The sequence below is a fragment of the Stenotrophomonas sp. GD03819 genome (assembly GCF_029841665.1).
Classification (GTDB): domain Bacteria; phylum Pseudomonadota; class Gammaproteobacteria; order Xanthomonadales; family Xanthomonadaceae; genus Stenotrophomonas; species Stenotrophomonas geniculata.
The window spans coordinates 54,822-111,367 of record NZ_JAOCEW010000004.1 but is presented as its reverse complement, the minus strand read 5'-3'; the positions used below and the strand labels follow the sequence as shown (position 1 = coordinate 111,367).

50 protein-coding genes, 1 tRNA gene and 2 pseudogenes (1 of these 53 only partly in view) are annotated in these 56,546 nt (G+C 65.9%); 28 read left to right on the top strand and 25 right to left on the bottom strand.

From position 1 onward, the window contains the following. Positions 1 to 1,997, top strand: the 3' portion of a protein-coding gene (locus N5D45_RS03785; RefSeq protein WP_197656971.1) for a membrane-bound PQQ-dependent dehydrogenase, glucose/quinate/shikimate family. The gene continues 532 nt to the left of window position 1, outside the view; 1,997 of the gene's 2,529 nt are visible here — the last part of the coding sequence; its start codon lies off the left edge, out of view; the stop codon is at positions 1,995 to 1,997. A gap of 43 nt (positions 1,998 to 2,040) precedes the next feature. Here N5D45_RS03785 and N5D45_RS03780 read toward each other — a convergent pair whose 3' ends face one another. Continuing rightward, entirely contained in the window at positions 2,041 to 3,030 is a 990-nt protein-coding gene (locus tag N5D45_RS03780) for a zinc-dependent alcohol dehydrogenase family protein (protein ID WP_164191396.1), read from the bottom strand. A 118-nt stretch (positions 3,031 to 3,148) separates the two neighbouring features. Here N5D45_RS03780 and N5D45_RS03775 point away from each other — a divergent pair, with 118 nt between their 5' ends. The 4 genes from N5D45_RS03775 to N5D45_RS03760 all read left to right on the top strand — a co-directional run bounded on the left by N5D45_RS03775 (position 3,149) and on the right by N5D45_RS03760 (position 6,388). Continuing rightward, positions 3,149 to 4,054, top strand: coding sequence for a LysR family transcriptional regulator (locus N5D45_RS03775; protein ID WP_279938472.1), 906 nt, complete (start codon positions 3,149 to 3,151; stop codon positions 4,052 to 4,054). A 51-nt stretch (positions 4,055 to 4,105) separates the two neighbouring features. Then, a complete protein-coding gene (locus tag N5D45_RS03770; protein ID WP_197656973.1) occupies positions 4,106 to 4,606 on the top strand; it encodes a DUF4952 domain-containing protein in 501 nt (166 codons plus the stop codon). A 64-nt stretch (positions 4,607 to 4,670) separates the two neighbouring features. Continuing rightward, on the top strand, positions 4,671 to 6,101 hold the full coding sequence (locus N5D45_RS03765) for a serine hydrolase domain-containing protein (RefSeq protein ID WP_057503329.1): 1,431 nt from the start codon (positions 4,671 to 4,673) through the stop codon (positions 6,099 to 6,101). A gap of 62 nt (positions 6,102 to 6,163) precedes the next feature. Continuing rightward, positions 6,164 to 6,388, top strand: coding sequence for a hypothetical protein (locus N5D45_RS03760; protein ID WP_138984362.1), 225 nt, complete (start codon positions 6,164 to 6,166; stop codon positions 6,386 to 6,388). 12 nt (positions 6,389 to 6,400) lie between these two features. Here N5D45_RS03760 and N5D45_RS03755 read toward each other — a convergent pair whose 3' ends face one another. Together N5D45_RS03755 and N5D45_RS03750 are read right to left on the bottom strand one after the other, a co-directional pair. After that, on the bottom strand, positions 6,401 to 6,793 hold the full coding sequence (locus tag N5D45_RS03755; RefSeq protein WP_019337307.1) for a DUF3037 domain-containing protein: 393 nt from the start codon (positions 6,791 to 6,793) through the stop codon (positions 6,401 to 6,403). Beyond that, positions 6,771 to 7,547: a HipA family kinase gene (locus tag N5D45_RS03750; protein ID WP_043398508.1), complete on the bottom strand. Its 777-nt coding sequence runs from the start codon at positions 7,545 to 7,547 to the stop codon at positions 6,771 to 6,773. The genes N5D45_RS03755 and N5D45_RS03750 overlap by 23 nt, the downstream gene beginning before the upstream one ends. Positions 7,548 to 7,785: 238 nt before the next feature. Here N5D45_RS03750 and N5D45_RS03745 point away from each other — a divergent pair, with 238 nt between their 5' ends. From N5D45_RS03745 to N5D45_RS03735, 3 genes are all read left to right on the top strand, one after another. After that, on the top strand, positions 7,786 to 8,115 hold the full coding sequence (locus N5D45_RS03745; RefSeq protein WP_010480503.1) for a hypothetical protein: 330 nt from the start codon (positions 7,786 to 7,788) through the stop codon (positions 8,113 to 8,115). 167 nt (positions 8,116 to 8,282) lie between these two features. Beyond that, positions 8,283 to 10,745, top strand: coding sequence for a prolyl oligopeptidase family serine peptidase (locus N5D45_RS03740; RefSeq protein WP_057503327.1), 2,463 nt, complete (start codon positions 8,283 to 8,285; stop codon positions 10,743 to 10,745). A gap of 220 nt (positions 10,746 to 10,965) precedes the next feature. Continuing rightward, on the top strand, positions 10,966 to 11,286 hold the full coding sequence (locus N5D45_RS03735) for a hypothetical protein (protein ID WP_029379698.1): 321 nt from the start codon (positions 10,966 to 10,968) through the stop codon (positions 11,284 to 11,286). Between the two features lie 10 nt (positions 11,287 to 11,296). Here N5D45_RS03735 and N5D45_RS03730 read toward each other — a convergent pair whose 3' ends face one another. After that, positions 11,297 to 12,280 (bottom strand): hypothetical protein, encoded by a 984-nt coding sequence (locus N5D45_RS03730; protein ID WP_010480506.1) that lies wholly within the window; start codon positions 12,278 to 12,280, stop codon positions 11,297 to 11,299. 138 nt (positions 12,281 to 12,418) lie between these two features. On the opposite strand from N5D45_RS03730, the gene N5D45_RS03725 reads away from it, so the two are divergent. Continuing rightward, on the top strand, positions 12,419 to 13,384 hold the full coding sequence (locus N5D45_RS03725; RefSeq protein WP_049482504.1) for a DUF2268 domain-containing putative Zn-dependent protease: 966 nt from the start codon (positions 12,419 to 12,421) through the stop codon (positions 13,382 to 13,384). A 49-nt stretch (positions 13,385 to 13,433) separates the two neighbouring features. Then, positions 13,434 to 14,222, top strand: coding sequence for an SGNH/GDSL hydrolase family protein (locus tag N5D45_RS03720; RefSeq protein ID WP_049455456.1), 789 nt, complete (start codon positions 13,434 to 13,436; stop codon positions 14,220 to 14,222). On the opposite strand, the gene N5D45_RS03715 is transcribed toward N5D45_RS03720, so the two are convergent. Then, entirely contained in the window at positions 14,197 to 15,081 is an 885-nt protein-coding gene (locus tag N5D45_RS03715) for a LysR family transcriptional regulator (protein WP_279938471.1), read from the bottom strand. The two genes, N5D45_RS03720 and N5D45_RS03715, sit on opposite strands and share 26 nt — an antisense overlap. Before the next feature lie 105 nt (positions 15,082 to 15,186). Between N5D45_RS03715 and N5D45_RS03710 the strand changes: the two genes are divergently transcribed. After that, complete coding sequence (locus N5D45_RS03710) at positions 15,187 to 16,320, top strand: agmatine deiminase family protein (protein WP_279938470.1); 1,134 nt, start codon at positions 15,187 to 15,189, stop codon at positions 16,318 to 16,320. Positions 16,321 to 16,326: 6 nt separating this feature from the next. On the opposite strand, the gene N5D45_RS03705 is transcribed toward N5D45_RS03710, so the two are convergent. Next, on the bottom strand, positions 16,327 to 16,872 hold the full coding sequence (locus N5D45_RS03705; RefSeq protein ID WP_057503324.1) for a thioesterase family protein: 546 nt from the start codon (positions 16,870 to 16,872) through the stop codon (positions 16,327 to 16,329). Between the two features lie 69 nt (positions 16,873 to 16,941). Here N5D45_RS03705 and N5D45_RS03700 point away from each other — a divergent pair, with 69 nt between their 5' ends. The 6 genes and pseudogenes from N5D45_RS03700 to N5D45_RS03675 all read left to right on the top strand — a co-directional run bounded on the left by N5D45_RS03700 (position 16,942) and on the right by N5D45_RS03675 (position 21,188). Further along, positions 16,942 to 17,517, top strand: a complete 576-nt coding sequence (locus N5D45_RS03700; protein WP_043398545.1) for a TetR/AcrR family transcriptional regulator — start codon at positions 16,942 to 16,944, stop codon at positions 17,515 to 17,517. Positions 17,518 to 17,569: 52 nt separating this feature from the next. Further along, a pseudogene (locus N5D45_RS03695) lies at positions 17,570 to 17,952 on the top strand (nuclear transport factor 2 family protein). A 153-nt stretch (positions 17,953 to 18,105) separates the two neighbouring features. After that, a complete protein-coding gene (locus N5D45_RS03690; RefSeq protein ID WP_164191417.1) occupies positions 18,106 to 18,885 on the top strand; it encodes a hypothetical protein in 780 nt (259 codons plus the stop codon). A 52-nt stretch (positions 18,886 to 18,937) separates the two neighbouring features. After that, a complete protein-coding gene (locus N5D45_RS03685; RefSeq protein ID WP_057503323.1) occupies positions 18,938 to 19,783 on the top strand; it encodes a hypothetical protein in 846 nt (281 codons plus the stop codon). Between the two features lie 351 nt (positions 19,784 to 20,134). Then, complete coding sequence (locus N5D45_RS03680; RefSeq protein ID WP_057503322.1) at positions 20,135 to 20,656, top strand: hypothetical protein; 522 nt, start codon at positions 20,135 to 20,137, stop codon at positions 20,654 to 20,656. Between the two features lie 13 nt (positions 20,657 to 20,669). Further along, complete coding sequence (locus N5D45_RS03675; RefSeq protein WP_057503321.1) at positions 20,670 to 21,188, top strand: hypothetical protein; 519 nt, start codon at positions 20,670 to 20,672, stop codon at positions 21,186 to 21,188. Positions 21,189 to 21,234: 46 nt separating this feature from the next. On the opposite strand, the gene N5D45_RS03670 is transcribed toward N5D45_RS03675, so the two are convergent. The 6 genes from N5D45_RS03670 to hutI all read right to left on the bottom strand — a co-directional run bounded on the left by N5D45_RS03670 (position 21,235) and on the right by hutI (position 30,423). After that, on the bottom strand, positions 21,235 to 23,346 hold the full coding sequence (locus N5D45_RS03670; RefSeq protein ID WP_228354649.1) for a TonB-dependent receptor: 2,112 nt from the start codon (positions 23,344 to 23,346) through the stop codon (positions 21,235 to 21,237). Between the two features lie 198 nt (positions 23,347 to 23,544). Next, positions 23,545 to 24,981 (bottom strand): serine hydrolase domain-containing protein, encoded by a 1,437-nt coding sequence (locus N5D45_RS03665; RefSeq protein ID WP_057503319.1) that lies wholly within the window; start codon positions 24,979 to 24,981, stop codon positions 23,545 to 23,547. A gap of 165 nt (positions 24,982 to 25,146) precedes the next feature. After that, complete coding sequence (gene hutU, locus N5D45_RS03660) at positions 25,147 to 26,814, bottom strand: urocanate hydratase (protein WP_057503318.1); 1,668 nt, start codon at positions 26,812 to 26,814, stop codon at positions 25,147 to 25,149. Beyond that, positions 26,811 to 27,665: an N-formylglutamate deformylase gene (gene hutG / locus N5D45_RS03655; protein ID WP_057503317.1), complete on the bottom strand. Its 855-nt coding sequence runs from the start codon at positions 27,663 to 27,665 to the stop codon at positions 26,811 to 26,813. The genes hutU and hutG overlap by 4 nt, the downstream gene beginning before the upstream one ends. After that, a complete protein-coding gene (hutH, locus tag N5D45_RS03650; RefSeq protein WP_197657132.1) occupies positions 27,662 to 29,203 on the bottom strand; it encodes a histidine ammonia-lyase in 1,542 nt (513 codons plus the stop codon). Before hutH ends, hutG begins: the two co-directional genes overlap by 4 nt. Continuing rightward, positions 29,200 to 30,423, bottom strand: coding sequence for an imidazolonepropionase (gene hutI, locus N5D45_RS03645; RefSeq protein WP_057503351.1), 1,224 nt, complete (start codon positions 30,421 to 30,423; stop codon positions 29,200 to 29,202). Before hutI ends, hutH begins: the two co-directional genes overlap by 4 nt. Before the next feature lie 67 nt (positions 30,424 to 30,490). On the opposite strand from hutI, the gene N5D45_RS03640 reads away from it, so the two are divergent. Together N5D45_RS03640 and hutC are read left to right on the top strand one after the other, a co-directional pair. Then, entirely contained in the window at positions 30,491 to 31,861 is a 1,371-nt protein-coding gene (locus tag N5D45_RS03640; RefSeq protein ID WP_134958638.1) for a formimidoylglutamate deiminase, read from the top strand. A gap of 27 nt (positions 31,862 to 31,888) precedes the next feature. Beyond that, positions 31,889 to 32,617 (top strand): histidine utilization repressor, encoded by a 729-nt coding sequence (gene hutC, locus N5D45_RS03635; RefSeq protein ID WP_049412977.1) that lies wholly within the window; start codon positions 31,889 to 31,891, stop codon positions 32,615 to 32,617. Positions 32,618 to 32,718: 101 nt separating this feature from the next. Here hutC and N5D45_RS03630 read toward each other — a convergent pair whose 3' ends face one another. The 3 genes from N5D45_RS03630 to N5D45_RS03620 all read right to left on the bottom strand — a co-directional run bounded on the left by N5D45_RS03630 (position 32,719) and on the right by N5D45_RS03620 (position 34,814). Next, positions 32,719 to 33,729 carry a restriction endonuclease gene (locus tag N5D45_RS03630; protein ID WP_057503314.1) on the bottom strand — a complete coding sequence of 337 codons (1,011 nt, stop codon included), beginning with the start codon at positions 33,727 to 33,729 and terminating at the stop codon, positions 32,719 to 32,721. Between the two features lie 236 nt (positions 33,730 to 33,965). Further along, positions 33,966 to 34,457 (bottom strand): phasin family protein, encoded by a 492-nt coding sequence (locus tag N5D45_RS03625; RefSeq protein WP_057503313.1) that lies wholly within the window; start codon positions 34,455 to 34,457, stop codon positions 33,966 to 33,968. 81 nt (positions 34,458 to 34,538) lie between these two features. Further along, positions 34,539 to 34,814, bottom strand: coding sequence for a polyhydroxyalkanoic acid system family protein (locus tag N5D45_RS03620; protein ID WP_005417302.1), 276 nt, complete (start codon positions 34,812 to 34,814; stop codon positions 34,539 to 34,541). Between the two features lie 125 nt (positions 34,815 to 34,939). Between N5D45_RS03620 and N5D45_RS03615 the strand changes: the two genes are divergently transcribed. The 4 genes from N5D45_RS03615 to aroA all read left to right on the top strand — a co-directional run bounded on the left by N5D45_RS03615 (position 34,940) and on the right by aroA (position 39,725). Then, entirely contained in the window at positions 34,940 to 35,746 is an 807-nt protein-coding gene (locus tag N5D45_RS03615) for an FHA domain-containing protein (protein WP_010480552.1), read from the top strand. A gap of 252 nt (positions 35,747 to 35,998) precedes the next feature. Then, positions 35,999 to 37,084, top strand: coding sequence for a 3-phosphoserine/phosphohydroxythreonine transaminase (gene serC, locus N5D45_RS03610; protein WP_164191434.1), 1,086 nt, complete (start codon positions 35,999 to 36,001; stop codon positions 37,082 to 37,084). A 45-nt stretch (positions 37,085 to 37,129) separates the two neighbouring features. Next, positions 37,130 to 38,341, top strand: coding sequence for a prephenate dehydratase (gene pheA / locus N5D45_RS03605; protein WP_279938486.1), 1,212 nt, complete (start codon positions 37,130 to 37,132; stop codon positions 38,339 to 38,341). Between the two features lie 76 nt (positions 38,342 to 38,417). Further along, positions 38,418 to 39,725 carry a 3-phosphoshikimate 1-carboxyvinyltransferase gene (aroA, locus tag N5D45_RS03600; protein ID WP_053443256.1) on the top strand — a complete coding sequence of 436 codons (1,308 nt, stop codon included), beginning with the start codon at positions 38,418 to 38,420 and terminating at the stop codon, positions 39,723 to 39,725. A gap of 174 nt (positions 39,726 to 39,899) precedes the next feature. Here the strand turns inward: aroA and N5D45_RS03595 are convergent, their stop codons facing one another. Both N5D45_RS03595 and N5D45_RS03590 read right to left on the bottom strand, forming a co-directional pair. Continuing rightward, a complete protein-coding gene (locus N5D45_RS03595) occupies positions 39,900 to 40,472 on the bottom strand; it encodes an energy transducer TonB (protein ID WP_057503310.1) in 573 nt (190 codons plus the stop codon). A 119-nt stretch (positions 40,473 to 40,591) separates the two neighbouring features. Continuing rightward, positions 40,592 to 41,230, bottom strand: a complete 639-nt coding sequence (locus tag N5D45_RS03590; protein WP_279938469.1) for a TonB family protein — start codon at positions 41,228 to 41,230, stop codon at positions 40,592 to 40,594. 113 nt (positions 41,231 to 41,343) lie between these two features. Here N5D45_RS03590 and serS point away from each other — a divergent pair, with 113 nt between their 5' ends. Next, the gene (gene serS / locus N5D45_RS03585) at positions 41,344 to 42,624 is read left to right on the top strand and encodes a serine--tRNA ligase (protein ID WP_279938468.1); all 1,281 of its coding nucleotides are present in this window, start codon (positions 41,344 to 41,346) and stop codon (positions 42,622 to 42,624) included. A 177-nt stretch (positions 42,625 to 42,801) separates the two neighbouring features. Here the strand turns inward: serS and N5D45_RS03580 are convergent, their stop codons facing one another. Together N5D45_RS03580 and N5D45_RS03575 are read right to left on the bottom strand one after the other, a co-directional pair. Further along, a complete protein-coding gene (locus N5D45_RS03580) occupies positions 42,802 to 43,152 on the bottom strand; it encodes a hypothetical protein (protein WP_019337278.1) in 351 nt (116 codons plus the stop codon). 218 nt (positions 43,153 to 43,370) lie between these two features. After that, positions 43,371 to 43,958, bottom strand: a complete 588-nt coding sequence (locus tag N5D45_RS03575) for an NAD(P)H-dependent oxidoreductase (protein ID WP_279938467.1) — start codon at positions 43,956 to 43,958, stop codon at positions 43,371 to 43,373. Between the two features lie 127 nt (positions 43,959 to 44,085). On the opposite strand from N5D45_RS03575, the gene N5D45_RS03570 reads away from it, so the two are divergent. Further along, complete coding sequence (locus N5D45_RS03570; RefSeq protein WP_005410175.1) at positions 44,086 to 45,078, top strand: LysR family transcriptional regulator; 993 nt, start codon at positions 44,086 to 44,088, stop codon at positions 45,076 to 45,078. Between the two features lie 81 nt (positions 45,079 to 45,159). On the opposite strand, the gene N5D45_RS03565 is transcribed toward N5D45_RS03570, so the two are convergent. Beyond that, on the bottom strand, positions 45,160 to 46,230 hold the full coding sequence (locus tag N5D45_RS03565; RefSeq protein WP_279938466.1) for a DUF4241 domain-containing protein: 1,071 nt from the start codon (positions 46,228 to 46,230) through the stop codon (positions 45,160 to 45,162). 124 nt (positions 46,231 to 46,354) lie between these two features. Here N5D45_RS03565 and N5D45_RS03560 point away from each other — a divergent pair. Together N5D45_RS03560 and N5D45_RS03555 are read left to right on the top strand one after the other, a co-directional pair. Next, positions 46,355 to 46,444 (top strand) — tRNA-Ser (locus N5D45_RS03560). Positions 46,445 to 46,803: 359 nt separating this feature from the next. Further along, positions 46,804 to 48,057, top strand: coding sequence for a S1 family peptidase (locus N5D45_RS03555; protein WP_228354637.1), 1,254 nt, complete (start codon positions 46,804 to 46,806; stop codon positions 48,055 to 48,057). A 247-nt stretch (positions 48,058 to 48,304) separates the two neighbouring features. Here N5D45_RS03555 and N5D45_RS03550 read toward each other — a convergent pair whose 3' ends face one another. After that, a complete protein-coding gene (locus tag N5D45_RS03550) occupies positions 48,305 to 51,058 on the bottom strand; it encodes a UvrD-helicase domain-containing protein (protein ID WP_279938485.1) in 2,754 nt (917 codons plus the stop codon). 180 nt (positions 51,059 to 51,238) lie between these two features. On the opposite strand from N5D45_RS03550, the gene N5D45_RS03545 reads away from it, so the two are divergent. After that, positions 51,239 to 51,973, top strand: coding sequence for a hypothetical protein (locus N5D45_RS03545; RefSeq protein ID WP_228354636.1), 735 nt, complete (start codon positions 51,239 to 51,241; stop codon positions 51,971 to 51,973). Between the two features lie 68 nt (positions 51,974 to 52,041). Here N5D45_RS03545 and N5D45_RS03540 read toward each other — a convergent pair. From N5D45_RS03540 to N5D45_RS03525, 4 genes and pseudogenes are all read right to left on the bottom strand, one after another. Beyond that, a pseudogene (locus tag N5D45_RS03540) lies at positions 52,042 to 52,536 on the bottom strand (zinc-binding dehydrogenase); the annotation flags it as partial. Between the two features lie 126 nt (positions 52,537 to 52,662). Continuing rightward, positions 52,663 to 54,627 carry a MacB family efflux pump subunit gene (locus N5D45_RS03535; RefSeq protein WP_279938465.1) on the bottom strand — a complete coding sequence of 655 codons (1,965 nt, stop codon included), beginning with the start codon at positions 54,625 to 54,627 and terminating at the stop codon, positions 52,663 to 52,665. Continuing rightward, entirely contained in the window at positions 54,624 to 55,814 is a 1,191-nt protein-coding gene (locus tag N5D45_RS03530; protein ID WP_057503124.1) for an efflux RND transporter periplasmic adaptor subunit, read from the bottom strand. Before N5D45_RS03530 ends, N5D45_RS03535 begins: the two co-directional genes overlap by 4 nt. 135 nt (positions 55,815 to 55,949) lie before the next feature. After that, positions 55,950 to 56,366 carry a hypothetical protein gene (locus tag N5D45_RS03525; RefSeq protein ID WP_019338181.1) on the bottom strand — a complete coding sequence of 139 codons (417 nt, stop codon included), beginning with the start codon at positions 56,364 to 56,366 and terminating at the stop codon, positions 55,950 to 55,952. Between the last annotated feature and the right edge of the window lie 180 nt (positions 56,367 to 56,546).

Below are 56,546 nucleotides of genomic sequence, written 5' to 3'. Positions count from 1 at the left end.
CGGCTGACCAGCCCGCCGAGGGCGACTGGCCGGCGTGGGGCCGCAGCAATGCGGCCACCCGCTATTCGCCGCTGCAGCAGATCACCCCGGCCAATGTGGCCACGCTGCAGCCGGCCTGGCAGTTCCGTACCGGCGATATGCCGAAGAAGCGCTGGGGCGCGGAAACCACGCCGCTGAAGATTGGCGATCGCCTGTACCTGTGCACCGCACGCAACCGCCTGATCGCGCTTGATGCTGCCAGCGGCAAGGAACTGTGGCGTTTCGATCCAAAGGTGAAGGATGCTTCGATTCCCTATACCGCTGCCTGTCGCGGTGTGAGCTATTACGAGCAGCCCAGCACGCCGACCGTTGCTGATGCGGCATTGGCCGATGTCGCCGCTGATCTGGCGCTGCCGGAACCGCCGCCCAGCATCACCCGCAGTGTTGCACCGGGCAGTCGTCCGGCATGCTGGGCGCGCATCATCGAAGGCACGCTGGACGGTCGCATCATCGCGGTGGACGCGGACAGCGGCCGTCCCTGCGCGAATTTCGGTAACAACGGCCAGGTCGACATCACCCTGGGCATGGGCGAGGTGCCACCGGGTTACGTGTCGATCAACTCGCCGCCGGCCATCGTGCGCGGCGTGATCGTGACCGGTCATCAGGTGCTCGACGGACAGCGCCGCGATGCTCCCTCGGGCGTGATCCAGGCCTACGATGCCATCACCGGCAAGCTGCGCTGGGCATGGGACATGGGCCAGCCCGAGCGCAGCGGCTTGCCGCCGCGCGAGCAGACCTATACGCGCGGCACACCCAACATGTGGACCACCGCCACCGGTGATGAAGCACTGGGGCTGGTCTACCTGCCGCTGGGCAATTCTGCGGGAGACTATTGGAGTGGCTCGCGCACGGAGAGCCAGAACCGCTATGCAACCTCGCTGGTGGCGATCGACGTGGCCACCGGCAAGCCGGTCTGGCATTTCCAGGCGGTGCGCAAGGATGTGTGGGACTACGACCTGGGTTCGCAGGCCAGCCTGATCGACTACCCGACGGCGGCGGGCAAGGTGCCGGCGATCCTGTTGCCGACCAAGCAGGGCGACCTATATATCCTCGATCGCCGCAACGGCCAGCTGCTTACCGCCGCCGAAGAGCGCAAGGTGCCGGTCGGCGGCGTCGAACCCGAGCAGCGTTCACCCACCCAGCTGTTTTCGCTGTACCACACGCTGCGCCGCGAACATGACCTGACCGAGCGCGACATGTGGGGCATCACCCCGATCGACCAGCTGGTCTGCCGCATCCAGTTCCGCAAGGCGTACTACGAAGGCTTCTACACGCCGCCGAGCAGCGAGCGCCATTCCATCGAGTACCCTGGCTACAACGGCGGCTCGGACTGGGGCAGCGTGTCCATCGATACGCGCCGCGGCGTGATCGTGGCCAACTACAACGACATGCCCAACTACAACCGGCTGGTGCCACGCGCCGAGGCCGACCGGCTGGGCTGGCTGCCACGCGAGAAGATCCGGTTCGACAAGGGCGGTGCAGAAGGCGCGGGCGACCCACAGGTGGGCACGCCGTATGGCATCCAGGTCAACGCTGGTTGGCGGCTGCCGTTCACCGGCCTGCTGTGCAAGCAGCCGCCCTATGGCGGTATCCGTGCCATCGACCTGCGTACCGGCAAGCTGCTGTGGGACCGTCCATTCGGCAGTGCGCGCGGCAACGGACCGTTCGGCATCCGTTCCGGCCTGCCGATCGAGATCGGCACGCCGAACAATGGTGGTTCGGTGATCACCGCCAGCGGCCTGATCTTCATCGCCGCTGCCACCGATGACCTGCTGCGTGCCATTGACCTGAAGACCGGCAAGGAACTGTGGCATGCCAAGCTGCCCGCGGGCGGCCAGGCCAATCCGATGGTGTACGAGCAGGGCGGGCGCCAGTACGTAGTGATCATGGCCGGCGGCCACCATTTCATGGAAACCCCGAACGGCGATTATGTGATGGCGTTTGCGTTGCCCAGGTAACCGCAATGGGGGCGATGATCCACCCCCATTGCATGACGCTGGATCACACCGTCACCACCACCTTGCCGATCTGCTCGTTCGATTCCAGGTAACGGTGTGCCTCCTGGATCTGCGCAAACGGGAACACCTTGGCAATCTTTGGCGCCAGCGTGCCCTTGTCCAGGCCATCGACGATGAACGCCTTGGCGCGGGCCAGTGCGGCATCGTCAGAAACGATTTCCGAGTACAGATAGCCCTTCAGCGTCAGCGACTTGCCCAGCACGTTGAACAGCGGGAACGGCGTGGGTTCGCTGCTCAGCGCGCCGTACTCCAGCAGGATGCCGCCACGGGCCATCGCTTCGGTGAGCGGCACGAACTGCGGGCCACCGATCGGATCGAACACCACACGGGCACCGGCACCGCCGGTGATGCGCGCCACTTCGGTCACCAGATCCTGCTCCTGGGTGGCGATGACGTGGGCGGCACCGGCATCGAGCAGGGCCTGGCGCTTGCCCGGGCCACGGGTGACCGCGATCGGCGTGGCGCCTACTGCATTGGCGATCTGGATGGCGGCCAGGCCGACGCTGCTGCTGGCGGCGGTGATGATGACGAAATCCCCGGCGGCCAGATGAGCCTGTTCCAGCAGCGCGCCCCAGGCGGTGACGTACTGCATCCACACCGCGGCCGCCGTTTCAAAGTCCAACGCCTGTGGGTGCTTGACCACCAGTCGTGCCGGCACGTTGGCCAGCTCGCCATAGGTGCCCCAGCGCGCGATGTCCAGTGGCGGTATCACGCTGACCGCATCGCCAGCAGTGAAGCCGCTCACCGCACTGCCGACCGTTTCGATCACGCCAGCGGCCTCATAGCCCAGCCGGCTGGGGAACTGCGCTTCCTGCAGATAGGCGCCGTTGCGGAACATCACCTCGGCGCGGTTCAGGCCGATTGCCTTCACCCGGATCTGGACTTCGTCAGGGGCGGGGGCGGGAACGTCGATATCGTCGATGCGCAGCACATCGGCACTGCCATATTCGTGGATGCGGACAATCTGGCTCATGGGGGCTCCGAGGAAGGGCCGACGAGGGCGCCGGCGAAAGGGTCACGGCTACTGTGCGCGTAGTCTGCATCCAGAATAAGGGGTAATCTGGTGTTTCATTGAAAAACAATTGTTTGCAATGGACCTGATCGCTCCCCTGCGGACCTTCGCCAAGGTGGCCGAGGTCGGCTCCTTCGCCGCCGCTGCCGAGGCACTGGACCTGTCGCCGCAGCTGGTCGGCAAGCATATCCAGGCGCTGGAGCAGCACCTGGGCATGCGCCTGCTCAACCGCACCACGCGCAAGCAGAGCCTGACCGACTTCGGCCAGGCCTACCTGGCGCGGGCGCGGGTGATCCTGGAGGAAGTGGAGGGCGCCGAGCAATTGGCGGAAGTGGCGCGTGGACGGCCGATGGGGCGCCTGCGCATCAGCGCGCCGGTCACCTTCGGCGTGCACGCACTCGGCCCGGCGGTGGTGGCTTACATGCAGCAGTACCCGGATGTGCAGGTCGATCTGAATCTGTCCAACAGCCTGGTGGACATCGTCGAGGACGGCTACGACCTGGTGTTCCGTACCGGTGACCTGGCCGACAGCGGGCTGGTGGCGCGACGGCTGGGGCCGTATCCGCTGGTCCTGTGTGCGTCGCCAGGCTATCTGGCTTCGCGCCCGGCCATCACCCATCCCAATGACCTGAGCCGCCACGAGTGCCTGGGCTTCGCGCATTCGATCATCCGCACACGCTGGAGTTTCCGCGATGCCGATGGCAGCGTGCTGACCGTGCCGGTGTCCAGTCGCTTCATGGTCAACCAGGCCGAGCCGCTGCTGACAGCGGCCGTGGGTGGGCTGGGATTGATCCTGCAGCCCTACGAAATGCTTGCCGCTGCGCTGGCGCGTGGTGAACTGGTGGAAGTGCTGCCGGACCATGTGCCGGTATCGACGTGGATCAACCTGGTGTATACGCGCGACCGCCAGCTGACGCCCAAGCTGCGCAGCTTCCTGGACTTCTGCGTGGCGCGTTTCACAGAGCAGACGATGGCAAGGCGATAACGTGGCATCGATCAGCATTCCTGTGTTCCCATGCGAAGGACTCGCCCCGTGATGTCTCTCCTGCTGCCGCAGCATGCCGCCCGCGTCCTGCTGCTGGCGTCATTTTCCAGCGCCAGCGTGCTTGCGCAGCAGACGCCTGCGCAGGCGTTGGCCGAGTGGGAGGTGCAAGGGCGCGCGGATGGCCTGGCGCGACCTGATACTGAATGCCAGGATTTCCTGCAGGCAATGGGCCGGAAGCCTCCGGAACTGCAGTATGTAGGCTGCAGCCAGGATGACGTGTCCTACCTCAAGCCGATGGAGGCCCACTATCGTGTTTCAGGCGCGCAAGCGGCGCAGGTCGAAGCCTATCTGCACACGGCATTCGGCCTGCCTGCATTGCGCTACGTCTGTTGTGGCTGGAGCAACGGCGCACCCTACTACTGGCGCGAAGGTCCGGATGCGGTGAGGTATCAGATCGGCATGGGGGTGGAATCGCTGCCGTACGAACGGGGCCAATGGCATAGCATCGAGGCATTCAACGTCACTGTCGAGGTGGTGCGGCAGCGTCCCTAGCGTGGATGCAGCGGGCCGATCCATCGTCTAGGATGCGCCCAGGGATACCCGCAAAGGAATTGCCATGAGGGCTGTTGGACGCCTGTTTCTCTGCAATGCGCTGGCCTGTTTGGTCCTGGTGACCGCCTCGGCATTTCCGGCAGTTGGCGCAGCATCTTCCGAGCGCGAACATCCACGCGCGCGGGATGCCATCGATGACTGGCTTGCCGCCTTCAATGCGGGCAGCCTCGAGGGGTTGCAGGCATTCGCCGACAGATATGCCAAGCAGGAGGGCAGCACGCCCAAGGACTATCTCGAGTTCCGCGAGAGCACGGGCCCGCTGGGCGTTCTGGAAACACTCGAGCGCGCGCCCAGCCAGGCGAAGGTGCTGGTGATGGGCCAGCTGAGCGAACGTGCGATGTGGGTGACGGCGGTCATGGACCCGGCCAACCCGTCGCACGTGAAGCAGTTCCAGATCGAGGGCACTGAAACGCCAGACAAATACAAGCCGGCACGGGTTGCATTGCCTGCGCTGATGGCTGATGCCGCGGCAAGGCTGGAGGCGCTGCGGGCGCAGGACGCGCTGTCGGGTGCATTGCAGGTGGCGCAGAATGGCAAGGTGCTGCTGGACTGGCGCGGTGGCGATGCCGATCGCACCGCTGGCATTCCAGTGGACGTGGATACACAGTTCCGCCTTGCGTCCTCCAACAAGATGTTCACCGCAGTGGCCGTCCTGCAGCTGGTGCAGGACGGCAAGCTCAGTCTCGATGACACGATCGGCAGTCGCCTGCCGGACTATCCGAACAAGGCCGTTGCCAACAGCGTAACCGTTCGCCAGCTGCTGTCACATACCAGTGGCCTGGGCGACTTCTTCGGCGACGATTTCGAACAGTATTCCGCGTCGTTGAAGACGCTGGATGACTACGTGCGGCGCTTTGCCAAGGATGCGCCGCAATTCACGCCAGGCAGCCAGGACAGCTACTCGAACTATGGCTTCATCGTGCTTGGGCGGATCATCGAGGCCGTCTCCGGGCAGTCGTACTACGCCTATGTGGAGCAACACATCCTGCGCCCGGCGGGCATGATGGGCACCGGCTTCGAACCGGAAACAGTGAACGTCCCGCAGCGTGCCGTCGCCTACACGAAGAAGGACGGGCAATGGGTCCGTGAAACGAAGTCGCTGCCCTGGCGCGGCATGTCAGCCGGTGGTGGCTACAGCGCGGTGGGCGACATGGTGAAGTTCGCCGAGGCATTGCGCAGTGGAAAGCTGGTCTCACCTGCATTGCTGCAGCAGGCCACCACGGCGCAGAACCACAAAGGCTGGTATGGATTCGGCTTCGTGGTGCAGGGCAAGGGCAGGGAGCACCAGTACGGCCACGAAGGCGGTGCGCCCGGATCGAACAGTGCCATCGTGGTGATGCCCGCACAGGGGTATGTGATCGTTGGCCTGGCCAATGTCGATCCGGATGCGATCAGCAACGTGGTCAACTACATCGCGCGAAGAGTGCCGTTGTAGCCCCGAGCGACTGTGCTGCAGCGATGTTGACGCTGGGGCAGTTGGCGGACCAGAATCGGTCCATGAGCCGATTCCTTCCCGTGGTGTGTCTGGTCGCCAGCATGGTGCTCCTGCTGCGCGGGGTGCACGTGATACTCAGGGGTGTCCCGGCGATGGCCAGCGAAGGTACCAGTGCTGCGTATGCACAAGGCTACCTGCATGGGCAGGCAGCAGCCGGGTGGGTGTTGATTTCCGCTGCGGTAGCCTGTGCACTCATTGCCTGGTACCGGGCGCGCGCCAGGAAGTGAGAGACGGGCGCATCAGCGCGGCACCCGCACCATCTTCGTCATCAAGTGTTCCACCACGCCCGCCGGGTCCGCAGTGCGGCCCACATGCGTGCTCGACATCTGCACGACCGAACTGCGCTTGGCGGTAAGGAAATGGAAGCGCGCTCGCGCGGGCAGCTGCGCGATGGGGCCGGCGCTGGCGTCGCCGCGGCAGATGGCCACGATCGCATCCAGCCACGGCTGCAGCGCCTCCTGGTCCAGCGCCGGCGCGAAGGCGCGCAGGCGCGCAGGATCGATCTCGATGGCCGCCTCCAGATGACGCGCGCCAGGACAGGAGACGATCACCCCGACGTTGATGAATTCCTCGCGTTCCACCCGCGGTACCACGCGGATGACCGCATAGTCATACGTGTGCAGCGTGGGCACGGATGGCCTCCTGCACGAACACCGCACGCACTTTCAGGCGATGCTTGAGATAGTCGATGTAGCCTTGGCGATAGGCCTGCGGACTGTCGAATGCCGGCTCGTTGACCAGCCAGCTGTCCGGCACCAGGCCGACGATGCGCTCGATCTCGGCATCGGTCAGGCGCGCGGCCAGTTCGGCATCCACCTCGGCGATGCGGCTGGCGAACGACAGCAGCACGTGGTCGCGGATCAGCACGAACGGCTTTTCGCAGGCATCGCCGGCGTTGGCCCAGTCGTGATGGAAGTACATGGCCGCACCGTGATCGATCAGGTACAGCTTTCGATGCCACACCATCAGGTTCGGATTGCGCGTGGTGCGATCGACATTGCTGGTGAGCGCATCGAACCAGACGATGCGCGAGGCCAGATCGGCATCCACCGGCATCGCCGCCGGGTCGTAGTTGATCGCACCGGGCAGGTAGTCCAGGCCCAGGTTCAGGCCCTCGCTGGCACGGATCAGCTCCTGGATTTCCGGGTCCGGTTCGGTGCGGGCGAACTCGCGGTCCAGCTCCACGAACAGGATTTCCGGAATCGGCAGGCCCAGCGTGCGCGCCATTTCGCCGGCGATCAGCTCGGCGATCAGCGCCTTCGGGCCCTGGCCTGCGCCACGGAACTTCAGCACGGCCATGCCGTCGTCGTCGGTCTCGACCACGGCCGGCAGGGAGCCACCTTCCCGCAAGGGAGTGATGTAGCGGAGGGCATGTACGGTGCGCATGGGCGCATTCTAGCGTGGTGCAGGTGCAACCCCCTGATCGGCGAGGACCGAGTTCGGCCTTCACCTGTCCCTTCCGCCTGCGATGGCAGCATCGTGCTCCAGGAACCCTTGGGTTCATGGGCGTACTGGCACTCTCGATGCAGAGGCTTCAGGCCGGGCACCTGCTCGGCTGCCAGCGACGCGCACTGCGAAGCGGAAACCTCATCCACGATGTCCTACAGGCTACGGAGGTGCACCGATGAGCGACGAATTCACTCCCATGCTGCCGCCCTTGGACGACGCCAAGGTCGAGGAAATGATCGGCAAGGTCGTACTGGTAGGTGTGACCCGCTATGGCGGCGACGGCCAGGTAAAGGGGCTGGAGCAGTATGCCGGCACGGTGCTGCGCATCAGCGCCGACGAGGGCGTGGTGCTGGCCGACGAGAATGATGGCCACGAGCGCTACCTGCCGCCGATGCTGGACCAGTACCAGCCAGCCGAGCCCGGGGAGTACCGCATGCACACCAGCGGCATGATCGTGGTCGACCCCGACTACCTGGCCACCTGGGACCTGCACGCGCAGCAGTAGTGCCAAGCCATGCCTGGCAGGTGCCGGCAGTTCCCCGGCACCTCCCGGAGCTGCACTTTGCCCCATCCGGCCACTAGCCCTTCCGGCCCATTCACGACAACCCCTGCGGTGCTAGATTCGGGTCCATGCCCGATTCCGGGTACCCATTCACACTCCAGGGGATAAGGATGCTGATCCGTCGAACCTCTCTGGCGGCGGCCGTTGCCGTCGCCACCGTCGGCCTGCTGGCCGCTGGCCCGGCGCTTGCCGACTACGCCAAGCCGCCGGAACACCTGCTCAAGGTGCTGAAGGCACCGCCGCCGCCGGCGCCGAACGTGGCCCCGGGCGGCCAGCGCCTGCTGCTGACCACCGCGCAGACCTACCCGTCAATCAGCCGCGTCGCCCAGCCTTACCTGAAGCTGGCCGGCGTGCGCCTGGAGCCGAAGAATCGCAGCCGCCATGACACCCCCGGTGGCTACGGCATTCCGGCCTGCGTGGCCGACTTCACCCTGGTCGATATCGGCAGCGGCAAGGAGACCAAGGTCAACCTGCCGCAGGGCTGCGCCACCGGCGCGCTGTGGTCGGCCGATGGCAGCCACTTCGCCTTCCAGAATGCGGTCGATACCAGCGTGCAGCTGTGGGTGGGCGATGCGGCCACCGGCCAGGTGAAGCAGGTGCCGAACGTGCAGCTGAACCCGATCTTCGGCTACACCGTGCAGTGGCTGGGCGGCAGCCAGAATCTGCTGGTGAAGCTGGTCCCGGCCAATCAGGGCCCGGCGCCGTCCAATGGCGGCGTGCCGACCGGTCCGGACGCGCAGGAGTCGCTGGGCAGCAGCGGCGAAAGCAGCACCTACGAAGCCCGCGACACGCTGACCAGCGTCCATGACGAGAAGCTGTTCGCCTATTACGGTACTTCGCAGCTGGCCGTGGTCGATACCGTCGCCAACCGCGTGCGCCCGGTCGGGCAACCGGCGCTGTTCAATGAAGTCAGCGCCGCGCCCGATGGCGTGCACGTGCTGACCGAATCGATCAAGGCACCGTATTCGCATGCGGTGACCTACCAGCGCTTCGCCAACGACGTGGCCGTGCTGGACATCGCCAGCGGCAAGTCCACGCCGATCGCCAGCCTGCCGTTGGCCGACCGCGTGCCGGTGCACGGCGTACCGGAAGGTCCGCGCGGTTTCGACTGGCGTGCCACCGATCCGGCCACCCTGGTCTATGCCGAAGCGCTGGACAAGGGCGACTGGAAGGTCAACGTGCCGCATCGCGATCGCGTGCTGATGCTGAAGGCGCCGTTCAACGGCAAGCCGACCGAAATCACCCGCACTACGCAGCGCTTTGAAGGTTTTGCGTGGTCCGCCGATCCGTCCGTGGCGTTCCAGTTCGAGAACGACGAGAACCGCCACTGGATGCAGACCCGCATCGTCGATGTGGACCAGCCGAAGAAGGAAGGCCGCCTGCTGTGGGACATGTCCAGCGATGAGCTGTACGGCAACCCCGGCAACCTGGTCTTCACCCGCCTGCCGAATGGCGCGCAGGTCGTGCGCCGTGAGGGCAACCATGTGTTCCTCAGCGGCCGTGGCGCGTCGCCGCAGGGCGACCGTCCGTTCCTGGACCGCCTGGACCTGGGCACGCTGAAGAGCGAGCGCTTGTTCCGCAGCAGTGCCGATGCCTACGAACAGTTCCTCGGTTTCAGCAACACGCCGGGGCGCTACCTGACCTGGCACCAGTCGGTGATCGATCCGCCGAATGCCTTCATTCGGCAGCAGGGTGAGGCGGTGGCCGACGCGAAGGCCGGCGAGGCGCAGTTCGCGTCCACCACGACCGCGCTGACCAAGCTGGTCGACCCGACCCCGGAAGTGCGCCAGATCAAGAAGCAGCTGGTGACCTACAAGCGCGCCGACGGCGTGGACCTGTCGTTCACCCTGTACACGCCGCCGGGCTACAAGGAGGGCCAGCGCGTGCCGGCGATCCTGTATGCGTACCCGGCCGACTTCGCCAACGCCGCGCAGGCCGGCCAGGTGTCCGGTTCGCAGCAGACCTTCACCCGCCTGCAGCCGTACCGCCTGATGCTGCTGGCCGGCTACGCGATCATCGACAACGCCTCGTTCCCGATCGTGGGTGACCCGAAGAACGCCTACGACACCTACCTGGAGCAGCTGGAAGCCGACGCCAAGGCGGCGGTGGACAAGGCCGTGGACATGGGCGTGGTCGACCGCAACCGCATCGGCGTGACCGGTCACAGCCATGGCGGCCTGATGACCGCCAACCTGATTGCGCACACCAAGCTGTTCAAGGCCGGTGTGGCGACCAGCGGTTCGTACAACAAGACCTTCACCCCGTTCGGCTTCCAGAACGAACGCCGCTCGGTCTGGCAGGCGCAGGACGTGTACCTGAAGGCGTCGCCGTTCTTCTACGCCGACAAGATCAAGCTGCCGCTGCTGCTGGTCCACGGTGAGGACGACGCCAACCCGGGCACCGAGCCGTTCCAGTCGCGCAAGCTGTACCAGGCGATCCGTGGCAACGGTGGTACCACCCGCCTGGTGATGCTGCCGAACGAGCCGCACTGGTACACCGCGCTGGAATCGAACGAACAGCTGGTGGCGGAAATGCTGAACTGGTTCGACACCTACGTGAAGAACGCCAAATAGAGTCGAGCTTGCTCGACCGCTTTGCAGAAGGCCGCCTTCGGGCGGCCTTCCTGCATCCTGCTGTAGAGCCGAGCCCACGCTCGGCTATCCGTTGGCCTGTAAACAGTTGCAGGTGCTATGCAATCAACTGTGGAGACTCGGTAACGACGTGTTACCGGCACATTCGCACGCCGCGCAAATGGTCTAGGCTGAACCTGATAGCTCGTTCCAGGTCGGTGCAATGAAAGCCATCCTTCTTGCTGCAACGTTGTCCTTGGTCCTGGTCTCAACTGCAGGTGCGCAGCCATTGCCCACCGAATTGGCGCAGCTGGGGATCATCGCCGGCATGCCTTACGCCAAGGCCAAGCGCCTGCTGGATGCCGCAGGCTGGCGGGCAAAACCTGCGCAGGGCGCGCCGGAATCGCTGGACGGCTTTCCGGAAGTCGGATGCCAGAAGGATGGAAAGCAATGTGCGACGACCTTCGAAAAGGACGGTCAACAGATCGCGGTGCGGCTGGGCACTACCCTGGCAGGGCAGCCGTTCGTGCAGAGCGCTGACTGAGTACCCGCCCTCACGCCAGCGGTAGGCGGTCCTGCGCGCGCGACAGCCGGTCATGCAGGTCGCGCACATGTTCTGCCTTGGCATGCACCCGGGTGGTATCGCCGAAACTGCGTAGATAAGCGCAGGCCGCGAAGCCGGCGCTCTTCTTTTCGTACTCCGCAATCCAGGCCAGACGGTCCGGGTTGTTGGCCTGTTCGGCGGACCACGCGGCCACCGGCGGGCGGATGCGATAACGCAGGCCGACGCGCCACGGCTTCGGTGTCAGCCGCGCACGGAAGCAATGCTGCAGTCGGCACATGCGCGCGTACAAGGTGTCGGTGCCCAGTGCCTTGAAGAACGCCTGCAGCTGCTCGTCCTCGGGCGAGAAGGTGGCATGCATCGCCAGCACGCGCAGTCCCGCAGGCGTGCGGTAAGCGCGCAGATGCCAGTCGGGGTGTTGTTCGCTGAAGACTTCCACGCGCCGCAGCGCAAGCCCTTCGGCACCCCCGGCGGCGGCCAGACGCTGCCTCCGGCGCAACAGCAATGCGGCATTGACCAGAACTACCGCCGCCACGCCCAGCACCAGCCCCACCAGCCAGTGCCACAGCAGCGTGCCAGTGACGGCGCCGGCAAGCAGCACGACCGCCGCAACAATGGCCGGCATCACGCAGCCGGCTGGCGGCTGCGCATGGTCGATGTCGGCGAACAGCACGTCGGGGCTGTTGAGGCACAGTGCGCCATAGCTGTTGCGGGTGATGATGACGTCGCCGTCGCGCTGCACGATCTGCTCGCGGATCGGCACGCCCTCCACGCCGTAGTTGCTGCGCACTTCGCGGCGCGGCAGCGCCTGCCCGGCGAGGATGGCATTGAGGGCTTCGTTGGCGCGGCGGTCGGCGTGCACCTGCGCCTCTGCTGGGCCTTCGTCGGACCAGCCGAAGCGGCGCACCACCACCGGCCGGCCACGGAAGCGGGCCTGCAGGCGGGCTTCAGCCCAGTACGCGGGAACGATCATCATCGCGGGGTGCTCCATCTTCCGTGGCAGGTGCCGAATCGAGTCTGGCACAGCGCCGGAGTGCCCGCATCTGCTTGCTGCGGCGGCCGGGCCGGGGTGATAGATTGCGCGCTTCGCCTGCACTCCACCAAGGACGGAGCGATGTCCATGATCCTGCGCGGCCTGTTGGCCCTGGCCTGTGCCGGGGCAGTTGGCATGGCCACGGCGGCGGTACCGGCCGGGCCTCAGATTGTCACTGACGATGTCAGTCGCTTCTACGCGCTGTACGACAACGCAGGTGGCAAACCCAGCGTTGCGCAGTTGCGTGGATACATGGCCGAGGGTTCGGCGGGCCTGGCCGAACTGGCGAAGGCGCGCCGGGTCACCCCCGAGCGCATTGCCGAGTCCATCGCCAACCAGCCGGAACTGTATGCGCAGGGACGAAGCTGCCTGGCCGAACTGCCAGCGGTGAAACAACGCCTGACGCAGGTGTTTTCCAACCTGCAGGCGATCTACCCGCAGGCTGCGTTTCCGCCGGTGACCATCGCGGTGGGCCGTGGCCGTCCGGTCGGGCTGACCTCGAAAAGCGGGGTGATCATCGGCCTGGAAGCGCTGTGCGCAGCCGATTTCATGAATCCCAATGTGCAGGACCGCTTCGTGCACGTGATTGCGCACGAGTACGTGCACATCCAGCAGACGGGCCTGACCGACTTCGAGCCGGGCGACCCGCATGCGACGGTGCTGCGTGTTTCGCTGGGGGAGGGCATCGCCGAGTTCATCGCCGAACTGATTTCCGGCAACGTCGGCAACGGGCGCCACGCGGCCTGGACCCGTGGCCGGGAAGTGCATATCGAAAGCGCGTTCGCGCTGGATCTGGACAGCACCGATCTGTCGCCGTGGCTGTACAACTACAAGCCGGGCTCGCAGGAGCCTTACGACCTCGGGTACTGGGTGGGCTACCGCATCGCCAAGGCCTATTACCTGCAGGCCAAGGACAAGCGTGATGCGGTGCGTGCGCTGATCCAGCAGGACAACCCGAAGGCGATCCTCGCTGCCAGCGGCTGGACGCCGGGCATGTGGATGCCGGCGAAAGTCACGGGTGTGGCGGCGCGTACGGCTGCACGCTGAGCACAGGGCGGGGCGTTAGACTGCGGAAGATGATTTCAGGAGTACTCGCATGCGTGGATCTGTTGAGCTTGCCGCTGCCACCGTCGTGACGCTGGGCCTCGCGTTGGCTTTTCCGCTGGGCGCTGCGGAAGCCGTCGCAGTCAATCCGCTGCTGCAGACGCCGATCGACCAGCTGCGCCCCGACGAAGTTCGTTTCATGCAGCAGCGCCTGGCCGATTGGCCGCAGCTGCAACGCTATCGTGACGCGAACGCGCGACTGCCTGCGGCAGTGCCGGGCCAGCCACGCGTAGTGTTCTTCGGTGACTCCATCACCGAGGGCTGGGGCAGGGAAGGCAATGCCGGTTTCTTCCCCGGCAAGGGCTGGCTCAACCGCGGCATCAGTGGCCAGACCACGGCGCAGATGCTGGTGCGTTTCCCGCAGGACGTGCTGGCACTGAAGCCACAGGTGGTGGTGATCCTGGCCGGCACCAACGACATCGCCGGCAACACCGGCCCGTCCACGCAGGCGATGATCGAAGACAACCTGCACGCGATGATGGAGCTGGCCCGTGCACATGGCATCGCCGTGGTGCTGGCCTCCGTGCTGCCGGTGAGCGAGTACCCGTGGATGCCGGGCATCACGCCTGCGCCGAAGGTGCGCGCATTGAATACGGCGTTGAAGCGCTATGCCGAGGCGAAGCAGCTGGTCTATCTGGACTACTACACGCCGATGGCCAATGCGGCTGGTGGCCTCGATCCGCAGCTGGCCGAGGACGGCGTGCATCCCACCGCGAAGGGCTATGCGGTGATGGCGCCGTTGGCCGAAGCGGCGGTCAAGCGCGCGCTGCAGCAGAAGTAGCTCCCGCGGGCAGACTCGCCGCCAACCACTCGCAGAAACTGATCACCAGCGGATCGGCCGCGCTGTCCTCATGCACCAGCCAGCTCCAGCGCGGACCACGCACGCGTGCCTCATCCAGCGGCTGCAGCAGGCCCTGCTCGCAGGCGCGTGACGCCAGCAGCTCGCTGACCAGCGCGATGCCCAGCCCTTGGCATGCGGCATCCAGCAGCTGCCCGGGCTCGGAGAAATTCATGCCCTCGCGGCGCTGGCCGACATCGGCGCCGCCCTGCACCTGCCATTGGCTCCAATCCATCTCGCGCTCGCCATGCAGGGTCAGTCGTTCGTGCACCGGTGTGGCGAGCAGGGCCGGATGGCAGGCCGGATAGAGCCGGTCCTGCAGCAGCACGCGGTGCTGGCACTGCGCCTGTGAGTCGAGGTCATCGCGTACCGCCACGTCCAGCGTCTGCGTGGTCATGTCCGGCGCGTCCTCGCTGGTCAGCAGCCACAGGTCGGCACCGGGATACAGGCGATGGAACCCGGCCAGGCGTGGCACCAGCCAATGGCGCGCAAAGGCCGGGCTGGTGTTGACGATCAGTTGATTCGGCTTGCGGTACTGATCGAGCCGGCGGATGCCACTGGCCAGCTGCCGCAGCAGGGACTGGGTGGTTTCCAGCAGGTCGATGCCGGCGTCGGTGAGGGTGACGCTGCGGCCCTGCCGGAAGAACAACGGCTGCTGCAGCGAGGCTTCCAGGCCCCGGATCTGCTGGCTGATGGCCGACTGGGTCAGATGCAGTTCCTCGGCGGCCCTGTGGAAACTACCCAGGCGGGCGGCGGCCTCGAAACCACGCAACGCGTTCAGCGGTGGCCAATGCTTGAGCATTTCAGGTAAGTAAAACTGTTCAATTGATGGCTGAATCTATCGTTTGTTCTTATGGATAGGCAAGCGCAGCATAGCTTCCATCCCACACCGGCCCTGGAGCCCGTCATGAGCAGCCGTCGTCACTTCCTCACCCAGCTGGCGGGCGCCGCCGGTCTTGGCGGCCTGGCCGCCCTCGGTCTGGCGGGGCTGCCGGCTCGCGTATCCGCAGCGGAGCCAGCTGCGGGCCCCTGGCGCATGCCGGACGAGCACGGGCCGCAGGAACGTGTCTTTCTGGCCTTCGCCGCGCAACCGCGGGTGTGGGGCGCGCAGGCCGATGCGGTGAACACCGCCGTGGCACGGCTGGCCCGCACCATCGCCCGCCACCAGCCGGTCAGCGTGCTGTGCCGCCCGGACCAGCTGAAGCTGGCGCAGGACCGCTGCGGCCGCGACAACATCGAGTTCCTCGAGGTGCCGCTGGATGACATATGGGTGCGCGATTACGGCGGTTGCTTCGTCACCAATGACCGGGGCGGGCTGGGGCTGGTCGACTTCAACTTCAACGGTTGGGGAGGCAAGCAGAGCGCACGCAACGATGGCGCGGTGGCGCCCTGGCTGGCACAGGTGACCGGCGCGACGCTGCTGGAAAGCGATCTGGTGGGCGAGGGCGGTGGCATCGAAGTCGATGGCCATGGCACCGCCATCCTCACCGAAAGCTGCTGGGTGAACCGCAACCGTAATCCGGACTGGTCGCGCGCGGAGATCGAGGCCGAGCTGAAGCATCACCTGGGCCTGCGCAAGGTGATCTGGCTGCCCGGCATCGCCGGCGAGGACATCACCGACGCGCATGTGGATTTCTATGCGCGCTTCGTGCGCCCGGGTGTAGTGATTGCCAACCTGGACAATGATCCGGAGTCCTACGACTACGACCTGACCCGCGAACATCTACAGATCCTGCGCGAGGCCACCGATGCCGATGGCCGTCGCCTGCAGGTGCATACGCTGCCGCCGCCGCTGGACGGGCGCGACAACGTGCATACCCGCGACAACGACGATCTGGCGACGGGCTATATCAACTACCTGCCGATCAACGGCGCGGTGGTCGCGCCGCAGTTCGGTGACGACGCAGCCGATGGCTACTGCCGTGAACTGCTGGAGGACATGTATCCCGGCCGCGTGATCGAACAGGTGGATATCGATGCGATCGCCGGCGGCGGAGGTGGCATCCATTGCGTGACCAAGAACATGCCGAAGGTAGGGTGACGTGCCTCAGGCATCGTCCAGCTTCAACGCGGCATCGGCCGCCAGCAACGCCTCGGCGGCTGCACTGAGCGACGGCGACGGTGGGGCGACCACGCCGATCGCTTCCATCATCTTCGGCATGCTCAGGAACTGGCGCGCTCGACGGTCGTAGATGCCGGTGACCAGCAGCGCACGGGTGGCGATCTTCTGCTCGGGCCCGATCAGCACGCGCTGTTCCATGATGCCGCGCGAGCCGACCCAGCCCACCAGGCGCGTTTCCAGGGTGAAGCGCTGGAACGGCTTGAGTTCGCGGCGGAACTGGATGGTGCCGGCGCCGACAATCGGCGCCCACTTCTCGCGCAGTGCCACCCGGCCCAAGCCCATGCGGAGGATCAGGTCCAGCCGGCCCAGATCGAAGATGTTCCAGTAGCGGCCGTTGGTCATGTGCAGGTTGCTGTCCAGGTCGTTGGGCAGCACACGGAACTGCAGGCGCGAGACCCCGAACGGGGCCTCCAGCTTCGGCCGGAACAGGCTGCAAAGCAGCAGATGGAGCAGGCGGAACCAGAGATTCATGGCTATGACGACTGTTATAGAACGGCCGGTACGCTAATCTATGACGACTGTCTTAGCAAGGCGATCGCCGTGAGCCCACGACCCTCTGATGCCCCGCAACGGGTGATTGATGCCGCAGCACAGATGCTGGCGCGGGTAGGCCTCAATGCCACCAGCATTCGTGAGGTGACCAAGCTGGCCGAGGCGCCGCTGGGCTCCACCTACCACCATTTTCCCGGCGGCAAGCAGGAGCTGCTGGCGCGTGCCACCCACATGGCTGGCGACAAGGTGGAAGCGCTGCTGGTGGAGCTGCTGAAGGGCGGGGCCGTGCAGGGCCTGCAGCAGTTCCTGGCAATGTGGCGCGAGCGCCTGCTGCGCTCCGGGTTCCGGGCGGGCTGCCCGGTACTGGCCGCTGCCGTGGAGGAGCCGGTGGAGGCAGTGCCGAGCCAGCCCCGTGCAGCAGCTGCTGAAGTGTTCGCACGTTGGCAGGCCCATCTGGCCGCAGCGTTCATCGCCGACGGCCACGATCCGGTCGCCGCGGGTGGGCTGGCCAATCTGGTGATTGCCAGTGTGGAAGGTGCGGTGGCGATGTGCCGCGCACTGCAGGACATCGCCCCGTTCGACCAGGTGGCCGCGCAGTTGCTGAAGGCCGCCGCGCCTCCTTGATACGGCTGAACGGTCGCGGGAGACTCGGCGCAGGCCCTGACTGGACGCCGCCGTGGACGAATCGCACTGCCGCCATCTGATCGAGCACTACCTGCAGGCCTACAACCGCTTCGACATCGACGCCATGCTGGCGGTGCTGGCGCATAACGTGCGTTTCGAGAACCACAGCGGTGGCCAGCTGACGATGGTCACCGAAGGCATCGATGCCTTTGGCGAACTGGCACGGCAATCGGCGCCGTTGTTCCGCGAGCGCGAGCAGCGGTTGCTGGAGCTGATCTTCAAGGATGGCGTGGTGCTGGCCAGCATCGACTGGCGTGGCGTGTTCGCGCAGGACATTCCGATGGTCCCGGCGCGGGTACGGAACTGGCACTGCAGGGACACAGCGAGTTCGCTTTTGAGGACGGTCGCATCGTGCGGATCGTCGACCGCAGTTGATGATCAATGGCCTCGGCCCGTCGCCTGGACAGAGGCCCCGGCCGCGGTAGAATCCGCGCAACACTACCCGCGCGTGCCCGGCAAGGATGTCCGCATGCTGTATCAGGTTCTTGAGCTTCCACGCTCCACGATCCGCGGCACCCGGTGGTGCCGATGAAACGCACCCGTTTCTTTGCGCGGAGCCCGCTGAAGTTGCCGGTGAACCGCGCCGGTGAGCTTGTGCGCGCACGGCAACACCTGCGGGAACGCGGCTGGCCACGCCTGCAGATGGCACTGATCGTGGCCCTGACCGGTGCGGCCGGTTTCCTTGCCTCGCACCTGCTGCGTCTGGCCGGTATCGACGCGATGCTGCTTCGCTACCCGATGGCCGTATTGCTGGCCTATGGCGTGTTCCTGCTGCTGATGTGGATCTGGATCCGCTGGCGCTGGGACAACGTGCTGGATGGCCTGTCGCCGGATGTGGGCAGTGGCAGCCCTTCACCTCGCGGAAGTACCGTGGAATCACCGTGGGGCGGCGTCGGTGGCCGTTCTGGAGGTGGCGGCGCGTCAGCTTCGTGGAATGAGTCGGCGCAGGCCGGCGGCGGCGATGCCGGTGAGCTGCCGTTGACCGGCCTGGCCGAAGACGAAGCGGGCCTGCCGTTGCTGGCGATCCTCGGCATCGTCGCGCTGGTGGCGTCCGTCCTGCTGGCGAGCGTGTGGGTGGTGTGGTCGGCACCGGTGCTGATGGCCGAATTGCTGGTGGACGCGGCCATTGCCAGTGGCCTGTACCTGCGCATGCAGGGCATGCACGAGCAGGGGTGGTGGCGGGTATGCGTGACGCACACGATCTGGCCGCTGCTCGGCCTGCTGCTGTTCTTCGTGGTGCTGGGTTGGCTCGCGCAGGAAGTCGCGCCAGATGCGACCCATCTGCTGCAGGTCATTCAAGCGCTGTAGCGTCACGTCCCCGGCCGATATCCCAACCTGCTTCATTTCTTCCAGGAACTTCATGCGACAGCGCATTGCACGGAAACGCGTCCTGGCCACAACGGTCGTTCTATCGATGGTTGCAGTCGTAGCGCTGATCGCCAGCGTGCGCCCGCAATGGCGGCAGGCAGTCGGCCCGCCTCCGATCAATCTGGGAACGGCACGGATGCAGGCCGAAGTGATGGCAGAGCTCATCGACCTGCGACCGACACCACCAGGGAAGCCGCCGGAACCACCGATTCCAATCAAGGGAATCTTCTCCCCGATGCTGACCGGTAAGAGTGGATCCGCGACCGCGGCAGTGCCGCTGGAAGATGTCGCGCCAGCACACTTCGAGCCGCGCGGCTGGGAGCCCGACATGCCATTTGTCGTGATGGAATGGACTGCGCCTACCTGTGGCGAAGGAGACCCCGCCCCTGTCTGCCAGGTTCGTCACAGCGTCGTGGAATGGCGTGATGATGACAGTGCGGCGTCCATTCAGCTGCAGCAGCATCTGGAGTCGATGCTGCAGGTTGCGAACCGCCGGGCTGTACGCGTACCCGACCTTGCGTTTGAGCTTGCGCATGTGCGAGCGCAACGGATGACGTGGGACGAGCTTCAGCAACGGCGTGCGCGTGGCATCGAGGGATGCACGGGTGGCCCGGGCAATCCCGATCTGGGCGTTGTCTATCTGCAGCGTCCTGTGTTCAGCCAGGAGGGGAACTGGGCAATGGCATCGGTCGCCTCGGATCTGTGCAGTGGAGGAACGGCGATGCGCGTCCTCTACCTTCTGCACCGCAGGAAGAGCGGATGGGAGCGTATTCGAGTGGAACCTGTCCGCCATATGAGCGTTGGACACGGCCTGTGGCCCGCGTTGGCGGAGTCGTGATGACAGATACTCGTTCAAGCCAGACCGTGACTGCCAACAACGGATCACCTGGCGACGCATTGCATCGCTGGCGGCGGCGCTGTCGGCTTTGGCTCTCATGGCCGGGATCTGCAGCCTGCGCCCGAGGTGGCAGCAGGAGATCGGTCGGCTACCGATCAACCTGGGAACAGCGCAGATGCAGGCGGAGGCGATGGCGCTGGCGATCCGGCAGAGCGCCCCCCATTCCCCCCTCCACCCCCGCCAGTGCCGCAGCCAACGCCAGTTCTGCCATCGTCGCTGAGCGAGGTGCCCAGCGCACCGCAGACACCGTTCACGCGCGTTGATCAATGGCGCCCGCAGGAACAGCCGCAGTTGACCGACCCGGTGGGGGAGGACATCTACGTGATGGAGCAGACCTTGCCCTATTGCTGGCCGGGCAGCAGTGCCTCCATCTGCCAGGAGGTGGACGATCTGGTCCTGCCGCTGGACGATTGGTGGCCGCCGGACATCCATGCGCTGCGGTTGCAGCTGCAGGCGGACCTGGTTCCCGCCAATCGCCGGTCCACGCCAGTGCCTGCGGCCGCATTGGCCGGTGCGCAGCGGATGGGCGGCGCGGGGCTTCGAGCGCTGCGGGAGCAGGGGTACGGGGCAACGGTGCATGGGCCGACTCGGACATACGACCACGTCGCCTATCTGACCCGGCCTGTTTTCAGCGTCGATGGGCAGTGGGCTATGATTGCGGTCGCCCGGGATTCGTGTTCCGACGATTTCGTCTACCGGGAGCTTGTCGTGCTGCATCGGGAACAAGGACGCTGGATGGCCGACCGCTCGGAACGGGGTCTGGGCGGCGTATGGGACGGCCGCATACTGCGGCCCTGGACGTACAACCACTGACGAGGAAGAGCGCATGGATGTCGCTGCACGCAGGAACAGGACGTTGTTTCGTTGGATCATGGTGACGCTGCTGGCGGTACTGATGCCGTTTGCAGCACTGGCGCAGCCCGCAGCCGGGCAGGCCGATGGCGCCGAAGCCGCCACTGCCGCGGAAGAGGCCCAATGCCGCGCCTGCAGCTATGAGCGTATCGGGCCCAAGGTCGATATTGGACTGGTTGCACTGGTATCGCTGCTGGTGGTGGGTCTGCTGATCGCAGCGTCCCGGGAATGGGGCACCACGTCGCAGCGCTGGACCTGCCGCACGCTGGCTCTGTTGCTGGTGGGCATCGGCCTGGCGTTGTTGTGGTGGGCTGGCAGCGTCGTCTACCTGGGCTACAACCCGTGGCAGGACATGGCCGCCCCCGTCGATGGCTCGCTCACCTCGACACTGCTCACTACCTCACCGAAGTGGCTGGCGGCGCTGGTGTTGATTGGTTTCGCGCCTTCCATCTGGAAGCGCAGCGAACGCCTGCCGGCCTGGCGTATCGGCTGACCCTGGAACGACGGCGCCGGGTCAGACCCGGCGCCGCCTGCGGCCATCAGTCAAAGCGCCAGCGCACGCCCGCATAGACGCCACGGCCTTCGCCTGGCGTCGAGCGCGCGACATCCTTGCCGGCGTCGTCGTAGCCCGGCGTGACCGTGGCGGCGTAGTGGCGGTTGCCGATGTTGCGCATCTCCGCCCAGGCCTGCCAGCGACCACCGGGTGCCTCGTAGCCGATGCGGCTGCCGAAGATCACGTGGCTGTCGGCCCAGTAGCTGTTGGCGTAGTCCACCGCGATGCGCGAGGCGTATTCGCTGTTCAGCGCGGCGTACAGGCCGGAGGCATGATCGAAGCGCAGCTCGGCCTGGTAGCTGTGGCGCGGCAGGCCCGGCAGGCGGTTGCTGCCGAAGCGCGCATCGTGGCGGTAACCGAAATCACTGAAGGTGTACGCTTGGCGCAACGACAGGCGCCCCGGCGCGGCCTGCCACAGTGTGCTGTCCAATCCGGCTTCGATGCCACGGTGCACGGTGGGGCTGGCGTTGTTCTCTGCGATGAACAGGTTCGGTACCGGCTGCAGCTCCACGCTCAACAATTCATGGTTCACGTGGGCGTAGTAGCCGGTCAGTTCCCAGCGACCCAGCGCCGCGTCACCGCGCGCGCCCAGTTCCAGCGTGGTGGCGGTCTGGTTCTGCATCGGCACCGGCGCGCGCTGGCGGCCGGTAGACGGGCCATTGCCCGGCCCGAAGTACTGGTTCGAGCCCCAGATCATCGACCACGGGTGCGGCGCCTCCACCGAACGGCTGAGGTTGCCGAACCACTGCGTCTGCGCGCTGTGCTGCCAGGTGAAGCCCAGTCGCGGCGCGTAGTCCCAGTCGTGGTCGCGCAGGCGGCCGCCGCTGCTCGGCCAGGTCACCTGCACGTCGCGGCGGGTGCTGATCAGTGCCAGCCCGGTCTGCATGCGCAGGCGGTCGTTGAAGGTGAGGGTATTGCCGACGTGCAGCGTGCTGTCGGTGCCGTGGTGGCGGAACTCACGCGTACGCGTGCCGGCGGCATAGCCGTTGCTGGCAAAGCGCAGCGACTCGCGCACATCGGCCTCCAGATCATGGGTGACGCGCAGGCCGACCGTGGTTTCGCTGTCCAGGCCGAACAGCCGGTGGCGATGGCGGTAGTCCAGCGTGGCGTTGAGGTTGGCGTAGTCCAGCTGCTGCCGGTAGAGGCTCTCGTTCAGGTCCATCGGGTACGTGTGGTAGACCAGCCCGGCCTGCAGCGAGGAATCCTCATCGATCTGCAGCGTGGTGACGTTCCCCACCCAGGTGCTGCCCGGCTGCGGGCGGCGCGCATCGATGGCCAGGTTGGCCGCGTTCGCGGCGTGCGGATCGTTGCGGATCTGGTCGCGGGTCAGGCGACCGGGTGTTTCGTGATTGGTTTCGCGGTAGCGCACGAAGAACCGTGTCTGCAGGTCGGGCGTGATCTGCCAGCCGATGTTCGCCATTGCCCCCTTGCCATCACCGCGGGCATGGCGCTGATAGCCATCGAACTCGGTATCGGTGTAGGCCAGGAAGTAATCGACATCACCGCTGACGCCACCCCAGCTGAGGCCACGCTTCTGGTAGCCACGGCTGCCCGCTTCGTAGTGCAGCTGCACGCCCGCCGAATCGCGACCGCTGCGGCTGACGTAGTCGATGGCACCGCCCAGCGCCAGCGCGCCGCGCTCGAAGCCGTTGGCGCCGCGCAGGACTTCGACGCGCGACAGCCACAGCGGTTCCAGCAGCTCGTAGGGCGTGCCACCCGGGCCGGTCAGCGGCAGCCCGTCGATCGACACTGCGATGCCCGAAGCATGCGCGCCCGGGCCCCGGTTGATGCCCGAGCCACGGATCGAGATCTTGGTGCCCTCGTTGCCCGGCGACTGCGCGCTGATGCCGGGCTGGTAGGCCAGCACATCGGCGCTGCTGGACAGCCGGCTGCCGGCCTTGGCCACGTCGATGACGTTGCCGGCGCCGGGTACGCGCTTCAGCGCCTCGCGCGCCTGCGCGCTGGCATCGGCAGCAGCGGTGACCTGCACGGCATCCAGCGTGGTGGCCTGCGGGGCCGCGGCGGCAGTGGAGGAAAGGCCGAGGGAAACGGCCAGGAACAGCAGTGATCGGGTGGGGCGGTACGACGAGAGCGACATGCGGAAATGCTGTAAACCACGAAAGTGGCGCGCAAGTTAACAGGTCGGCGCCGTCACGTCACCCGTCGCTCGCGTATGGCCGCCCGCAACATCCATGTAGAGCCGAGCCCATGCTCGGCTATCGCGCGCAGCGCGCGTGGGTCTCCTGCGATCGCAACGAAAGAGCAGCCAAGCATGGGCTCGGCTCTACAGCAGGGTTTAGGGCGAGGGCTTCGCCAGCGCCTTGGCCTTCGCATACAGCCGATCAGCCGCTTCCCTTTCGCCCAATGCCGCATGGCACTCGGCCAGGCTGTCCCACGCGTTGGCCGAATCCGGATACAGCTCGGTGTTGAGCATGAACACCTTCAACGCTCTGCGTGCACCAAGGCTCTCGCGAATGGCATAGCCATCGGCATTGATCGCGCGCTCCAGTTCGCCGGTGGGAACGCCATTACTGTCGCGCAGCCAGCTACGCATCAGCGGCTTCGCATCGGCGCTGTCATCCAGCGCATAGCCGATCAACCGCTCGGACAGCACAGCGTGCGGAAACTCCTGCGGCGCGGCCACCGCCATCGCGCTCTCCACCAGCGTGCTCGACCAGGCATTGCGCGCGCTGCCGTTGGTCAGATACACGAACACCCAGTAACCGCTGGCCAGCGTGCCCTTGTAGGCCAGCCGCGCACGTACACGGGTGCCGCCATCGTGACCGACCTGGGTGTAGCCGTCGCTGCGGGTGGTGTCCCAGCCGGTGGAGAAGAAATTGCTGCCGCCACCGCTCAGTTTCTGCGGCTGCCAGAGCTTTTCCAGGGTCGCCGTGCGCAGCAGCTTGCCGGTCGCCAGCGCCTGCAGGAAACGGTTCATGTCGCCCACGGTGGTCTGCAGATCGGCATGGCCCCAGCCGTAGTCCGGCCAGGGATCCTCATTGGCCGGCTGCAAGGTGCCGTCCTTGCCGATGTAGGCCACCGCCGCACGCTGCGCCGGCACGCTGGCCACGCCCCAGGAGGTGCTGGCCATCTTTAGCGGCTGCAGGATGCGTTCGCGTGCGATGGCCGGGTAGGGCCTGCGGTAGTGCGCTTCCAGCAACGCCGTCAGCACCAGGTAGTTGGCCTGGGTGTACTGCACGCGGCTGCCGGTGGCGAACTGCATCGACTCGGCCGCGGCGACCTTCAGCGCTGCCGCAAGGCTGGGTGCAACGCCGCTGTAGCCCTTGCTCACCCAGCGGTTGTCGACACGGTCGTAGTACTCGGCGATGCCGGAGCTGTGGTTGAGGAAGTCGCGCACCGGGATCGTCTTCCATGCGGCCGGCAGGTCCGGCACATAGCGGCTGGCCGGCGCATCCAGATCCATCTTGCCCTGGTCGACCAACTGCATCACCAGCGTGCTGGTCAGCAGCTTGGCCATCGACTGCGCAGTGAAAATGGAATCGATGGTGGCCGGTGCGTGGGTGGCCGGATCACGCTCGCCGCTGGCGCCCTGGTACAGCACCTGGCCGTTGTGGGCGACCAGTACGGCCTGGCCGGCGATGCCGTAGCGTTCGCGGTTGGTCTGCAGTTGGGTATCCAGCTGGGACGAGAGGTTGTCGGGAGCACTGCGCGCCGAAACGGGCAGGGTGGCCATCAGGAAGCAGGAAAGTGCAACGGCAAGAGCGCGATGCATCGCAGTGGTCCGTCAGCGGTGATGGCGCATCTTGGCATGTAGAGCCGAGCCCATGCTCGGCAGCCTTCCGGTCAGGCGTCGTGACCCTGGAAGCACTGAGCCGAGCATGGCTCGGCTCTACAGGTGCCTTGCGGTAGTACCGGCCAGTGGCCGGCACCCCTGCGATCAGCCGAGAATCCCCGGCAGATCCAGCCCCTTCTCCTTCGCGCAGTCGATCGCGATCTCATAACCCGCATCGGCATGGCGCATCACGCCGGTCGCCGGGTCGTTCCACAACACGCGGCCAATCCGCTTGGCCGCTGCCTCGGTGCCGTCGCACACGATCACCATGCCGGCGTGCTGCGAGAAGCCCATGCCGACGCCGCCACCGTGGTGCAGCGACACCCAGGTCGCGCCGCTGGCGGTGTTGAGCAGAGCGTTCAGCAGCGGCCAGTCGGACACTGCGTCGGAGCCGTCGGCCATCGCCTCGGTCTCGCGGTTCGGCGAGGCCACACTGCCGCTGTCCAGGTGATCACGGCCGATCACCACCGGCGCCTTCAGTTCACCGTTGGCGACCATCTCGTTGAACGCCAGGCCGAGTCGATCACGATCACCCAGACCGACCCAGCAGATGCGCGCCGGCAGGCCCTGGAACTTGATCTTTTCGGCGGCCATGTCCAGCCAGCGGTGCAGGTGCGGGTTGTCCGGAATCAGCTCCTTCACCTTGGCATCGGTCTTGGCGATGTCTTCCGGGTCGCCGCTCAGCGCCGCCCAACGGAAGGGACCGATGCCACGGCAGAACAGCGGGCGGATGTAGGCCGGCACGAAACCGGGGAAGTCGAACGCGTTTTCTACGCCTTCTTCCAGCGCCATCTGCCGCAGGTTGTTGCCGTAATCCACGGTGGGCACGCCCAGTGCGTGGAAGCCGAGCATGGCGCGGATGTGGTTAGCCATCGAAGCACGCGCTGCCTTTTCCACTTCCTTCGGTGCAGAGACACGTTTCTCGTCCCATTGCTCGACGGTCCAGCCCTGCGGCAGGTAGCCATTCACCGGGTCGTGCGCGGAGGTCTGGTCGGTCAGCAGGTCCGGCTTGATGCCGCGTTCCAGCAGTTCGGCCAGCACGTCAGCCACGTTGCCGAGCAGGCCCACCGACTTCGGGGTGCCGGCCTTGCACGATTCCTCGATCAGGCGCAGTGCTTCGTCCAGATTGTCGGTCCAGGTATCCAGGTAACCGGTGCGCAGGCGCATGTCGATGCTGCTCTTGCGGCATTCGACCGCCAGACAGGAGGCGCCGGCCATCACTGCGGCCAGCGGCTGTGCACCGCCCATGCCGCCGAGGCCGCCGGTGAACAGCCACTTGCCGGTCAGGTCACCACCGAAATGCTGGCGGCCCATTTCCACGAAGGTCTCGTAGGTGCCCTGCACGATGCCCTGCGCACCGATGTAGATCCAGCTGCCGGCAGTCATCTGGCCATACATGGCCAAGCCCTTCTTATCCAGCTCGTTGAAGTGGTCCCAATTGGCCCAGCGCGGCACCAGGTTGGAGTTGGCGATCAGCACGCGTGGCGCATCGGCATGGGTGCGGAACACGCCTACGGGCTTGCCCGACTGCACCAGCAGGGTCTGGTCATCGTCCAGGCGCTTGAGCGTTTCGACGATGGCATCGAAGCTCTCCCAGTCACGCGCGGCGCGGCCGATGCCGCCGTACACCACCAGTTCCTGCGGCCGCTCGGCCACATCCGGGTGCAGGTTGTTCATCAGCATGCGCAGCGGCGCTTCGGTCAGCCAGCTCTTGGCATTGAGCGTAGTGCCGGTCGGCGCGGCGATGATGCGGGACGGGTCGTTGCGGGTCATGCGGCGCTCCGGTTCGTAGCGAATTCAAGGCAGGCGTTGAGCACCTGCGCCAGGGTATGGCGCAGCGGTGCGGCGTGGTCGGGGTCGAGCGGGGTGGGCCAGCTGTGTTCGTCCACCTGGTCCGGCAGGGGTTCGTGCATGTAGCCACGGCAGGCCAGCTCCATCTGCAGGCTGTGCACGCCGCCGGCGATGTTGCTGTAGTGGCGGGTGATCCAGCCGCCCTTGAAGCGGCCGTTGCGCACCTGGCTCATGCCACTGATCTTCAGCAGGTTTTCCACAACATCGCTCAAGGCGTTGTCGCAGGACGTGTCGGGTGCGCCGGACGGCCCGGCGGTACCGAGGTTGAACTGCGGCAGCTCGCCATCGAACAGGTGCGGAATATGCGAGCGGATCGAATGCGCGTCGTACACCACCACCGTACCGTGCTGCGCGCGCAGGCGGGTGATCTGTGCGGCCAGCGCATCGTGGTAGGGCAGGAAATACGTGTCGCGGCGCCGCGCGATCTCGGCGTCATCCGGCTCGCGCCCCGCGTGGTACAGCGGCTGGTTGTCGAAGGTGGTCAGCGGGCACAGGCCGGTGGTGTTCTGGCCCGGGTACAGCGACACGCCGCTGGGATCGCGGTTGAGGTCGATCACCGAACGCGAGATTGCCGAGCGCACCGTGGTCGCGCCCATGCCGCGCACGAAGTCGTACAGCTCATGCACCCACCAGTCGGCATCGCGGCGTGCCAGCCACGGCGAGTGGTAGTCGCCGATCAGGTCGTGCGGCAGCTCGCTGCCGGTATGCGGGAAGCTGACGATGAGGGGGGCGTCGCCCTCGTGCACGGTCAGCCATTCGGGATGGGTCGTCATGCCTGCGGTTCCACGGTTGGCAGAAGCTCGGCCAGGCCCTGCACCAGCGCGCCGCTGCGCACCAGATTCGTGGCGGTCACCATGTCCGGATGGAAGTAGCGGTCTTCTTCCAGCGTCGGCACCTGCGCACGCAGGGTGGCGCGCACGGTTTCCAGCGCGGCGCTGGAACGCAGCGGGGCATGGAAATCACAGCCCTGCGCGGCGGCCAGCAGCTCGATGCCGATCACGTTGGCGGCGTTCTCGGCCATCTGCATCAGGCGGCGCGCACCGTGCGCGGCCATCGACACATGGTCTTCCTGGTTGGCCGAGGTCGGGATCGAATCAACACTGGCCGGGTAGGCACGCTGCTTGTTTTCCGAAACCAGCGCCGCAGCGGTCACCTGCGGAATCATGAAGCCGGAATTCAGGCCCGGGCGTGGGGTCAGGAACGCCGGCAGGCCGGACAGCGCCGGGTCCACCAGCATCGCCAGGCGGCGCTCGCTGATCGAGCCGATCTCGCACACCGCCATCGCCAGCATGTCGGCAGCGAAGGCCACCGGTTCGGCATGGAAGTTGCCACCGGACAGCGCTTCGCCGGTATCGGTGAACACCAGCGGATTGTCGGACACGCCGTTGGCTTCAATTTCCAGTGTGGTTGCGGCCTGGCGCAGGATGTCCAGCGCCGCGCCCATCACCTGCGGCTGGCAGCGCAGGCAGTACGGATCCTGCACGCGCACGTCGTTGTCACGGTGTGATTCGCGGATGTCCGAGCCCTGCATCAGGGTGCGCAGCGTGGCCGCTGTGGCGATCTGCCCGCGCTGGCCACGGATGGCATGGATGCGCGGATCGAACGGGGTGTCCGAGCCCTTGGCCGCTTCCACCGACAACGCGCCGGTGACAAGTGCCGCCTGGAACACGGTTTCGATCTCGAACAGGCCGGCCAGCGCGTAGGCGGTGGAGAACTGGGTGCCGTTGAGCAGCGCCAGGCCTTCCTTCGCGCCCAGTTCGATCGGCTGCAGGCCGGCACGCGCCAGTGCGTCGGTTGCGGGCAGGCGTTCGTCACCAATGAACGCCTCGCCGACACCCAGCATCACGCTGGCCAGATGCGAGAGCGGCGCGAGGTCGCCCGAGGCGCCGACCGAACCCTGCGCCGGTACCACCGGCAGCACGCCCCTGACCAGCATCGCTTCGAGCAGCAGCAGGGTTTCCTCGCGCACGCCGGAAGCGCCCTGCGCGAGGCTGACCAGCTTCAGCGCCATCATCAGCCGCACCACGCTGGCCGGCATCGGTTCGCCCACGCCAGCAGCGTGCGAGAGCACGATGTTCCGCTGCAGGGTGGCCAGGTCCTCGCGCTCGATGCGCACGCTGGCCAGCTTGCCGAAGCCGGTGTTGATGCCATACACCGGCGCACCCTTGGCGACGATGGCGGCGACTGCAGCAGCACTGGCGCGCACTACCGGCAGCGCGGCCGGATCCAGTGCCAGCGGCGCGCCGCGATAGATCTGCCGCCACTGGGCGAGAGTGACATGGCCGGGGCGAAGAACCAGGGTGTTGCTCATGTGTTGCTCCAGGAGGCAGGCAGGTCGGGCTGCCCGCGCACCACGCGCGCGTGCAGCGGGTTGAATCCAATGCGATAGACCAGGTCGGCGGGGGCGTCGATGTCCCAGATCGCCAGGTCGCAGTCCATGCCGACGGCCAGGCGACCGATACGCTCGCCATGGCCCAGTGCGCGCGCCGCTTCACGGGTGAAGCCGGCGATGCATTCGTCCACGGTCAGGCGGAACAGGGTGGCGCCCATGTTCATCGCCAGCAGCGGGCTGGTCAGCGGCGAGGTGCCGGGGTTGCTGTCGGTGGCCAGCGCCAGCGGCACGCCGGCCGCGCGCAATGCAGCGATCGGCGGCAGGGTGGTATCGCGGGTGAAATAGAACGCGCCCGGCAGCAGCACAGCGACAGTGCCGGCCGCCGCCATCGCGGCGATGCCGGCGTCATCCAGATGTTCGATATGGTCGGCCGACAGTGCGCCGAAGCTGGCGGCCAGTTCGGCGCCATGCTGGTTGCTCAGCTGCTCGGCGTGGATCTTCACCGCCAGCCCGTTGGCGCGCGCCGCTTCGAAGACCTGCCGCGCCTGCGCCGGCGAGAAGGCGATGTTCTCGCAGAACACGTCCACCGCCTCGGCCAGGCCTTCGGCGGCGATGGCCGGAATCATCACGTTGCACACCTCATCGGTGTACTCCTGTGCTTCGCGGCCTGGCGGAATTGCGTGCGCGCCGAGGAAGGTGGTCACCACGTTGACCCGGCATTCCTCACCCAATGCACGCGCCACCTGCAGCTGCTTGCGTTCGTCGGGCAGGGTCAGGCCGTAGCCGGACTTGATCTCAAGGGTGGTCACGCCCTCGGCGCGCATTGCCAGCAGGCGCGGCCGGCTTTCGCGGGCCAGCTGTTCCGGTGTGGCGGCACGGGTGGCGCGCACGGTGGAGACGATGCCGCCGCCGGCACGGGCGATGTCGGCATAGCTGACGCCCTGCAGGCGCTGCTCGAATTCGTTGGCGCGGTTGCCGGCGTAGACCAGGTGGGTGTGGCAGTCGATCAGGCCCGGCGATATCCAGCGGCCCTCGCCGTCAATGCGGGTGGTCGGCTGCAGGTGGGCGTCGCTGCCGGCCGGGCCGACATGGACGATGCGGCCGTCGGCGCAGGCCAGCACGCCATCGCGGATGACACCCAGCCCCTCGCCATCAAGGGTGATCAGGTGGACGTTGGACCAGAGGGTTTCGACGTGCATGGCATCCACAACGCGGCTGTGCTTATATGTCTATACAATATAGGCGTCCATTTCGGGTTGTCCAGCCATGTCCGATTCGCGTTCCCCGCACTGTTTCCATGCCGCCCACGCCCTGCTGGCCGAGGGCTGGGCCCGTGATGTCCGCCTGCAGGTTCAGGACGGCCGCATCACCGCGATCAGCACGGGGCAGGGCGCGCAGGACGGTGACACCCGCGTCGGCATCCTGGTGCCGGGCCTGCCCAACCTGCACAGCCACGCCTTCCAGCGCGGCATGGCCGGCCTGACCGAGATCGGCGGCGGTGACGGTGACAGCTTCTGGAGCTGGCGCGAACTGATGTACCGCTTCCTGGCCCATCTGCGCCCGGACGCTGTGCAGGCCATCGCCGCCCAGGCCTACATGGAAATGCTGGAAAGCGGCTTCACCCGCGTCGGCGAATTCCACTACCTGCACCACGATGCCGACGGCCGCGCCTATGCCAACCGCGCCGAGATGAGTGCCCGGATCGCGGCGGCGGCCGATCAGACCGGCATCGGCCTGACCCTGCTGCCGGTGTTCTATGCGCATGCCGATTTCGGCGGGGCAGCGCCGAATCCCGCTCAGCGTCGCCTGATCCACGATGTGGACGGCTTCGCGCAGTTGCTGGATGCCGCCAAGCCGGCATTGGCCGCGCTGCCCGATGCGGTGCTCGGCATCGCACCGCACAGCCTGCGCGCTGTCACGGGCGAGGAACTGGGTGCGTTGTTGCCGCTCACCGATGGCCCGGTGCACATCCATATCGCCGAGCAGATGCGTGAAGTCGAGGCCTGCCTGGCGTGGAGCGGCCAGCGCCCGGTGCAGTGGCTGTACGACCACGCACCGGTCGATGCGCGTTGGTGCCTGGTGCACGCCACCCACATCACCGACGACGAGCGTGCCGCCATCGTGGCCAGCCAGGCCGTGGCCGGCCTGTGCCCGATCACCGAAGCCAACCTGGGCGACGGTCTGTTCCCGATGCAGGCGTTCGCGCGCGAGGGTGGCCGTTTCGGTGTCGGCTCCGATTCCAACGTGCTGATCGATGCCGCCGAAGAACTGCGCCTGCTCGAATACGGCCAACGCCTGACCCTGCGTGGGCGCAATGTGCTGGCCCCGGACGCCACCCGCAGCACCGGCCGCTTCCTGTTCGAAGGCGCACTGCACGGTGGGTCGCAGGCGCTGGGCGTGGCCGCTGGCCTGCAGGTCGGTGCCAGTGCCGATCTGGTCGAACTGGACGCCGCGCACCCGGCGCTGCAGGCGCGACAGGATGACGCATGGCTTGACAGCTGGGTGTTCGCCGCACGTAATGGCGCGCTGCGATCGGTCTGGCGCCATGGCCGCCAATGCGTGGCCGAGGGCCGCCACCTGCAGCGCGAGGCGATCACCACCGCCTTCGCCGCCGCCCTGAAGGGCGTGCTGGGCTGATCGCCTCCGCCACCGGGACCCCATTACGTGAAGGCCAGCAAGTCCGCCACGCTCAACCAGCGTATCCGCAGCGATCTGGAAAGCCGCATCCTCAGCGGAGAATGGGCGCCGGGCTTCCGCATTCCATACGAACACGAGCTGATGGAGCAGTACGGCTGCTCGCGGATGACGGTGAACAAGGTGCTGACCGCGCTGGCCGAGAGCGGCATGATCGAACGTCGCCGTCGTGCGGGTTCGTTCGTGGCGCGGCAACCCCCGCACCTGGAGCAGGTGGCGTTGGAAATTCCGGACATTGCGATGGAGGTCGGTTCGCGCGGGCATCAGTACGGCTACCGGCTGCTGCAGCGCGAGCTGCGTCTGGCTGAAGTGGGCAATGCCGGCGAAGTGGAACTGGCCGGCAGCGAAATGCTGTTGGCGATGCGTTGCCTGCACCTGGCCGATGGCCGCCCGCTGGCGCTGGAGCATCGCCTGATCAGCCCCGTCGGCGTGCCCGAGGTGCTGGAGGTCGATTTCAGCACTACCGCGCCGGGCAGCTGGCTGCTGCAGAACGTGTCGTGGACCCGCGCCCAGCACCGCATCAGTGCCTGGGGCGCGGATGCTGTCACCGCCAAGCTGCTCGATGTGAAGCCCGGTACCGCCTGTCTGGTGATCGAGCGCCTGACCTGGCGCGGTGAGCAGCCGATCACCCGCGTGCGCCAGGTGTTCCTCGGCGATGCCTGGGACCTGGTTGCGCGCTTCGCGCCTGGGGCGCGCTAGAGGCGTATCCACGCATGGCGTGGATCTACTGAATCCCGGTTGGGATTATCCGACGCGTGTGAATCCCTGGTAGATCCACGCCATGCGTGGATGCTGCCCCATCAATACGTGGCGCATTGGCGCCAGCGCACCGGCTCATCCACACCGGGGCGGGCATTGAGCTGGATGCGCACGTTGCGCAGGGCGGGGTAGTGCAGCACTTCCTCGCAGACCTGCGGCCACACCGCGTCCAGCTCGCCGGTGCGGTTGATCGCCAGCGTCTGCCGGGTCAACCAGACACCGCTGGCGATGCCGGGCTTGCCGGCCAAGGCACGGGACAGATCGGCCTGGAAGCGCTCCAGCGTAGCGGCATCCGGGTTGGGGTTGCTGCGCGCATCGGTTGAGGGCGCGGCCGGTGCAGGCGTAGCGGCCGGCGGCATGGTGGCGGGGTCCGGCGCCGGTTCGGGCGCCGCTTCAACCGCAGGCGCAACCGGCGCGGGGGCGACCGCCACCTCGGCAACGGGCGGGGCGTCCTGCACGTGCAGCCCTTGCAGGCTCAATCCCACCAGCAGGCCCAGCGTGACCGCGCCGAGCGCGGCAATGGCGATCCGGCGCAGGGCTTCATGGCGGGCGCTGGCGCGCACACGGGTTTCGATTTCCGCCGGTAGATAGGGTTGCAGCAGCGGCCACAGGCGCGGGCCGTCCAGCACCTCGACCGCCTGCTTCTCGGCGGCGTTGCGGCCGTCGCGTTCGATCCGGCCTTCGGTCAGCAGCACGCCGCCCTTGGCGCCGGCCAGGCGCGCGGCCGCACCCAGTTCGTTCACTGCAGCGGTGCCGATGCGGTAGGCCAGGCCGTGCTTGCACGACACCAGCCAGCTGTTGGGGCCGTCACTGAGCAGGAAATCGCTGCTGGGCTCACGGGATTCCTCGCCTGGGTCATCCAGTTCGCGCAGGCCGCGCTGCTCGCGCAGCATGCGCTTGACCAGTACCGAGAATTCGCGCCAGTGCATGCCAGCCAGGGCCTGCAGGCCGAGTTGCATCTCCTTCTGCCGCCGTTTGATCCACCACAGATAGACAACGGCCAGGGAACAGGTAAACAGGGCCGACAGCAGGGCCAGGATCCAAGGGAGCATGCAGGAGGTGCGCGGAAGGGGCGAATGCGAAGGCGACAGTGTAAAGGTCGCGCCGTGCCGCTGAGTCAGGATGTTCCTGACAGGAAGCGTGATGGAACGCGCAGTTCGGAATACCGCAGGCACGAAAAACCCGCCAATCCTGAAGCCGTGAGGGGAGGGAACAAACGGCAGCCGAAGCGATTGGCGGGTTGCTCGCGATTGTCAATCAAAATTTATTGCATTGCAACAATGGCCGGTCAGGGCACGCTGCCTGGCGACTGATGGCTGCCCGGTGCAGGTGCATCAGTGCCCGAGGCGTCGCGGTTCTCCAGCTTGACCAGGCGCGCCTGCAGGGCATCGATGCGCGCCTCCAGCGCAGTCACCTCGTCGGCGGTGGGTACGTGCAGGCGCTTGAGTACGCCCTGCACCTGATCGTCGAACGCCTTTTCAACCTTGTTCCAGGTGCCGGAGGCCTTCTCGCGGGCCTCGTCCAGCGAGGTTTCAACGTTGTCGCGCCAGCCCGGGCCCTGTTCGCCGTTGCGTTCACGGCGGCGGGCTTCCCAGGCTTCGCCTTCCTTCACCAGGCCGTCGAAGAAGCGGCTGCCTTCGGCCTGTGCACGGCCAAGAGCGCCCAGGCCGGCCAGCCAGACCTGCTGCGCCGAGTCACTCAGCTTGCGCGAGAAGCGCTCGGCCTGGTCACCGAACGAGGCGTCGTCGTTGCGGCGGTCATCGTTTTCGTACTGGTTCATCGCACTTCCCGTGGGAGTTGGGCCTGCCCCCGAGAGTAGCGCGCGTTGGCGTTGCACGGCCGTGATGGCCGCCGCCGGGGTTCAGCCCAGCTTTTCCTTCAGCACGCGCTGGATCTCGCCTTCGACCATGCCCTTCATCGCCGACAGCAGGAAGCCCAGCTTGGCGGTCACGCGCACGGCGCCCGGCTGCAGTTCGATCGCACCGTCCACGCCGCTGCCGGAGAAATTCAGTACGTCGGCAGTCCAGGACGACTTCAGGCCGAAGCGCTCGGACAACTTGGCGGCAACCTGTTCGATCGCGGCGCGCGCCTGTGCGTCGGGCAGGGCGTGGGCGTGGCGGACATCGATGGTGGACATGCAGGCTCCTGGCGCAGGGCGGGGATGATCAATGAGGGCGAGCATTGTGCGCATCGCGGGCCTCCGCGCCAAGCACTCATCGTGGGTTCTTCTTCGTTGGCGGCCAACCTGCTAGGCTGCGCCGCGTGCAGAACCTGCTTGTCCACTTCAGTCAACAACAACAGCCCGACCAGCCGCTGCGGCCCGGGGTGCAACGCATCGTGCGCCAGGCCAACGGCAGTGTGCGGCTCGGCGACGCCGGCCATGGTGCCCTGCTGCTGGCGCAGTTCTGCGTGGATGATCGCGGCCTCTGGCTGCAGGTCGGCAACGGTATCCGCGGCATTCATGTGAACGGTCGCCCGGTGCGGCGCATGGCGCTGCTGCGTGCCGGCGATGCGGTGTATGTGGACGGCGTGGAAATGGTCCTGCAGGGCGAGGTCGAGAGCCTGCTGCAGGCGCCTGCGCCGAAGAACGACGACGGCTCCGATGAGCAGCAGCGCCTGCTGCGCGGTGTCGGTGGCCTGCACCATGGCCGCAGCTTCACGCTGTCGCGGTCCCGCCTGATCGGCCGCGGCGGCGACGCTGACATCGAGATCAATGAACCGGCCTTCGCCGAACAGCACGCCCGCGTGGAAGTGCACGGCGAGCGCGTGCTGCTGCGTGACCTGGGCAGTGCCGACGGCACCCGGGTCAACGGTGTGGCCGTGCGCCACTGCTGGCTGCAGGCGGGCGACCAGGTAGTGTTCGATGGCCAGCACCGGTTCGTGCTGGAAGTGCCGCATGACCCGCGCCGGCGCCCGCTGCCGGATGAAGACGAGTCCAGCCAGGACGCCGAGCAGGCGCCGGTGCTGCCGGCCGTGCCGCGCAAGGTCCGGCGCTGGCCGTGGCTGCTGGTCAGTGCGCTGCTGCTGGCCGCGCTGCTCAGCCTGCTGCTCTGGTTCGGCGCGCGCTGATCTGAATCCGCCGGGCATGGCCCGACGCTACCCACCCGGCGTGTGCCCACCCGCTTCCCGTAGGTGCCGACCTTGGTCGGCACGCTCCTTCGGCGGGAATGACGCCTGACGGCGTACGCCGACCAAGGTCGGCGACTACCGGCGCCATGCGGGTGGCCAATGGATTCCAATGAAACCAAATTTCCCTTGCGCCACAAGGCCGCAAGGCTGGTGCACTGCGGCATACTAGGGGTCTTGCCCCACAGGTGTGACATGACGCGCGCGTTCAACTTCAGTGCCGGCCCTGCAACCTTGCCGGAATCGGTCCTGCGCCAGGCGCAGGCGGAAATGCTGGACTGGCACGGTACCGGTGCCTCGATCGTGGAAATGAGCCATCGCGGTGCGGAATTCATGTCCGTGGCCGCCGAGGCCGAGGCTGACCTGCGTCGCCTGCTCGATATCCCCGAAGACTATGCGGTGCTGTTCCTGTCCGGTGGTGCCACCACCCAGCAGGCGCTGATCCCGCTCAACTTCGCTGCCCCGGGGCAGCGTGCCGATTACGTGGTCAGTGGCCACTGGGGCAAGACCGCGGTCAAGCAGGCCGGTGTCTACGTCGACGTCAACATCGCCGCCAGCAGCGAGGCCAACGGCTACCGCGAACTGCCGGCGCGTGCCGACTGGCAGCTGTCGCCCGATGCCGCCTACGTGCACATCACCGCCAACGAGACCATCCACGGCGTCGAGTTCCGTGATGTGCCCGACACCGGCAACGTTCCGCTGATCGTGGACTTCAGCTCGTCCATCGCCAGCGAACCGCTGGATGTGCGCCGTTATGGCGTGATCTACGCCGGCGCGCAGAAAAACCTGGGCCCGGTCGGCATCGCGGTGATGATCATCCGCCGCGACCTGCTCGAGCGCAGTGGCCAGCCACGTGCGGACATCTTCGATTACCGCTCGCACGTCGCCCGTGATTCGATGCTCAACACGCCGCCCACCTGGAACTGGTACCTGGCCGGCCTGGTGTTCAAGTGGATGCTGGCAGAAGGTGGGGTGGCCGAGTTCGCCAAGCGCAACGCCGCCAAGGCCGCGCTGGTGTACGGCGCCATCGACGGCTCCGGCGGCTTCTACCGCAATGAGGTCGCACATGCGGCCCGTTCGCGGATGAACATCCCGTTCTTCCTGCCCGATGCCGAGCTCGATGCCCGCTTCGTCGCCGAAGCCAAGGCCGCCGGCCTGCTGGCGCTGAAGGGACACAAGGTGGTCGGGGGCATCCGTGCCTCGCTGTACAACGCCATGCCGCTGGCCGGGGCCGAGGCGCTGGTCGCCTTCATGGCTGATTTCCAGCAGCGTCACGGTTGAGCAATGAACGGCGCGCACCGTCGGGTGCGTGCCCCGCAACAAGGAATTCCGATGGCAAGCAGCAAATCCAGCAAGAAGGCGCCGAAGAAGGCCGAACCGGCCAAGGACAGCGCCTCCACCAAGGCCAAGGGCAAGAGCACGTCCAAGGCCGCGTCGAATCCGGCGCCTACCCTGGCGCCGCTGGCGCTGGCCGATGTGCGCTCGAAGATCGACCAGATCGACCGTGACATCCAGAACCTGATCGCTGAGCGCGCGCGCTTCGCCCATCAGGTCGGCAAGGCCAAGGGCAAGCTCGCCGCCGCCGTCGACTACTACCGCCCCGAGCGCGAAGCGCAGGTGCTACGCATGGTGGTGGACCGTAACGAAGGTCCGCTCAGCGATGAACTGCTGGTGCACGTCTACCGCGAGATCATGTCGGCCTGCCTGGCCCAGCAGGAGCCGCTGAAGATCGGCTACCTCGGCCCGGAAGGCACCTTCAGCCAGCAGGCGGTGCTCAAGCACTTCGGCCGCTCCGCGCTGGGCCTGCCGATGGCCAGCATCGAGGAGGTGTTTCAGGAAGTGGAAGCGGGCAACGCCGATTTCGGCGTGGTGCCGGTGGAGAATTCGGGGCAGGGCACCATCCAGATCACTCTGGACATGTTCCTGACCTCCAACCTGAAGATCTGTGGCGAAGTGGAACTGCGCGTGCAGCAGTACCTGATGTCGCGCAGCGGCCGCATCGAGGACATCGAGCGCATCTACGCGCACCCGCAGTCGTTCATGCAGACCTCGTCGTGGCTGCGCGCGAACCTGCCGAAGGCCGAAAAGATTCCGGTATCCAGCAACGCCGAAGGTGCGCGTCGTGCGCGCAACGCCGACGACGCGGCGGCCATCGGCGGCGAGAGCGCCGGCCATGTGTACGGCCTGAAGAAGGTGGTCACCAAACCGATCCAGAACGATGCCGACAACACCACCCGTTTCCTGGTGGTGGGCCGCAACATTTTCCCGACCTCCGGCCACGACCGCACCTCGGTGCTGGTGTTCATCCATGACAAGCCCGGTGCGCTGTTCGACGTGCTCAGCCCGTTCGCCCGCCACGGCATCAGCATGAACCGCATCGAGTCGCGGCCGTCGCACCACGGCAAGTGGGAGTACGGCTTCTTCATCGACCTGGCCGGCCACATCGACGACGCGCCGATGCAGGCTGCGCTGGCCGAACTGGAAGCGCACTCGGCGCAGATCAAGGTGCTCGGCTCCTACCCGGTGGCCGTGCCCTGAGTGCTGCTGCGGCGGCAACAGCCGCCGCTCCCTGATGCATCGCCGGCGCTGCCGGTGTTTACGGAATGATCGAACGATGAGCAACGCGCAACACTGGATTGCCCGCAAGGGCCAGCCGCTGCAGGGCAGCCTGACCATTCCCGGCGACAAGTCGGTCTCGCACCGCTCGGTGATGTTCGCCGCGCTGGCCGATGGCACCTCGCATATCGAGGGCTTCCTGGAAGGCGAAGACACCCGCGCCACGGCGCGCATCTTCAGCCAGCTCGGCGTGCGCATCGAAACCCCCAGCCCGTCGCAGCGCATCGTGCACGGCGTCGGCATCGACGGCCTGCAGGCACCCAGCGCACCGCTGGACTGCGGCAACGCCGGTACCGGCATGCGCCTGCTGGCCGGCCTGCTGGCAGGCCAGGCATTCGACTGCACGCTGATCGGCGATGAATCGTTGTCGGGCCGCCCGATGCGCCGCGTCACTGGCCCGCTGTCGCAGATGGGCGCGAAGATCGACACCCAGGATGACGGCACGCCGCCGTTGCATGTGCATGGCGGCCAGTCGCTGCATGGCATCGACTTCGCCTCGCCGGTGGCCAGCGCACAGATCAAGTCCGCAGTGCTGCTGGCCGGCCTGTACGCGCAGGGCGAAACCAGCGTGCTGGAACCGCATCCGACCCGTGACTACACCGAGCGCATGCTGTCGGCGTTCGGCGTGGACATCGAATTTTCACCGGGCAAGGCCCGCCTGCGTGGCGGCCAGCGCCTGCGCGCCACGGACATCGTGGTGCCGGCCGACTTCTCGTCTGCGGCGTTCTACCTGGTGGCCGCCAGCATCATTCCGGGTTCCGAGCTGCGCCTGAAGCAGGTCGGCCTGAACCCGCGCCGCACTGGCCTGCTGCACGCGCTGCGCCTGATGGGGGCGGACATCACCGAAGAGAATCCGGCCGAGCAGGGCGGTGAGCCGGTGGCGGACCTGGTGGTGCGCTATGCGCCGCTCAAGGGCGCGCGCATTCCGGAAGCGTTGGTGCCGGACATGATCGACGAGTTCCCGGCGCTGTTCGTGGCCGCCGCCGCCGCAGAAGGCCAGACCGTGGTGAGCGGTGCGGCCGAGCTGCGGGTGAAGGAATCCGACCGCCTTGCTGCGATGGCCACCGGCCTGCGCGCGCTGGGCATGCAGGTGGACGAAACCGAAGACGGCGCCACCCTGCATGGTGGCGTTCGCCTGGGCAGCGGCACCATCGAAAGCCACGGTGACCATCGCATCGCCATGGCGTTCGCCATCGCCGGCCAGATCAGTGACGGCGAAGTGCGCATCAACGACATCGCCAATGTCGCCACGTCCTTCCCGGATTTCGATGGCCTGGCGCGCAGCGCCGGGTTCAACCTGGCCTGATCGTCACAGCAACCTCCGGGCCACGCCCGGCGGATCGCATTGCAAGGTAGAAGCCAACCTCGGTTGGCGCGCTCACCTCATCCGGTAGGTGCCAACCTCGGTTGGCACGCTTTTCCGCATAAAAGGACGGAGGCCGAAGCCTCCGTCTAAACATCACGAACCCCTCGTCCGCGATCAACGCTGCTCGGTACGGAAATCCACCGGGACCCGCACCACGCTGGCGACGGCACGGCCCTCGTGCATCGCCGGCTGGAACTTCCAGTTCTGCACGGTGTTCAGTACCGCGCGATCCAGATCACGACTGCGCTCGCCGCTGCGCGAAACGATCGCAGCATCAGCGACATTGCCGTGGGCATCTACACTCAGGCTGGCGATCACGCTGCCCTGCACGCCACTACGCAGCGCAGCGGCGGGGTAGGTGGGCATGCGGTTGCTGGCCAGCGGGCGGGCCTCACGATTGCGCACTACCGGCGCGGCCTTCCGCGAAGCAGTAGCCGGGGCTGCCTGGCGCGCGGCAGGGGCGGCTGCATCCGTCACCGCGGCCTGCTCGGGGGCTGGCAACATGCGCTCACCGACCGGCGCCGGGGCCACATCTTCCTGGTTGGAATGACGCAGCCAGAGCAGGGCGGCAGCAAACATCGCCACGATCAGCGCGATCCACATCCAGGGTGACGTGGGTTTGTGCTGCAGGCTGGAATCCTCCTGCAGCTGCGGCGAATGAAGGTCTTCGTGGGTGGTGGCAGTCATCGCTAACTCCTTCCGTCAATGGACGACGTGGGAAGTGTTGCGCGAGCCACGGACGAGAAGTGTCAGCGTTGCGTCAACGCCACCGGCAGGGTTCAGTTTGCCTGCCGGGAAGCGTTCAGTTACTGGGTCTTGAAGTCGAACGGCACTTCAATGCTGCCGGGGACGGCCTGGCCGTTGCTCTGCGCCGGAGTGAAGCGCCAGCGGCGCACGGCGTCGGTGGCAGCACGGTCGAGCTCGCGTGAACCGCTGCGCTGGATCACCGTGGCGTTGTTTGGATAGCCGGTGGCGTCCACGTCCACCCGCACCACCACGGTGCCGGTCTCGCCAGCGCGCAGCGCGGCAGCCGGGTAGGCGGGGGGCGGCGACTGGCCGGCAATCGGCATCGGCTGGCTGTTGCCGGTGGCCGCCGGCGCAGGGCCCGGTGCGGCCGGGGCTGCTTCAGCGATGGGGGCAGGCGGCGGTGGGGCGGTTTCGACCAGCTTTGGTGCTTCTTCCTCTATCGGGGCCGGCTTGGCATCGGGCATGTCGCTGGAACCGGCCGCAGCGGCCAACGGCTCCGGCAGGGGCTCGACCTGGGCGGTTTCCTGCGGCGTCTGGGCGGCAGGATCGGCGCGGAAGAACTCCTTGTCGCGACCGGTCAGCCAGACCAGCACGAACAGCAGTACGCCCACGCCGAAGGCGATGCCGGCGATCTTCAGGGCGTTGCGCGGGATATGCACAGTGAACGACTTGGCGGACGACGAGCGGGGTGCAGACATGGACCGGACCAGTACGGAATGGCCCGATTCTGCCACGGCGGGAATGAACCGGGCGGCAGAAATCCGTATAACAAGCGATAATCCCATCCCTGATACCCACCACGACACCTGCCATGCTTGATCCAGCCCTGCTCCGCCACCAGCCCGCCGACCTCGCCGAACGCCTGCGCACCAGCCGCGGCTTCGAGCTCGACGTGTCTGCCCTGGAGTCCCTGGAGGCCGATCGCAAGCGCATCCAGGTGCGGACCCAGGAGCTGCAGAGCCTGCGCAACAGCCGTTCCAAGGCCATCGGCCAGGCCAAGGCCAAGGGCGAGGACGTCTCGGCCATCATGGCCGAGGTTGCCGCCTTCGCCGACGAGCTGAAGGCCTCGGAAGTGGCGCTGGACGAGCTGCGCGAGAAGATCGAAGCGATCTCGATGGGCATTCCGAACCTGCCGGCCGATGACGTACCGGCCGGTGCCGACGAGAACGACAACGTCGAGCAGGCACGTTGGGGTACCCCGCGCCAGTTCGATTTCAAGGTGCTCGACCACGTCGAACTGGGCGCCCGCAACGGCTGGCTGGACGGCGAGACCGCGGCCAAGTTGTCTGGCTCGCGCTTCACCGTGCTGCGCGGCCCGATCGCGCGCCTGCACCGTGCGCTGGCCCAGTTCATGGTCGACCTGCACACCGGTGAGCACGGCTACGAGGAAACCAACGTGCCGCTGCTGGTCAACGCCGATTCGCTGCGTGGCACCAGCCAGCTGCCGAAGTTCGAGGACGATCTGTTCAAGACCGCCGTGGGCGACTCCACGCGTTACCTGATCCCGACCTCGGAAGTGCCGCTGACCAACATCGTGCGCGACGAGATCGTCGAGGCCGAGCGCCTGCCGCTGCGCATGACCGCCCACTCGATGTGCTTCCGTGCCGAGGCTGGCAGTGGTGGCCGCGACGTGCGCGGCATGATCCGTCAGCACCAGTTCGAGAAGGTCGAGCTGGTCTCGATCTGCCGCCCGGAAGACAGCGACGCCGAACACCAGCGCATGACCCGCTGCGCCGAAGTGGTGCTGGAGAAGCTGGGCCTGCCGTACCGCAAGGTGCTGCTGTGCACCGGCGACATGGGCTTCTCGGCCATCAAGACCTACGACCTGGAAGTCTGGCTGCCGTCGCAGGAAACCTATCGCGAGATCTCCTCGTGCTCGAACTGTGGTGACTTCCAGGCCCGCCGCATGCAGGCGCGCTGGCGCAACCTGGCCACCGGCAAGCCGGAACTGGCGCACACGCTGAACGGCTCGGGCGTGGCGGTTGGCCGCGCGATGATCGCAGTGATGGAGAACTACCAGAACGCCGACGGCAGCATCACCGTGCCGGAAGCGCTGCGCCCGTACATGGGTGGGCTGGAAACCATCGCCTGATTCCTTGATCGAGTGGGTGCCATGCATGCATGGCACCGCTGTGGCTCTGGTGGGTGCCATGCTTGCATGGCACCGAATCCACGCATGGCGTGGATCTACTGGAGGATGTTGCACGCGCCCGGCATGAATTCACCGATGCCTCAGTAGATCCACGCCATGCGTGGATGAACCCCGCGATTACCGCATGGCCCGCAGCTTCTCCAGCGGCACCCATCCCGGTTCGCCGGTCTCCGGCACGCACCACGCCCAACCATTGAGCGTGCGCTGCCCACGCAGCACCTGCCCGGGATCCACATCCAGCTCCCGTGCGCAGTAATCCTCGGTGGCAAACGCGTCACCCTGCGCAGTGCGACCGATCACGGGCGCCGGCACGAAACCGGGCTGCTGCCCTTCGGCTTCGCACAGGAACCAGTCGTCCCAGCCCTCCGGGCCTTCATAGCGTTCGCCCACCACCAGCGCCTGGCCACGGCGCAGGGTGATCGGGTGCGGAAATTCGCTGCGGTGTGCAGTGGTCACGATGTAGTTCATGGCCCCAGCCTAACGTTCTGGTGAGCGCCGCGCATGGCACCGAATCCACGCACACGTGCAGTAGATCCACACCGTGCGTGGATGGCGAGCCCTCGGGCCAGACACAGAAAAGCGGCCCCCCAAAGCGGGGCCGCCAGGGTGGGCCGGGATGGGGGAGGGGATCCCGGCCCGCGTTCAGCGCCCAGACGAGGAGAGAGGGGCACCGAACGCTGGAACGCTTATGCAGCGGCGGCTTCAGCCGCTTCGTGCGACGGCAGGGCCGCCAACGCGCCAGCGATGGCGTCTTCACGGTGCTGCGGCGAGTAGGCGATGCCTTCGGCACGTACGAACTCGATGTCGTTGATGCCCCAGAAGGCGAACGTCTGGCGCAGGAACGGTTCCTGGAAGTCGGCCGGCGAATCGGTGTAGATGCCGCCGCGGCTGCTGACCACGATCACGCGCTTGCCGCCGGCCAGGCCGATCGGGCCGTTCTCGGTGTACTTGAAGGTGCGCCCGGCCACGGCCACGCGGTCGATCCAGGCCTTCAGCGTGGACGGGATGCTGAAGTTGTACATCGGCGCGCCGATCACCACGATGTCCGCGGCAAGGAACTGCTCGAGCACCTGTTCAGCATCGGCGGCTTCGGCCGCGTCCGCCTTGGCCAGCGAGCTGCTGCGAAGATGCGGTACCGGATTGGCGTCAAGATCGCGATAATCGATCTGCAGGCCTTCGATCTGCTGCTTGAAGCGGGCCACCACGGCGTCGGTCAGGTGGCGGGAGACGGAGTTCTCGCCAAGCACGCTGGCGTCGAGATGCAGAAGCTTCATGGCAGTCACCTATGTTCTGGGAGGGAGGGGCGGGGTGGCCCCGCCGACGGAGAGAACGATAGGTTGTTGCAAAGGCGGGATAAAGGTGGTTGAATGCCACGTATTGTTCTAGATATGGAACTCGGGCATGCATGACCTGAATGATCTGTACTACTTCGCGATGGTGGTCGACCACGGCGGATTTGCCGCCGCCGAGCGTGCGCTGGGCATCCCCAAGTCGCGCCTGAGCCGCCGCATCAGCCAGCTGGAGACCGACCTGGGCGTGCGCCTGCTGCAGCGCTCCACGCGCCGTTTCGCGGTCACCGACGTCGGCACCAGCGTGCACCGCCACGCGCAGACGATGCTGGCCGAGGCGCAGGCCGCCCGCGAAGTGGTCGACCGCCTCAGTGCGGAACCGCGCGGCGTGGTGCGCGCCAGCGTGCCGGTGTCGCTGGCGCAGATGCAGCTGCCCAAGCTGCTGCCCAAGTTCCTTGAGCAGTACCCGAAGGTGCGCCTGCAGCTGAACATCAGCAACCGCCGCGTGGACATCATCAACGAAGGCTATGACGTGGCCCTGCGCGTGCGTTCGCGCCTGGACGACGACGGCAGCCTGGTGATGCGCAGCTTCGGACAGGTGCAGGAACTCCTGGTGGCCAGCCCGAAGTACCTGGACCGCGCTGGCCGCCCGAAGGACCCGGAAGAGCTGACCCAGCACGTCACCCTCAGCATCAGCGAAGACGAAGCGCGCCAGCGCTGGGAACTGCATGGGCCGGAAGGCGAAGTGCGCCGGGTCGACCTGCAGCCACGCGTGGCCGGCTTCGATTTCCCGCTGCTGCAGAGCATGGTGAAGGACGGCTTCGGCATCACCATGCTGCCGGAGACTGTGTGCGCCGATGCGGTGCGTAACGGCGAGCTGGAAGTGGTGCTGCCGGACTGGTCGCTGCCGCAGGGCGTGTGCCATGCCGTGTTCGCCTCGCGTCGCGGCCTGCTGCCGGCAGTGCGCGTGTTCATCGACTTCCTGGCCGAGCACCTGCCGCCGCAGCTGGAGGCCTCGCGCCTGGATTGCGGTGGCGCCTGTGAAAAGGCCAAGGAGCGGATCAAGGCCAGTGCGCTGGGCGCGTTGGCAGTGGATGCGGGCTGAGGCACCTGCCCACAACTGCACCGCCAATCTGTGAAACGGTAGCGCCGGGCCATGCCCGGCGTTGCTGCTTTCCGGCCCCGGTCACTTCCGCCCGAACAACCGGTCCCAGAAGCTGCGCTGGGGCGGTGCGGCCGGTGTGGGCTCGGCCATGACCGGTGCTTCCAGCACCGCCATCAGCTCCGCGCTGCGTGGCTTCTTCAGGAAGCGCGCATAGTCCAGGTAGCTGGTCACCTTGCTCATGTGCAGCCGCTCGGGCATTGCCGGCAACGCGCCGCCCTGCAGGAGTACCCGCAATGCCTCTGGACGGTCCAGACGGATCGCCTCGAACACGGCGGTGCCGCCGCAACCAGGCTCGATCTGGTTGGCGCGCTGTGGCGCATCCTTCAGCAGGTCGCGCAGTGCGTTCGCATCATCGCGTCCCACCGCCGCTACAAGCCGTGCCAGCGCTTCAGCCTCTTCGGGTGGAAGGCTGTCGCGATAGGCCTGGTCGGCGATCTCGCGCTCGTCGCGCCCGTCTCCGCCCTGGATGCACAGGAAATCGGTGACCAGAGCGACCGGAATGCCGGACGTATCCAGCGCCCAGTAACTGGGGTAAACGCCGTCGCCCCAGCCGCTGGTGAATACGACCAGGCCATGCGGTGAGTCCTCGCCCCAGGGGCGGTATTCGGTGCCTTCGTCCAGGCCATCATGGTCGATCAGCGCATCCGACCACTCGCCGCCTTCGTCGCCATCGGCCCGTTCGATCAGGGCCAGCAGTGCCTGCTGGGTGTCGGTGTCCATGAAGCAGCCGATGCCGGCGTCGACCGGGTAGCCGATGAAGCTGTCCTCATCCAGTCCGGTCAGGTCCTGCGTGGTCCAGCGCGCCATCTGCCAGTGCAGGGCAGACGCAATGAGGGCTTCGCGGGGCTTGAACCAGACCACGGCCAGCGCCGGGCGGCCGCTGTGCACGATGATCTCGACCGGATGCCGACCCACCGGAGCGGTGTAGTCGGCCAATGCCGGTGCTTCGGCCTGGACCAACGGATCGCAGACCACAAGATGCCCGCTGCTGACCGGCAGGTGCCCGGCGAACGTGCGGTGCAGGGCCACTGCGGCCAGCTGGGTGTCGTCCAGCAGGGTGGTGCGCAGGTTGGCCAGGTCGAGATGGGCCATGGGGGCTCCGATTGCAGTGAAGGCCCCACCGTGCCGGATGCGAAGGTCGGGAGCAAGGGTGGTCTTGGGCAAATGCCCTTCACGTGCGAGAATACGCCGCTGCCCGGGCAACCGGGACCCGATTGGAGAGATGGCCGAGCGGTTTAAGGCACCGGTCTTGAAAACCGGCGAAGGGTCAAACCTTCCGTGGGTTCGAATCCCACTCTCTCCGCCAGTTGTTTCAAAGAGCCCCTGGAAACAGGGGCTTTTTTGTTTTCTCGCCTTGCTGCTCGTCAGTTCATCAATCCAGCTATTGGGTTCCAGGGGCAGAGGGGCTGCAGTCGCGCAGAGCACGCATGCTGCCAAGCGTTCTGGCTGACAGGCGACAGAGAGAGTGTGCAGGACGTGAGATCAGGGGCCAAGATCCCGCGTGGGTTCCAGCGAGCGCATCTCGGGCTACCGGCTCCGTGACAACACACTGACGGTTGAAAATGGAACACTCTACTCAATAGCAATCGTAACCACGTCGTACACTAATACTCGGCCCGCAACAGGCTGCGCAGGATTCCCACGGCATTCATTGGAGGAGGCTAAGTGAAAGCAGGCGCTATTTACATGAGTGTGCTCGGACTGCTCTTCGGGAGTGTTGTGTCCACCACTGCACTTGCTCAGAAGAATGTTTCCGAGAGTGAGAAATTGGAGGAGCTGGATGAGGAGACTGCGGTTGCGGTCAGCTCCCTCCTTTCCAGAGTCAAGTCTCTATCGGTTGATGAAGCAATCAGACGGATTCAGCTGGAGGCGGCAGTGGCACCCAGCATCCAGGACATTCGTCGAGAGTATGCCGGGCGCTTGACGGAAATCAGCATCGAGCAGTCGCCTGACTTTCACGTTTCGGTGAAGCTCAAGGGAGATGGTGCTGTAGCAGGGCGGCAATGGACGACGGCGGCTGGTAAAGCACGTGTCGAGTTCTCCTCTGGGCACCTTTTCACGGAGGAGGAGTTCACCAAGCAACTGAAGGAAATTCGGCTGGCAGTACAGTCAGCTATCCCTGGTTTCGTTGGATTGACCGGATATGCCGGAGATAACGAGGCTGAGGTCAGAATACGTGGGGATGAACAGGACGCCAAGAAGTACATGGGAATCCTGTCCAAGCTCGAACGTGCCTATCGCGTAAAGCTCCGTTTCAAGACGTCGGACGTTCCTGAAAGCAATTCCATATATGCAATCGGCGGAGCCGTGCTGCAGTCAAACAATTCATACTGCACCACCGGATTTACGGTGAAGCACGTGGCTACAGGTCTAAAGGGAATCATAACGGCAGCGCATTGCCCCGACGATGTCATCTATGGCAACTATGGGAGTAGCCAGAACGGGACCTTGGTTACGTTCCCCTTGATATTCCAGGATCAAAGGAACGATGCGCAAACCGATGTACAGTGGCATCGAATTCCATCTCCGCACATTCCTTTGCTGGAGGCGTACGCCTCGTCAACGGTGTCAACGCGATTTATTGCGAACGTTTACAATGTGCCAGCGAAAGACGGTACCATCTGCTTCCGTGGTTCGCGTAGCGGATATAGCTGTGGAATAGTCACGTCGGTTAAGCATAGTCCTGGAAACATTTGTGGGCCCACCGAGTCTATGCAATGCGATGAGGTCTGGTTCAAGGTAGAGGGAAGCTCGCTCGCGTGCGGTGGTGGCGACAGCGGTGCTGCAATGTTCTTCCAGGATACCGGTTATGGCATTGTCAAGTCTGCGCGCTCGGACACGCCGCTGCCGGGCGAGTGCAAGTCGCTCACCGGAATGCCGTTCAGTCGCGTCAGGGCTTGGGGGTTCCAGCCCAACTAGAGACTGCCTCAATAAGCTTCTCTGACTGGTTGAGCCGTGTATTGAGCTCCGTACGGTCTGTGCAGCTGGCGACGCTGCTGGTACCAGCGACGTCGCCTACATGGCCGTCGTTCTCTCCGCCAGAATCATGAAATGGCCCCTGGGAACAGGGGCTTTTTTCTGCCTCCGCAGCTGCTGTCCGGCCATCGAACCATCAGGCCAGCTTGCACGGGTTGGCGTGGGTGCATATGGGTTTGGCTGAACGCGCTTACCCGCGTCGCCCACCCCTCGGCTTGTTGTGGCACAACGGGTAGCTGGAGCACGACCGGAACGCCCCATGCGGCCCATCGCGGTCCACGAACACGCCGACCTTGCACACTGGGCAGCGTTCTTCGTGGATGGCCGCGCCTGAAATCGCGGTCACTTCCACCGCCCCATCCTTCACCAGCTCATCCAGGAACGGCGAACGTTTCCCCTGCAGAGTGAACATGGCAACCGACCGTCGCGCACGCGTCAGCGCCACATAGAACAAACGCCGTTCTTCGCTCAGTGGATAGGTGTCGCCATCCGGCATCGCCAAGGAAAGCACAGGATCATCCGCACGCAGGCTCGGGAAGCCTCGATGGACCATTCCCGGCAGGATCACATAATCCGCCTCGCGCCCCTTCGAGCGATGAGCGGTCAGGAACTCGACGTCCATCGTGCTGCCAAAGGCTGTCTTCCAATCCGAAGGCATCGCGCTGCGATCGGCGCGGTAGCGCCCCAGGATGAACACCGTCACGCGTCCATCGCGCCCTTGTGGCACCGCCCCGGACAACAATTGCTGATGCAGCTTGGTGAGGTACTGGCGAACGCCATCCTGCACCTCCTCACGCCGATTCATCTGGAACGCCTGCAGCACCGGGCCCATTGCCGGTGCAGCGGAGCGAACCTGCTTGACGATCTGCGCGGGGTTGCGGCTGATGAAGCGGCTGGAAACATCACACAGCACCTGAGGGCAGCGGAACGTCTGCTCCAGTTTCAGCACCCGGCCATGGCCCATCCACTCGCGGAATCCGGTCATCACTGAAACGTCGGCGCCGGCGAAGCGATTGATCGACTGCCAGTCATCGCCCACCGCAAACAGAGAGCGGCCGGGGCGGCTGACCAAGGCACGGCAGAGGCGTGCGCGGGCGCGCGAAGCGTCCTGGAACTCATCGGCCATCACCAGCTCGTAGGGCGATTCGTAGCTACCCTGTTCCAGCAGCCCGGCCGCCATGTTGAGCATGTCTTCGAAATCGATGCCGTGCTCGTCAGCTAGTGCGTTGTCCCAGGCCTGGAAAACAGGGCTGGCGATTTCCAGGAAGCGTCGATGCCGTTCCTTGAACTGATCTTCGGGCATCTGCCGCAGGCGCGCGGCCATATCGTCCAGCGTCAGACAGTTGCTCTTGGCGTGGGCAATGAAGGTGCGCATCAAGCCGATCAGGTCTGCATCCGGCATCGGCTTGGCGCCCTGATCGGGCAACTCGCGGTCAGGGTTCGGGTCGAGTTCGACATCAGACGCGCCAAGTCGCTCCGCAAGATCCTGCAGGGCATGTCCACTGCGCAGGCCGAACGACGTCGTCTCGACCAGCGCGGTGCCGCGCGCTGCATGCTGCTGGCGCTTCCAGTGCATACCTTCAGCGTAGTGGGCGAAGTGCGCCGGCGGCTGGCCATTGGCATCCAGCGCAAAGTGCTCGTGATACAGCCCGGCGTCCGGGTAATAGAAGTCCGGACGATACTGGCGATGGGTGTCGGTCGCCGTATCGAATTCGTAGCGCCGCTCGTAGTCGTACGTCACGCCGTTGTAGAAGAGCCAGTCGGCGATCACGCACTCTTCCAGGCTCTTCACCCGCTCACCCTGCAGGGTGCGGATGTAGGGCATGCCATCGCGGTCGTAGCCGTCGGCCTCCATTTCCGCGCCGAATGGTGGCAGGTCGCGCCCGAACACCAGGCGGAACATGTCCCATTGGGTGCGGAAGTGGGTCGAGCGATCCTTCAGGTCGTCCACCAGTTCGGCCAGCTTGTTGAAGCCCAGCGTGGCGTCAATGGCCCATTCCGGGATATCGGGCTTGCGCCCCGTGGCTTTGGCGATGATGGCCAGGCCGAGTGCATGGAAGGTCCGTACCTCAATCGTGATGTCGCCCATGCCTAATCGGTTGAAGGAACGCTGTGCGCGCTCTTCAAGCTCTCTGGTGGCATCCTTGTTGAAGGCGAGCATCACGATGCGTTCGGGTTCGACAAAGCCGCGGTCAATGGCATACGCGGCCTTGGCGACCATCGTGGAGGTCTTGCCTGAGCCGGCCGCGGCCACGACCTGGACCCGGTTGTCGAAGCAGATGACGGCGCGGGCCTGTTCCTCGGTCAGCGGCTTGCTCTCGACCCGGTCCAGGAAGTCCTTGGCCAGCACCAGCTCCCGCGTCGCCATGGTCGCATTGGCGTCCCCCCATACGGCGGGCCAATCCAGCTGCCAGTCGTGCAGGGCATCCAATGCGGCACGATGGCTATGGGAGTGCAGGTCGTCGTGCACATCCTCATCGAGGAACAGCCGTTCCAGCTCGGCCGGCGACAAGGGCAGGGTGGGGCGCTCGGCCAGCAGGATATGCTGCTGTTCGTGGGTGATCCAGCGGCGGCCGGCGGTGCCCCGGTCAGTGAGGGCGTCGGCCTCGGCCAGCCACGATTGGATCTGCTCCAGGATGTCCTCGAAGAGCGCCTTGCGCCCGCGTGTGGTGCGCGCGAAGAGCACCTGCTGGACAGCACCCGCGAGGTGGGAAGCCTGGCCGTTGGGCAGGCCGTCCACGGACAGCGTTTCGCCGTCCTCGCTCTGCAGCGCAACCCTGGCCCAGAACAGGCCCGGAAGAACCCGCACACGCTGGTCATCATCGACGTGTTGGCGGTACTGCCGGCCTTCAATCAGAAGCTCGACATGCTCGCCATCCAGCCGCAGCCGCCAGTCCGGCGAGCGGGTCACACGCTGGCCCCAGCCCGAGGGGCGCCATTCCATAGACATCAAGATACTGCCTTGCGTACGTCACTGGGCGTAAAGCGCCCTTACAGCCCCATGATAAGGGGGCTTGATCAGGCGCGTGACTGTTGCCGTGCGGTCGGAGTGGGTTAGGCATGTCGCCATGCCGTAGCGGATGGCTGCGACCACTGCGTGGATGGCGCCCCGGGAAGGAATCCAATGCCTGCAGGAATGTTCTCTACATCTGGCCGCAACTGCCTTCTGGCTGTTGTACTGTCTTTGGCAGCACTGCCTGCGGCGGCGCAATCGCCCACCCCATCACTGTTCTGTGGCTTCTGGACTGAAGAGGCGGATGGAACATGGAGTGTGTCCCGAGAGGTGGACGCAGCAACGGGTGCCACGGCATCGCGCGACACCTACGAATGGACGTCAAACAGCACGCCATTCGGCACTGGCATGGCCAGCAGCTGGACCCTGAATTACTACTGGCCACAAGACGCGACGCGCCAGAAGGTTGTTCCAGAGGCCGAGGTTGTAGTGGTCATGGATTTCCGTTTTGACGCCAAGGAAATCGGCCAGGAGCCGAAGGATCCCGGCCACACCTGGATACACCTGTATCGGTCGGAAGATCCGAACAAGCAGTTTTCGGTCTACTCCACCAGCCTGACGGGCAGTATGGACTGGAATCGCCTCCGAAACGGAAACCTCGGCGGAAGGGCTTTTCTGTCTTTGGATACGCTGCTGGCTTACGGTACGGGCCTGGAAAAACTGGTGTGGCACATCCGCGGTGCGCCTAACGCTCTGGGTGTGACGGAAAGTTACGCCAAGGGCGTGCTGCCCATCGCGACGATGCGCGGCAAGCTGGCGAAGATTCCGAAGCTACGTGCTGAACTGGACCGGAAAGCGGGGAAATTCCGCAGCGAATGCAAGCTGCCGATTGAAGTTTCAGAATAGCGCTGCATAGACGCAGAGCACGGCATCGGCCCCGCGGCGGCAGCGTGCCACCGCGGGACTGCCTGCCGTCAGGCATTCACATCCACCACAATCCGCCCACGCACCTTGCCTGGGATGATCTGGTCGTAGACGTCCAGCACCTCGGCAAGCCCAATCAGCTGCACGGTGCTTTCGAGCTTCTGCGGGTCCAGGTCGGTGGCAAGCCGGTCCCACGCACGCTGGCGAACGGCCTGCGGCGCATTCACCGAATCCACGCCGGCAAGCGTCACGTTGCGGAGAATGAAGGGCAGCACCGAGCCATGCAGCTCATCACTCTGCGCCAGCCCGCACGCGGCCACTGCGCCGCGGTACTTCGTCTCGGCAAGGGCGTTGACGAGGGTAGGGCCGCCTGCCACATCGACCACGCCGGCCCAGCGCTCGGCACTCACCGGCCGCTCGCGCGGTTCTGAAAGCTGCGCGCGGTCGATGATCTCGGCGGCGCCCAGGCTGTGCAGATACTCGGCGTGTTCCGGGCGCCCGGTGGCGGCCACCACGCGATAGCCCAGCTTTGAAAGGATCGCCACCAGCAGCAGTGCGGACTTTCCTGTTCTAAGAAACATCGTCCAGCTCCTGTGCAGACATTCTCGGTAGCCGTAGTACACACTGCGGACATTGCGCGAACCTGCTGTCAATACAGCTAGATGCATTGGCTATTGGACCAGTGCCTCCACCGGATCGAGCCGTGCGGCACGTTGTGCCGGCAGGAATCCGAAGCCAACGCCGATCAGGCTGGAACAGGCGAAGGCGGCCAGAATCGAGTTGACGGAGAACACCAGGCTGAAGCCCGCATCGGCCAGCTCCAGAGCCGCGCCCAACGCAAGGGCCACGCCGATGCCGAGTACACCACCGAGCAGGCAGACCAGCACCGATTCGATCAGGAACTGCTGCAGGATGTCGCTGCGGCGCGCGCCCACCGCCATGCGCACGCCGATCTCGCGGGTGCGCTCGGTCACCGACACCAGCATGATGTTCATTACGCCGATCCCGCCGACCACCAATGCGATGGCTGCGATGGAGCTGATCATCATGGTCAGGATGCTGGTGGTCTGTTCGATGGATTCACGGATCTGCGCGTTGTTGCTCATGTAGAAGTCGGTGCTGCCATGACGCCGCGTCAGCAATCGTCCGATGGCCTGCTCGGCCGCTTCCATGCTGATCGCATCGGAAACGCGTACGGTGATGCTGGACACGTGGCTCTGCCCCAGCATGCGTGCCATGGCGGTGGTGTAAGGCAGCCATACCCGCAGCAGTGACGCATCGCCGGCAGCACCGGCATCTTTCTTCACCACGGCCACAATACGCACAGGCACGTTGCCCAGCAGCAGGGTCTGGCCGATGGGATTGTCCGCGGCAGCGAAGAAGCGAGCGCGGGTATTGGCGTCGATCACCACGACCTGCTGGTAGCCGCTCACACCCGGTGGGCCGAAGAATGCGCCTTCGCCCAGCTTCAGGCCATGCACGCGGAAATACTGCTCGCTGACGCCCTGCACCTGCACGCTGGCCGAACGGTTGCCGCGCAGGGCGGTGCCGCTGGTGGCAACACCGGGGGTGGCGCTGTCCACGAATGGCTGCCGGGCAAGGGCCACGCTGTCGCCGGGAGTGAGTGTTTCCACCCGCGCGGAATGCAGGTCGCCAAAACCCGATCCGGGATAGATTTCGATGGTATTGGTACCCAACGAGGAGATGTTGGACAGGATGGCCTGCCGTGCGCCGGTACCCAGTGCCACCACCGCTACGACCGATGCAATGCCGATGATGATCCCGAGCATGGTCAGGAAGGTGCGCATGCGGTGGGCGTTCATCGCGCGCAATGCCATGCGGAAGGCTTCAGCGAAACGGTCCCGCCAGACCCGCCAGCCGCTGTTGCCCACAGGCTGGGTCACGGCTGGCGTCGCCACGCCCGCTGACAGACCAGTACCGGCTGCACGATCATCCACAATCCGCCCATCGCGGATTTCGATGATGCGCTGCGCATGCTCGGCCACGGCCATGTCGTGCGTAACCAGCACCACGGTATGGCCCTCGGCGTGCAGCTCGCCGAGGATCTTCATCACTTCTTTGCCGGAATGCGTGTCCAACGCACCTGTAGGTTCGTCGGCGAAGATCACTGCGCCGCCATTCATCAGCGCACGTGCAATCGAAACGCGTTGCTGCTGGCCACCCGACAGCTCACCAGGAAGATGCTGCATGCGCTCGCCCAGGCCAAGCCGCGACAACAGCGTGGCCGCACGCGCATGGCGTGCCTCGGCAGGCATGCCGGCGTAGATCGCGGGCACTTCCACATTGCTCAGTGCAGTCAGATCGGTCAGCAGGTGGTAGCGCTGGAAGATGAAGCCGAAGTGTTCGCGGCGTAGTTCGGCCAGTTCATCCGGCGACATCTGCGCGGTCTCGCGCCCGCAGATCTGATAGACACCGGCGGAAGGGCGATCCAGGCAGCCCAGGATGTTCATCAGCGTGGACTTGCCCGAACCGGACTGGCCTACGATGGCCACCAGTTCACCTGCGTGGATATCCAGATCGATGCCGTCAAGTACCACCAATGTCTGCTCGCCTGCGGCAAACTCGCGGCGTACGCCGCGAACGCGCAGCAGCGGCTCGGTCGTGGTCGTGCTCATCTGGACTGCGTGGGTGCGCTGGTGGCTTCGGCGTCGGCCTGCGCCAGCACGACCTGTTCGCCTTCCTTCAGCCCGGTGCGTACTTCCACCTGGATCTGATCATCCAGCCCGGTAGTGACGCGCCGCGTGCTGGCGCTGCCGTCGGCACCACGTACCTGCACGCTGTAACTGCCATCGGCGGCGCGCGCACCCAATGCGGCCGAGGGAATGGTCAGTACGTTGTTGGCGCGGCCCAGCACGATGCGGACCTGCGCGGTCATGTAGCTGCGCAGGCGGCCATCGGCGTTATCCACGTCGAACTGGCCGTTGTAGTACATGGCCGTGCGGCTGCCACCCGACACTGCCGGTGCAGCAAGGCTGGAGCTGTCTTCGTTGGTGATGGATTCCGGCGCTGGCGCGATATCCCGCAACGTGCTGCTGTAGCGGCGGCCGGCATCACCAAGAATGGTGAAGAATGCTTCCTGGCCAACAGACGTGTGTACGACGTCGGCCTCGGAGATCTCGGCGTACACCGTCATCACGTCCTGGTTGCCCAGCATCACGATGGTGGGGGCGCTCTGCACCGCATTCACGGTCTGCCCCTGGCGCGCGACCACGACCAGTACGGTTCCGTCGGTGGGGGCGGTGATGCGGGTGTACTCCAGATTGGTCTGAGCAACATCGACGTCGGTCTGTCGGCGCGCCACTTCACCGTCCAGCGCAGCGACCTGTTCACGGGTGGCATCGACCTTGGCCTTGGCTGTATCGAAGTCGGCGCGGGCTACCAGTTGCGAGGCCACCAGTTGCTGCTGCCGATGCAGTGTCAGTTCGAACTGGCGCAGGTCGGTGGCCAGCGCATCGCGGTTGGCACGCGCGGTGCGTTGTGCGGCCTGCGCGCTGAGCAATGCATTGCGTTGAGTACGCGAGTCGATGTCGGCGATGGGATCGCCGGCTTTCACTTTGTCGCCCAGCTTTACATGCAGGGTATCGATGCGGCCGGAGACCTGTGCACCCACGCTTACCAGTTGCGAGGGCTTCAGCGTGCCAGTGGCCTCCACCACCTGTTCGATGCTGCCGCGAGCGACCGGTGCAACCTGCAGGTGCGGAGGTGGTGCGGGCCGCAACCACGCGAACAGAGTCAGCGCGCAGCACAGCAGGCCGGCAGCAACGATGAGCGCACGGCGGCGCTTGCGGGTTACGGTGCTCATCGGCTCAGCAACCAGAAGAGACAGGTCATCGGGGGTCCTTGCGACAGAAGAGACACACGTCTGTCGGGGCAGACGTGGTTGGCCGTCGAGTCTCGATGCGCTGGGTTGCGCGAACCTTGCGGGGCGATCGTTGTGTCAGCGCGCGGCATGAAGAGCGAGCAGTGCCACGGCGATGAACTGCAGGGCGCTACCGAGAACCAGCAGTGCATTTCGCAGCCGGTGACCTGCGATGCGCGCAGCGCAGAGTTGAATCGCCGCGCTGGCCAACAACCAGGGGAAGGTCGAAGCATGCAGCTTCGCCATTCCTGCACCGATGGCGATCAGCAGCGTACTGGCAATCATTATCCCAGCGGCATGGCCGTCCAGGGCCCGCAGCAGCGGTGGCGTTGGGTGCGGGGTTGCCGCCCGCCATGCCGCCAGCCCATGCAGCGCAGCATGCACGGCAACGAACAGGAGCACGGCCGTCGCCACCGCTGTGCTCGCATGCCGATACGCTGAAGCCACCAGCGCAATGCCGGGCAGCAGCAGAAACAACGCGCCGAACAGCCGCATCAACACGCCAGCGCGCTCGATATCGGGGACTGTCCGCAGCCAAAGCGGCCAATGTTGCAGGCCGGGCGCGCGGACATTATGTGGGCGGCGATTCCATGCGGCAGCCGTAAGTCCCGGCGAATTCCGCGGTGGCACAGTGCGTGCGGAAGGGGACGGTGGGGGAGCTCCCTGGGTCACATG

Coding starts and splice junctions, on each gene's coding strand:
- N5D45_RS03780 (WP_164191396.1), bottom strand. CDS start 3,030: ATGAGCCAGATTGTCCGCATCCACGAATATGGCAGTGCCGATGTGCTG.
- N5D45_RS03775 (WP_279938472.1), top strand. CDS start 3,149: ATGGACCTGATCGCTCCCCTGCGGACCTTCGCCAAGGTGGCCGAGGTC.
- N5D45_RS03770 (WP_197656973.1), top strand. CDS start 4,106: ATGTCTCTCCTGCTGCCGCAGCATGCCGCCCGCGTCCTGCTGCTGGCG.
- N5D45_RS03765 (WP_057503329.1), top strand. CDS start 4,671: ATGAGGGCTGTTGGACGCCTGTTTCTCTGCAATGCGCTGGCCTGTTTG.
- N5D45_RS03760 (WP_138984362.1), top strand. CDS start 6,164: ATGAGCCGATTCCTTCCCGTGGTGTGTCTGGTCGCCAGCATGGTGCTC.
- N5D45_RS03750 (WP_043398508.1), bottom strand. CDS start 7,547: ATGCGCACCGTACATGCCCTCCGCTACATCACTCCCTTGCGGGAAGGT.
- N5D45_RS03745 (WP_010480503.1), top strand. CDS start 7,786: ATGAGCGACGAATTCACTCCCATGCTGCCGCCCTTGGACGACGCCAAG.
- N5D45_RS03740 (WP_057503327.1), top strand. CDS start 8,283: ATGCTGATCCGTCGAACCTCTCTGGCGGCGGCCGTTGCCGTCGCCACC.
- N5D45_RS03735 (WP_029379698.1), top strand. CDS start 10,966: ATGAAAGCCATCCTTCTTGCTGCAACGTTGTCCTTGGTCCTGGTCTCA.
- N5D45_RS03730 (WP_010480506.1), bottom strand. CDS start 12,280: ATGATGATCGTTCCCGCGTACTGGGCTGAAGCCCGCCTGCAGGCCCGC.
- N5D45_RS03725 (WP_049482504.1), top strand. CDS start 12,419: ATGTCCATGATCCTGCGCGGCCTGTTGGCCCTGGCCTGTGCCGGGGCA.
- N5D45_RS03720 (WP_049455456.1), top strand. CDS start 13,434: ATGCGTGGATCTGTTGAGCTTGCCGCTGCCACCGTCGTGACGCTGGGC.
- N5D45_RS03715 (WP_279938471.1), bottom strand. CDS start 15,081: ATGCTCAAGCATTGGCCACCGCTGAACGCGTTGCGTGGTTTCGAGGCC.
- N5D45_RS03710 (WP_279938470.1), top strand. CDS start 15,187: ATGAGCAGCCGTCGTCACTTCCTCACCCAGCTGGCGGGCGCCGCCGGT.
- N5D45_RS03705 (WP_057503324.1), bottom strand. CDS start 16,872: ATGAATCTCTGGTTCCGCCTGCTCCATCTGCTGCTTTGCAGCCTGTTC.
- N5D45_RS03690 (WP_164191417.1), top strand. CDS start 18,106: ATGAAACGCACCCGTTTCTTTGCGCGGAGCCCGCTGAAGTTGCCGGTG.
- N5D45_RS03685 (WP_057503323.1), top strand. CDS start 18,938: ATGCGACAGCGCATTGCACGGAAACGCGTCCTGGCCACAACGGTCGTT.
- N5D45_RS03675 (WP_057503321.1), top strand. CDS start 20,670: ATGGATGTCGCTGCACGCAGGAACAGGACGTTGTTTCGTTGGATCATG.
- N5D45_RS03670 (WP_228354649.1), bottom strand. CDS start 23,346: ATGTCGCTCTCGTCGTACCGCCCCACCCGATCACTGCTGTTCCTGGCC.
- N5D45_RS03665 (WP_057503319.1), bottom strand. CDS start 24,981: ATGCATCGCGCTCTTGCCGTTGCACTTTCCTGCTTCCTGATGGCCACC.
- hutU (WP_057503318.1), bottom strand. CDS start 26,814: ATGACCCGCAACGACCCGTCCCGCATCATCGCCGCGCCGACCGGCACT.
- hutG (WP_057503317.1), bottom strand. CDS start 27,665: ATGACGACCCATCCCGAATGGCTGACCGTGCACGAGGGCGACGCCCCC.
- hutH (WP_197657132.1), bottom strand. CDS start 29,203: ATGAGCAACACCCTGGTTCTTCGCCCCGGCCATGTCACTCTCGCCCAG.
- hutI (WP_057503351.1), bottom strand. CDS start 30,423: ATGCACGTCGAAACCCTCTGGTCCAACGTCCACCTGATCACCCTTGAT.
- N5D45_RS03640 (WP_134958638.1), top strand. CDS start 30,491: ATGTCCGATTCGCGTTCCCCGCACTGTTTCCATGCCGCCCACGCCCTG.
- N5D45_RS03630 (WP_057503314.1), bottom strand. CDS start 33,729: ATGCTCCCTTGGATCCTGGCCCTGCTGTCGGCCCTGTTTACCTGTTCC.
- N5D45_RS03625 (WP_057503313.1), bottom strand. CDS start 34,457: ATGAACCAGTACGAAAACGATGACCGCCGCAACGACGACGCCTCGTTC.
- N5D45_RS03620 (WP_005417302.1), bottom strand. CDS start 34,814: ATGTCCACCATCGATGTCCGCCACGCCCACGCCCTGCCCGACGCACAG.
- serC (WP_164191434.1), top strand. CDS start 35,999: ATGACGCGCGCGTTCAACTTCAGTGCCGGCCCTGCAACCTTGCCGGAA.
- aroA (WP_053443256.1), top strand. CDS start 38,418: ATGAGCAACGCGCAACACTGGATTGCCCGCAAGGGCCAGCCGCTGCAG.
- N5D45_RS03595 (WP_057503310.1), bottom strand. CDS start 40,472: ATGACTGCCACCACCCACGAAGACCTTCATTCGCCGCAGCTGCAGGAG.
- N5D45_RS03590 (WP_279938469.1), bottom strand. CDS start 41,230: ATGTCTGCACCCCGCTCGTCGTCCGCCAAGTCGTTCACTGTGCATATC.
- serS (WP_279938468.1), top strand. CDS start 41,344: ATGCTTGATCCAGCCCTGCTCCGCCACCAGCCCGCCGACCTCGCCGAA.
- N5D45_RS03580 (WP_019337278.1), bottom strand. CDS start 43,152: ATGAACTACATCGTGACCACTGCACACCGCAGCGAATTTCCGCACCCG.
- N5D45_RS03575 (WP_279938467.1), bottom strand. CDS start 43,958: ATGAAGCTTCTGCATCTCGACGCCAGCGTGCTTGGCGAGAACTCCGTC.
- N5D45_RS03570 (WP_005410175.1), top strand. CDS start 44,086: ATGCATGACCTGAATGATCTGTACTACTTCGCGATGGTGGTCGACCAC.
- N5D45_RS03565 (WP_279938466.1), bottom strand. CDS start 46,230: ATGGCCCATCTCGACCTGGCCAACCTGCGCACCACCCTGCTGGACGAC.
- N5D45_RS03550 (WP_279938485.1), bottom strand. CDS start 51,058: ATGGAATGGCGCCCCTCGGGCTGGGGCCAGCGTGTGACCCGCTCGCCG.
- N5D45_RS03545 (WP_228354636.1), top strand. CDS start 51,239: ATGCCTGCAGGAATGTTCTCTACATCTGGCCGCAACTGCCTTCTGGCT.
- N5D45_RS03535 (WP_279938465.1), bottom strand. CDS start 54,627: ATGAGCACGACCACGACCGAGCCGCTGCTGCGCGTTCGCGGCGTACGC.
- N5D45_RS03530 (WP_057503124.1), bottom strand. CDS start 55,814: ATGAGCACCGTAACCCGCAAGCGCCGCCGTGCGCTCATCGTTGCTGCC.
- N5D45_RS03525 (WP_019338181.1), bottom strand. CDS start 56,366: ATGCGGCTGTTCGGCGCGTTGTTTCTGCTGCTGCCCGGCATTGCGCTG.